This window comes from Clostridium ragsdalei P11, assembly GCF_001675165.1.
Lineage (GTDB): Bacteria > Bacillota > Clostridia > Clostridiales > Clostridiaceae > Clostridium_B > Clostridium_B ragsdalei.
In genome coordinates this window covers 57672-101242 of record NZ_LROS01000008.1, presented here as the reverse complement: position 1 = coordinate 101242, position 43571 = coordinate 57672, and the positions used below count along the sequence as shown (strand labels likewise).

Here is a 43571-nt window from a genome sequence, read left to right as displayed (position 1 = left end):
TACAGTGATTCTATTTCAAATGATTTTCTTCCCATAATTAAAACTCCTTTCTCCGTACATTTAGTATTTGGAGAAGAATTTTAATTATTCTGTATAAGTTAATATTTTAGTTAGAAACCCTATATAGGATTTCCAATTGAAGTTTAAACTTATTAAAGTCTTTAACGTGATGAAATTTGTCATTATATAATGTGATATAAGTCAACTTTCAAATTAGAAACTCTATAGTATCAATGAATCTTACTTAGTGGGAAAAGCAGAGAACTTAAATCTTTGATTTAAAATGAATCGATTTCTCTTTAGAGTTTTGTTTCTCCCACTAAGTTTAGATGAGTTATCTAGGGGCGTAGCTACTGTTATCTCCCACTTTGATAGAAGTGGGAGATAACAGTAGGTAGCCATCAGATAAAATTTTGTATAGGAGGAAACCTATGGACAAAGAATGGATAGAAGTCTCAATTACTACTAGCAGCGAGGCAGTAGAGGCAGTTTCAGGAATACTTTACAATACTGAAGTTAAAGGTGTATCTATAGAAGATTCTCAGGATGTAGAATTTAAGAAAAAACATCCAGAAGATTGGGATTATTTTGATGAAAGCTTGCTTAAAATAAAAGATGGAACAGCAGTAGTAAAAGGATATTATAAGCAAGATAATAACTTAAATGGATATTTAAAATACATAAAAGATAGTATAAACAACTTAGAAAATTTTGGCATAGATAAAGGAAAAGGTTTAATTACGGTATCTAAAGTAAATGAAGAAGACTGGGAGAATAAGTGGAAAGAGTATTATAAGCCTTATAAAGTTGGGAAAAATATAGTAGTAAAACCAATATGGGAGAATTATGAAGCAGAAAAAGATGATATAATAGTAGAACTTGATCCAGGTATGGCTTTTGGTACTGGCACTCATGAAACTACAAAAATGTGCATAAAGGCGTTAGAAAAATATATTAAACCTGAATATACTGTATTTGATATAGGAACTGGTTCAGGTATATTAGCAATAACTTCTTCAAAACTTGGAGCAAAAGAGGTTACAGGAGTTGATTTGGATCCTGTAGCTGTAAAGTCTGCATCAACAAATGTTGGATATAATAATATTAAAAATGTAAATATACTTCACGGAGATCTTATGGATGTAGTTAAAGGCAAGGCGAATATTGTAATTGCCAATATAATTGCAGATGTTATAATTTTTTTAGCTGATGGAGTTAAGAATTTTATGCTTCCAGGAGGAGTTTTTATATGCTCCGGTATAATATTAGAGAGAAAAGAAGAGGTAGTTGATAAATTAAATAAAACAGGATTTAAAATAGAAGAAATAAATGAAGATGGAGAATGGGTGTGCATAGTAGCATCAGTGAAATAGGTGGTATGTTATGAATAAATTTTTTGTGCCTCAGGAAGATATAAATTTTAATATAGCCTATATTAGGGGCGAAGATGTAAAACATATACGAAAAGTACTTAGACTTAAATGTGGAGACAAGATAAACATAAATAACTGTAATGGAAAAGAATTTTTAGGTGCTATAGAGAAAATAGATAAAGATGAAGTTGTTGTAAATATTATAGAAGAACTTACGCTATATAATGAAAGCAATATTAAAATTTATCTTTTTCAAGGGTTACCTAAGTCCGGTAAAATGGATTTGATAGTACAGAAGGCTGTTGAACTTGGAGTTTATGAAATTACGCCTGTTGTTACAAGTAGAGTTGTTGTAAAAAATGATTCAGGAGAATTTAAAAAGGTAGATAGATGGAATAAAATTGCTAAGGAAGCTTGTAAGCAGTGTAAGAGAAGCATAATTCCTAAGGTAAATGTTCCAATTAGTTTCAAAGAACTTTTGAGTGAAGGGGAATGTATGGACCTTATAGTAGTTCCCTATGAAAATGAAAGTAATGCAGGTGTAAAAAAAATAGTAAATTCTATAGAAGATAAAAGTAATCTAGAGAAAATAGCTATTGTGATAGGACCTGAAGGTGGATTTGAAGAACAAGAAATAGATGAACTTAAAAATATAAACTCTCATATAGTTACATTAGGGCCAAGAATACTTAGAACTGAAACGGCAGGTTTTGTATGCATATCACTTATCATGTATGAATTAGGAGATTTAGGAGGTCTTTACTAGGTGAATTCAATTAATGAAAAAAAATTTGATTTAACCCTTGATAACAAAGAATTCTTTAATGCTTATGGAAGAAATAAAAAAGTAGGTATGTCTACTTTAGGATGCAGGGTAAATCAGTATGAAACTGAAGCTATGGCTGAAAAATTTATACAAGAAGGATATGATATTGTAAACTTTGAGGATTATGCAGATGTGTATGTGGTAAATACTTGTACTGTAACCAATATGGGAGATAAAAAATCTAGGCAGATGATACATAGAGCTAGGAAAAAAAATAATAGCGCTGTAATTGCTGTAGTAGGGTGTTATTCTCAAATTGCACCAGACAAGGTATCAGAAATAGAAGGGGTAGATGTAGTCCTAGGAACTAGAAATAAGGGAGACGTAGTATATTGGGTAAGTAGGGTATCTTATGAAGGAAAAAAAATAGTCAGAGTAAATGACGTATTGAAAAATAAAACATTTGAAGACTTAAAAATAGACGAATACCAAAAGAGAACGAGAGCTTTTTTAAAAATTCAAGATGGGTGTAATAGATTTTGCTCTTATTGTGCAATACCTTTTGCCAGGGGAGCTGTGTGCAGTAAATCTCCAGATAAAATAATTGAGGAAGTAGAGAAATTATCTCATAATAATTTTAAAGAGATTATACTTTCAGGTATACATATTGCATCTTATGGTACAGATATAGACGGAGACTGGAATCTTTTAAGAATATTGCAGGAAATAGATAAAGTAAAAGGCATCGATAGAGTTAGAATTGGATCTATAGATCCTCAATTTTTTACAGAAGGCGTTATAGAGAAAATGTCAAAATTAGAAAAGTTATGTCCTCATTTTCATCTTTCACTTCAAAGTGGATGCGATGAAACCTTAAAGAGAATGAACAGGAGATATACCACTTCAGAATATGAAAAAATAGTATATGAAATAAGGAGTGCCATAGAAAATGCATCTATAACTACAGATATCATAGTTGGGTTCCCTGGGGAAACAGAAGAAGAATTTAATAAAACTTACGATTTCTTAAATAGAATAGCTCTTTCCAAGATGCATGTATTTAAATACAGCAGGAGAAGTGGGACTAAAGCTGCAGATATGCCCGGACAGGTAGATGGTAAAATTAAGGATGAAAGAAGCAGTAAGATATTGGAGTTAGATAAAAAATTAGAAAAGAAGTTTATGAATAAATTTTTGGGATATAATATGGATGTACTCTATGAACAAGAAATTGACAATGATGGAACATATTTCGAAGGATATACGCCAAATTATATAAAGGTAGTAACAAGGTGCGAAAAAGCTTTAGATTTGGAAGGCAAAATCTTGTGTACACAACTTGAAAGTACAAAAGATGGATATATAGAAGGAAAGTTGAAAAAATTTATTTGACTTTAGCAGGATTTTATCATTAATTATTGAATATTATACTGTTAAGGGAGGTGAAATTTATGGAAGACTGTATTTTTTGCAAGATAATAAAAGGTGAAATTCCATCTGAAAAAATATATGAAGATGATATGGTACTAAGTTTTAAAGATATAGAACCAGCTGCACCGGTACATGTACTTATAATACCTAAAAAACATATAGGAAGTATAAATGATCTTACCGAAGATGATTCTAAAATAATTGCTCATGTATATTTAGTTGCAAAACAGATTGCAGCTAAACTTGGTATAGATGAAAAAGGATATAGAATTGTAACTAACTGTGGAGAAGAGGCAGGACAGACAGTACATCATGTTCATTTTCATTTATTAGGTGGTAGATCGTTTGCATGGCCTCCGGGCTAAAATTTAGAACAATTTAAGAGTTATGAAATTGTTGACAGTATCGAAAGGTTTATTGTATAATGGCTATGTGCTATTTGACCCATGTTAACTGTATTTGATTTTTTAAATTGAATTGAGCTAGCGGAGGGAGGGAGATAATATGTCAGAAATAAAAGTTGGAGAAAATGAAACTATAGAAAGTGCATTGAGAAGATTTAAGAGAAAATGTGCTAGAGCTGGTGTTCTTTCAGAAGTTAGAAAAAGAGAACACTATGAAAAACCAAGTGTAAAGAGAAAGAAAAAATCAGAAGCTGCAAGAAAGAGAAAATTTAAATAGAATTCTTTGAAAGAGGGTATTAACTGGTAATGTCTCTTAAAGAAAGATTGCAAGAAGACTGGAAGAATGCTTTAAAATCTGGAGACAAATTTAAAGCAAACACTATAAGTATGGCTAAAGCGGCTGTTTTGTTGGTAGAAAAAACTGATGGAAAAAAACTTGATGATGAGAAAATTATAGATATAATAGCAAAAGAAGTCAAAGAGAGGCGCGAATCTATACTTGAATTTGAAAAAGGGAAAAGGCAGGATCTAGTTGAAAAAGCAAAATCTGAAATAGATATCTTGTTGGAATACCTTCCTCAGCAGTTAAGTAAAGAGGAAATTTCCGAAATTATTCGGAATGCAGTTAATGAAGTGGGTGCAGAAAGTATTAAAGATATGAAAAAGGTTATGGCAATTGTTATGCCTAAAACTAGGGGCAGAGCAGATGGCAAACTTGTAAGTCAAATAGTAAAAGAACATTTAAATTAAATAAGTAAAAGGTTGAGATTGTATCTCAACCTTTTTTTACTTCCGGTATGCCTCAAAGATTGTAATTATATATATCTAATAAACTTAGGAACTTTCTGTAATTTATTATATACATATTTCATAAATTATTAGGAGTAAGCTAATATATATAAATTCTTAGAGGTGATACTATGGGAGACAAGATATACAATGCAAAACGGAATATTGCACATAAACTGGATTTGCCCGGAGATATAATCTTAAATATGCCCCAGATCAAAATTACAGGAGATAATGAAATAATAATTGAAAATCATAGAGGTATTATAACATTTGATGAAAGTCAAATAAAAGTTAATTCAGGTATAGGATTGATATCCATATATGGAAGTAGGTTTGAAGTGCTTTTTATGGGAGGAAGCACTATAACTATAGGAGGAAGATTTACGTCTATAGTCTATGAAGGAAACAAGTAAATTTAGTTTTAAAAACTATAGAAGCGGAATAATTTTATTGGAAATACAATCCCTTATACCTGAAAAATTTATTAACGTTATGTGGAAAAATAATATCTACATAAAAAATATTAAAAAGAAAAGTATTACAACTATGACTATGGAGATAAATTTAAGAGATTATGATAAGATAGAGGATATAGCAAGGAGAACTGGAACTAGAATAAAGATAATAAATAGAAGGGGTCCTATATTTTTTATAATTAAGCTTAAGAGAAAAATAACTTTAGTATCCGGAATAATTTTATTTATAGGAACAATATATTATTTATCTACTTTTATATGGAGTGTAAAAATAAATTCTGAAGAAGGATTGCCACCTTATATAATAAGACAGCAGCTTAAATCCTATGGCGTAAAGCCAGGTATTAACAAAGATAAAATAAATGTATATAAAATAGAAAAAGATTTAGTAAGGGATAATGACAATATAATGTGGGCCAAGGTGAGAATACAGGGTTCTGAATTAAATGTAAGTGTAGTTCAGAGAAAATCACCTCCTAATATAGTGGAAGAAAATACTCCTTGTAATTTAATAGCCAAAAGGGACGGAAAAGTTGTAAGGGCATATACCACTAAAGGAACTGTTGTTGTAAAACTAGGGGATGATGTAAAAAAGGGACAGCTACTTGTAAAAGGTGAACAAGGAGTGGAAGGATCAACCTATAGTGTTCATGCTGCAGGATATATTATATGCACGACTACCTATGAGGCATCTGAAACTGTAAAAGTAAATAATATAAAAAATGAGAGAACAGGCAAGAAAATAGAAAACTATTATATTAATTTCAGGGGAAAGAAACAGTATCTAAAAAAAGATAATAATAAATTTAATAAATATGATAAAATAGAGGAAAGTAAATTCATCTTTGGGAAAGAGACTTATTTTGAAGTTAAACAAGTCACAGTAAAAGGAAATCTTCAAAAAATAGTACAAGACACTGGAGAAAAACTTTACAATAATATATCTTGCAATTTGGATAAATCTATAAAAATTGTAAATAAGGTGGTTACTTATGAAGGTCAGGATCCTTGTAAGGTTAAAGTACAAGTTACAGCAGAAGAAAATATAGCCATTCCAGATACAATTACAAATTAGGGGCAAAATATAACTAAAGATTATATAAAGAGATTACGTATAAAATGAAGAATAAAGGGTGAGCTTAATTGAAAAAACTATCATTAAAAAAGGTTTTTTTACAAGAAAAAGTTAATAAAATAATTGTTTTTATGATAAGTTTTATATTTATTTATTCACTACTTGTAACTGGACTAACGACAAAAAAATATAACTTGAAGGAAGGAGATATTGCCAAAGTCGATATAAAAGCACCAAGGGAAGTTAAGGATGAATTATCCACAGAAACGCGCATTCGACAGGCAGAGGATTCTGTACCAATTCAATACAATAAAAAACCTGAAGTGAAAACTGGAGTTATCAGTAAATTAAATAGTTTTTTTTCTAAAATAGATCAGGTAAATAGTTCACAATTGGAAGAAAAGGATAAAATACAAAAATTAAAAAGTGAAGATAATATAGGATTAGCAGATGATGATTATCAGGATATAATAAAGTTGAATAAAGATGAATTAAAACAGCTTCAGGATTTTTTGCAAAAATCTCTCTCAGATATGTATGATAACAATAATATAAGCGACAATACACAAAGGGATAATAGAGAAGATATAAAAAAGGCTCAGGAAATTATATTGTTGAAAGTTAGTACTTCTAATAGTTTGTCAAAAAACTTAAAGGATATAGCTACTAAAATGGGATATTCTCAAATTTCACCAAATTTCTTTTATGATAAAGATAAGACAGAAGAACTTAGAAAAGAAGCTGTAAAAAAAGTCTCACCAGTTATAATAAAAAAGGATCAAATTATAGTAAAAGAAGGCGAACCTGTAACAAAATATCAAATAGAAGTATTAAGAGACTTAGGACTTCTAAATAATAGTTCACATTTTCAATGGCACATTTATATTTCATTAGGTGTACTGATTCTTTTAGTATTGGTATTGGAATGGACATATTTTTTCATATATTGTCCTAAAATATATAATGACTTAAAAATGCTTATAATGGTTAATATACTGAGTTTACTAGCTATATTGATGGCTAGAACCATTGGCATAATTTCTACTTTCTTAATACCACTTACATTTGTACCTATGATAGTATCACTTCTTGTTGGAAAAAAAGTTTCGTTAGTAATAAGTACTATTAATTGTGTTTTAATAAGTGTGGCTGTACAATTTAGCTTGGACATAACAGTGCTAGCTGTGGTGAATGCTGTATTAGGGGCTATTATTCTTAAAAAAATGCAGCAGAGAATGGATATATTATTTTCATGTTTATATATGACAGTAATAAATGTTATACTTACTTTTTCAATGGGATTTTTAATCAGTGATAATATGGCAGATGTAGTTGAAAAGGCAGTATATATTGGAATTTCAACTATAATTTCTGGAATTTTAGTTATAGGTTTTTTGCCTCTTTTTGAAGGAGTATTTAATATAGTTACAACTATAAAACTTTTAGAACTATCTAATCCTAATAATCCACTTCTAAAGAGATTGCTCATGGAGGCACCGGGAAGTTATCATCATAGTCTACTAGTTGGAAATTTAGCAGAAGTAGCAGCAGAAGAAGTAGGTGGAAATCCACTTTTGGCCAGAGTAGCGGCTTATTATCATGATATAGGTAAAATAAGAAGACCTTATTTTTTCAAAGAAAATCAATTGGGAAAAGATAATCCTCATAGTAAGTTAACTCCTAGCTTAAGTGCTTTAATAATAATATCCCATGTTAAAGACGGAATTGAAATGGCTAGGGAGTATAAGCTTCCTGAAATAATAATAGATGCTATACAGCAGCATCACGGCACGTCTCTTGTAAAATATTTTTATGTTACTATGAAAAATTCAAGTGAAAAACCAGAGGATGTGAAAGAGGATGATTTTAGATACCCAGGGCCAATACCTGAGACAAAGGAATCAGGTATAATAATGTTAGCAGATGGTGTAGAAGCTGCTGTAAGATCAATAAATGACCCAACTGAGGATAAAATTAAGGAAATGGTAAATAACATAATTAAAGACAGATTAGATGAAGGACAGCTTAATAATTGTGAGCTTACTTTAAAAGATATAGGCAAAATAAAAGTTGCATTTATAAAAGCTTTACAAGGAATATATCACCATAGAATAGAATACCCGGAGGATAAGACATTTTCAAAGAAATAACTAGTCAGTATGCTAGCCTATTTTCTATCATACTGCGTCGGCAGAACCCTTAGATAGGATTTACTATCTGCGGAACCTGCCTCCTTGTTTGATAAAAAATATTCGTCGCATCTTTGACTTGTTATTTTCTTTCAAATACCTAAATTTTCTCAAAAATCTATCAATCAATTAAAAAGTTCTACTTAAAGTAGAACTTTTACATACTAAATTGGGAGGAACGCAAATGATTTTTATAGATAATAGACAAAATAAAATAGAAGTAACACAGGAGCTAGAAGAAAATATAAAAGGTGTAATACAATGTGCTCTAAAAGAAGAGAATGTAAATATTCCCTGTGAAATAAGTGTTATTTTTATAGATAATGAAGAGATAAAAAATATAAATATGGAGAATAGAAACATAGATAAGGTAACTGATGTATTATCTTTTCCAATGTTAGAGTATCCAGAAGGCACTGTATTTAAACAGGTATATGTAAATCATGAATTTGAAGAAAGCGATATGGATGAGGGAAATTTAGTATTAGGTGATATAGCACTTTCTCTTGAAAGAGCAGAGGAACAGGCTCAGGAATTTGGGCATTCATTTTTAAGAGAAGCTTGTTATTTAACAGTACATTCAGTACTTCACCTTTTAGGGTATGATCATATGGAAGAAAGTGATAAAAAAATCATGAGGCAGAGGGAAGAGGAAATTTTAAGCGGATTCAAACTGTAATAATGTATATAAGTTAAAATTACATAAAATGGGGAATAGAGATGAAGGTTAAAAAGCTATTGGATAGTTTTAACTATGCTATTGAAGGTATAATATATTCTGTAAGAACTCAGAGAAATATGAAAATACATATGATAGCAGCTCTTTTAGTATTAGTTATATGCTTTATTTATGATTTAAGTAAAATGGAGATATTAGCCGTAATAATAACGATAAGTATTGTTATTATTGCGGAACTTTTTAATACTGCTGTAGAATCTGCTATAGATGCCACTATAAACTACTATCATCCACTTGCTAAAATTGCTAAAAATGTGGCTGCTGGTGGAGTGCTAGTTGCTGCTGTAAATGCTGTTGTGGTAGGATATATAATATTTTGGGATAAACTAAAGTATATTAATTTTATAGTCATGAGAAAGGTAAAAAGTACAAATCCTTATGTAATATTTATAATACTTGCAATTGTATTTATAACTACAATAATTATAAAGGCAATTTTTGGTGAAGGAACTCCATTAAAAGGAGGAATGCCAAGTGGTCATAGTGCCATAGCTTTTTCTATAGCTACTACTATAGCGCTTATATCAGAGCAATTAGCAGTGGTAATATTGAGCTACCTTTTGGCATTTATAGTGGCGCAAAGCAGGGTGGATTCAGATACTCATTCAGTCATAGAAGTAGTTTGTGGAGGAGCATTTGGTGTTTTGATAACTGTATTCCTTTTTAGAGTATTTAGCTAAAAGGAGAATTTAAATATTATATTTATATGTTTTTTAGGGGAATAATATGAATTATGTAGACAAGTAATTTTAGAATTTTCATCAGAAATATGGAAAGTATACTATTTAAGACATATGAAAATTTGCATGATAAGAATATAGAAAAAATTTTAGTAGAAACTTTTGCAAAAAAGATTTAGAAAATAAGGAGAAAATTTATGTTTAAATCAGGATTTATTACAATAATAGGAAGACCTAATGTGGGAAAATCAACGCTTTTGAATAATATAATGGGGGAAAAGTTGTCTATTGTATCTTGTAGACCGCAGACTACTAGAAACAGTATACAGACTATTCTAACAGAGGATGATTTTCAGTTGGTTTTTGTAGACACACCAGGTATACATAAGCCAAAACATAAGCTGGGGGACTATATGGTTAAAGCTGCTGAAGATTCCATCAAAGATGTAGATTTGGTGCTTTTTTTAACTACTCCTGAATTAGAGCCAGGCAAAGGAGATTTATATATTTTAGAAGAACTTAAAAAATGCAATGTACCTGTGTTTTTAGTTTTAAATAAAATAGATGAAAATCCAGAACATAGAGTGGCAGAAACTTTAAAAAATTATTCAGCTATATTTAATTTTGTGGAGGTAATACCTATATCTGCATTAAAGAGAAAGAATGTGGAAGAATTAATAGATCTTATGGTAAAGTATATACCCGAAGGGCCTAAGTATTACCCGGATGATATGATTACGGATAAACAGGAAAAATTTATAGTATCCGAGATAATTAGGGAAAAGGCACTCAGGCTTCTCTCAAAAGAAGTTCCACATGGAATAGCAGTAGAGATAGACTCAATGAAAAAAGACTCGAAGGAAATTTACAATATAGAAGCTACATTACTCTGTGAAAAAGATTCTCATAAGGGTATAATTATAGGTAAAAATGGTGCTATGTTGAAGAAAATTTCAACTTATGCAAGGAAAGATATTGAAAAATTTTTAGATACAAGGGTCTATTTAAAGGTATGGGTTAAAGTTAAGAAAGAATGGAGAGATAGTGATAGATTGTTAAAAGAATTAGGATATAAATAGTATGGGAATTTATTTTAAAATAAGGACATAATATAATTAGAACTGTAGTGGGGGATGATTTTCTGAACATATTCAAAACTAGAGCTGTCATAATTAAAACTCAAGATATAAAAGAGTCAGATAAATTGGTGTGGCTTTTTACTGAAAAATTAGGCAAGATAGCAACTATAGCTAGAGGATCAAAAAGTAGTAAAAACTCTCTATTTTCTACTACACTTCAGTTTTGTTATGGAGATTACGTAGTCTATAAAGGTAAGAACTTGTATGTAATAAATGAAAGTAGTTTAATAGATTCATTTCAAGATTTATTAAATGATTTAAATGATTTAACCTATGCTTCTTATTTTTGTGAACTTACGGATATAGCAATGAATGACGGTGAAACTAGCAGTGAATTATTTAGATATCTGGTTACTTCTTTTTATCTTATAAGAAGTCATGGAGTTGATGTAGAAACTTTAGCCAGAGCATTTGAACTAAAAATTTTACAGATTACAGGATATGGTCTTAATTTTGATCAGTGTGCTCTATGTAGAAAGAAAATTACATCTTTTGATTATTTAAATCTTCAGTATTTGGGCGGTGTTTGCAGTGAATGTGAAAAGGTAAATGGTATACCTATAAAATATGCTACTTCAAGTGCCCTCAAATATTTGTCTAAAATTCCTTTAGAAAATGTGTATAAGGTTATATTATCAGAAGATGTAAAAAAAGAACTATATAAAATTTTGACATTAATTATTTCTCAAAACTATTTTAGAAAACCTAAAAGTTTAGACGTTTTGAATTGCCTTCAAAGTTTTGAAAAAAATAAAAATTGAAAAGGAGAGAAAATTATGAGCGAAATAACATTAGAAAAAATTGATATTATAAGAGAGAGAACTGGAGTAACTTATGCCGAAGCAAAGGAAGCTTTAGAAAATTGTGAAGGAAATGTGGTTGATGCACTTATATATATAGAAGAAACTGAAAAATCAACTAAGGATAGTATGTATACTACAAAGGACGAATTTCTTGATTGGTTAAAAGATTTGGTTAGAAAGGGAAATGTAACTAGGATAAAAATAAGAAGAGAGGATAGAACTGTACTTGATATTCCAGTAAATGCAGGTATTGCAGCTACATTAACAGCACTTGTATGGCCGCCACTTATAGCTATAGGCATATTGACTGCTGTGTTTACAAAACTGAGCATAGAGATAATAAAAGATGATGGAAGTGTAGAAGTAGTAGATAAGATAATAAAAAGTGGAGTAAAGAGCACTGTAAGTGATGTAAAAGATAAAGTTTTTAATGCAGCGTCTTCTGTAAAAGATAAATTTTCTAATAAAAATGATGATGAAGATAAAAACTCATACAAGTATACTGTAAAATTTGATGACATTGATGAGGATGAAAAAGGATATGGAGAAAATGATGAAAAAAGTAGTGATAAGCAATAAATTTTATTATTAAGTTGTATTTGAAAGATATTTTAGGTGCAACTCATATACAATTTAAAATATATTGACAATTTTGAATAAAACAAAGAAGAGTATATTATTAATTTGTATATATGTGGTATAATAGCTTTAAGAATACAGTTATGGACTGTAGATTCCTCTTAGTAAATATTTTTACAATTGATTGGTTTACTATGAAGAGAGAGGGTGGACATCATAAAATTATCACCAAGGCAAGAAAAAATAATAGAATTAGTAAAAGAACATGCACCAATAACAAGTGAACAGCTTGCGTCCAAATTGAGTGTTACGAGGGCAGCTTTAAGACCTGATTTAGCCATACTTACAATGACAGGCATATTAGAGGCAAAACCAAAGGTTGGATATATATATTCTCAAAAACCTTCTTACAGTTTATTATATGATTATATAATGGAAATAAAAGTAAAAGATATAATGTCAAAACCAGTAATGGTAGATGAAAATACTACTGTATATGATGCAATATTATACTTGTTTTTAAATGATGTGGGAACTTTGTTTATAGAAAACAATGGTGTTTTGATAGGAGCTGTTTCTAGAAAAGATTTTATAAAAATAGCTATGGGCAGTACAGATATGCATAAAATACCTGTAGGTGTAATAATGACAAGAATGCCCAATATAGTATGTGTGCAGAAGGATGATCCCGCATATTTAGCAGCTCAAAAAATAATGGAGCATGAAGTAGATAGTCTTCCAGTAGTAGAAAAATCTTATGATAAATCTAAAAACGAAACATTTAAAATTATAGGGAAAGTATCCAAAACCAACATAACAAGACTTTTTGTAAAGATAGGAGAAAGTAAATAAACCGATTATTCAGGTAAATCCTGTTAATATACAAAAATGTTAAAAACTTTATAAGGGAGATGTTTGTATGAATGGTAAGAAGTACGTTTATCTTTTCAATGAAGGAAATGCTGGCATGAGAAATTTACTTGGAGGCAAGGGAGCTAATCTTGCAGAAATGACCAATCTTGGCATACCCGTTCCTGGTGGATTTACTATATCCACAGAGGCATGTACCAAATATTATGAAGATGGTAAATCCATATCACAGCAAGTTATAGATCAAATTTATGATGCACTTAAAAATGTGGAAGAGACAACAGGAAAAAAGTTTGGAAGTATAGAGAATCCACTGTTAGTTTCAGTAAGGTCAGGAGCCAGAGTTTCTATGCCAGGAATGATGGATACTATATTAAATTTGGGATTAAATGATGATACTGTAATAGGACTTAAAAAGCTAACAGGAAATGAAAGATTTGCGTATGATTCTTATAGAAGATTTATTCAAATGTTTTCAGATGTAGTTATGGGAATTGAAAAGAGAGAATTTGAAGATGTGCTGGATGACGTAAAAAATGCTAAAGGAGTAAAATACGATACAGATTTAGATGAATCCGATTTAAAGGATATAATCCAGAAATTTAAAGATATTTACAAAAAAGAAGTAAAGGAAGACTTTCCTCAAGATCCTAAGGAACAGTTAATTCAGTCAGTTACTGCAGTGTTTAGATCTTGGGAAAACCCTAGAGCAATAATTTACAGAAGGTTAAACGATATATCAGGTGATTGGGGAACTGCAGTAAATGTTCAATCAATGGTATTTGGAAATATGGGAGAGACTTCAGGAACAGGAGTTGCATTTACTAGAAACCCATCTACAGGGGAAAAGTCCATATTTGGTGAATATCTCATAAACGCTCAAGGAGAGGATGTAGTTGCAGGGATAAGAACACCTCAACCTATAACAAAGCTAAAAGAAGACCTTCCAAAATGTTATTCTCAATTTATGAGTATAGCGAATAAACTCGAAAATCATTATAAAGATATGCAGGATATGGAGTTTACTATAGAGCAGGGGAAATTATATTTCCTTCAGACGAGAAACGGTAAGAGAACAGCTCAGGCTGCACTTAGAATAGCAGTAAATATGGTAGATGAAGGTCTCATCACTAAAGAAGAGGCCATACTTAAAGTTGAGCCTAAACAGCTTGACACACTATTGCATCCAAACTTTGACAGTGATGAATTGAAACGGGCAGCTGTAATAGCAAATGGACTTCCTGCATCACCAGGAGCAGCTTGTGGTAAGATATATTTTACAGCAGATGATGCTAAGAAACATCATGATCAAGGTGAAAAGGTAATACTTGTAAGGTTAGAGACTTCCCCAGAAGATATAGAAGGAATGGCAGCTTCTGAAGGAATACTTACAGTTAGAGGAGGTATGACATCTCATGCAGCTGTTGTAGCAAGAGGTATGGGAACATGCTGTGTAGCTGGATGTGGTGATCTTATAGTAAGTGAAAAGGAAAAGCTTTTCAAAAGATTAGATAAGGTTTATAAAGAAGGAGATTACATATCTTTAGATGGAAGTACTGGAAATGTTTATGGAGAGCCTATAAAGACTGTAGCACCAGAAATATCGGGAGATTTTGGAATCTTCATGGGATGGGCTGATAATATAAGAAAATTAGGAGTTAGAACCAATGCAGATACACCAAGAGATGCAAACCAGGCTATTAGTTTTGGTGCCGAAGGAATAGGACTTTGTAGAACAGAGCATATGTTCTTCGATGAAGATAGAATACCAGAAATGAGAGAAATGATAGTTTCAAAAACGGAAGAGCAGAGAAGAAAAGCTTTAGATAAATTGCTACCAAGACAAAAGAAAGATTTTATTGGAATATATGAGGCAATGGAAGGAAAACCTGTCACAATTAGATTTTTGGATCCACCACTTCATGAATTCTTACCTACTGAAACTGAGGATATAGAGGCTTTAGCAAAGGAAGTGGGAGTAAGTTTTCAAGAATTGAAAGATACTATAGATTCTCTACATGAATTTAATCCTATGATGGGACATAGAGGATGCAGGCTTACTGTTTCATATCCAGAAATAGCTGAAATGCAAACAAGGGCTATTATAGAAGCAGCTATAGATGTTAAGAAGAGAAAAGGGTATGATATAGTTCCAGAAATTATGATACCTCTTGTAGGAGAAGTAAAAGAATTAAAATATGTTAAAGATGTAGTTGTAAAGGTAGCAGATGAAATAATACAAAAAGAGGGAGTCAATTTAAAATATGAAGTAGGAACTATGATAGAAATTCCAAGAGCGGCTATTACAGCTGATGAAATAGCAAAAGAAGCTGAGTTCTTCTCATTTGGAACTAATGATTTAACTCAAATGACTTTTGGATTTTCAAGAGATGATGCAGGTAAATTTTTAAATGATTATTATGATAAAAAAGTATATGAGTTTGATCCATTCCAAAAGTTAGATCAGATTGGAGTAGGAAAACTTGTAGAGACTGCTGTAAAATTAGGTAAAAAGACTAGACCTGACATTCATCTTGGAATATGTGGAGAACATGGAGGGGATCCATCTTCTGTAGAATTTTTCCACAATGTAGGACTTGACTATGTATCTTGTTCACCATTTAGGGTACCTGTGGCAAGACTTGCTGCAGCTCAAGCTCAAATAAAGAATCCAAGAAAGTAATTAAAAGTATAGTAATAGCTTAAAAAACCTTATAAAAGGGCAATTTGAAGCTATCTGTACTATGGCATTGTAACTTAATTTCACCATTGATTTTAAGTACAATGCCATGTTTTTATTGAAAAACTCATATTTCTAGTAATAGCTTTTACAAGGCCAAAAGATTTAGGGCCTTAGGTAAGTAAGTGAAATATATTAATTTAACAAGGAGGTTTATGTATGGTTTATAAATATAAAAAATTATTTGAACCTGTTAAAATTGGAAACGTTGAAATTAGAAATCGTTTTGCCATGGCACCTATGGGCCCACAAGGACTTGGTGATGCCGAGGGTGGATTTAATCAGCGTGGCGTAGATTATTATGTAAAACGTGCTAGCGGAGGCACTGGTCTCATTATTACAGGTGTAACATTTGTTGAAAACGAAGTAGAAAAACATGAAATGCCTGGTGTACCTTGTTCTACATATAATTCAATTCACTTTATAAGAACAGCTAGTGAAATGACCGAACGTATTCATGCCTATGATTCAAAGGTTTTTCTTCAAATGAGTGCAGGATTTGGGAGAGTGGCTCCACCATTAAATGAAAATGTACCACCAATAGCACCTTCTCCTATTCCCAATCGATGGGTTGATGTAACCTGCAGAGAAATAACTAAAGACGAAATACATCATATTGTTAAAATGTTTGGTGAAGGAGCAGTAAATGCAAAACGTGCCGGTTTTGACGGTATACAGATTCATGCTGTACATGAAGGTTATCTGCTGGATCAGTTTGCCATTTCATTTTTTAATCATCGTACTGATGAGTACGGTGGATGCATCGAAAATCGTCTGCGTTTTGCTCGTGAAGTTGTTGAAGAAATAAAGAAATGTTGTGGTAATGATTTTCCTGTTATACTGCGTTACAGTCCTAAGAGTTTTATAAAAAACTGGCGAGAGGGAGGACTGCCGGGTGAAGAATTTGAGGAAAAAGGAAGAGATGTTGACGAAGGTATTCAAGGAGCAAAGCTGCTTGTACAATATGGTTATGATGCATTGGATGTAGATGTTGGATGCTATGATGCATGGTGGTGGAATCATCCACCTATGTACCAAAAGAAGGGATTATATATTCCTTATGCAAAAATGATGAAACAAGCAGTTGATGTCCCAATAATATGTGCAGGACGTATGGACAATCCTGATCTTGCACTTTCTGCTTTAGATGAAGGTGCTTGTGATATGATAGGACTTGGAAGACCTCTTCTTGCAGATCCTGATTATGTAAATAAGTTGCATTTGGGTAAAACTGCGTTGATACGACCATGCCTTTCATGCCATGAAGGATGTCTAGGACGTATGGTAAAAAATGGATCCCTTAACTGTGCTGTTAATCCTGAAGCTTGCCGAGAAGGTATTAATTTTCTTACTCCAGCACTTAAACCAAAAAAAGTGTTGATAGTAGGTGGGGGCGTAGCAGGTTGTGAAGCAGCGAGAGTTCTTAAACTTCGTGGGCATGAACCAGTAATTTATGAAGAAACGGGAAGACTTGGAGGAAACTTAATTCCAGGTGGAGTTCCTGACTTTAAAGAAGATGACAGAGCACTTATTGCATGGTATGAAAATACTTTAAAAGATTTGGGTGTGGAAATAAAACTTAATACTAAGGTTACACCAGAAGTCGTCAGAAATAGTAGTGTAGATGTAGTAATAATTGCTACAGGCTCAAAACCTAAGATTTTTAACCTAGGAGATAACAGCAAAGTATTTGCTGCTGCAGATGTACTTTGTGGCAGGAAGCAAATAGGTGATAAAGTTGTAGTTTTAGGTGGGGGCCTTGTTGGTTGTGAAACAGCTCTTTATCTAAAAAAAATTGGTAAAAAAGTTACTATTGTTGAGGCTATGGATAGTTTGCTCGCTTTAAATGGTCCAAGCTGTTTTGCTAACATGGGAATGCTTTTGGCTCTTATTCCATACAACCATATTGATGTTCTAACTTCGTCAAAGGCTGTAAAAACTACGGATAAAGGTGTTCTTGTAAATACAGAGGGTAGTGGTAAGCGGGAGATTGAAGCAGATTCAATAGTTTTTGCCATAGGATATAATTCCAATAAAGAACTTTATAATTCCCTTAAATATGAAATACCTGATATACGACTTTTAGGCGATGCCAGGAAGGTTTCAAACATCATGTATGCTATTTGGGATGCTTATGAGGTTGCATCAAATTTGTAGTGAATAAATAGTTGATTAAACTGAATATAAAATTTCATACTATTAAATAATAATAGTATGAAACTTTTTTTCTACGTATTTCCCCAAACTTATAATAAATTTAAGCTGATCAATATTATTAGAACACTTTTTTAGTAAATAGTAAAAAGAATTATGATTACATTTTGATATGTTTTTATAATAATCTCTAGATATTTTCCAAAATTTTTGAGGAAAAGCTAAATAAGATATTATATATTTATAATCATCTAATGTTAACGGAAAAGTTTTTTCGTATAAATTTAAACATTCTAATGTTATATCTAGCTGCCAATTAGTAGAATTTCGCTTTAGAAATCTTCTTAAGAAATAGGAGATATCATGAGCACAATAGTCTATGCTGCATTTATCAAAATCTATTATCCAAATTTTATTGTTATCATCAAATATTATATTTTTATTTACATAATCTAGATGGCATAGGCAGGTATTTAAATTATCATAGTTTATAGAAGAAGATATTCTAGAGGACATTTGTGCCAATATAAGGTTGATTTCAAAATATTGTAGAAATAATTGTGAGAATTTATCTTTATATTTAGCTGCTAAATTTGAGCAGTTTAACAGTTGCTTAAAATGTTTTTCAAAGGATATATATGTTTTTTCAAAATTAATCCTTTCAATACTACCTTTAATGGGGGTGAAGTTTTTGCTTACTTTATGCATTTTTGCTAAATTAGAGATGGACACTAAAAGATGATCTTTAATGTTGTAATTACATTTAGTACCCGTTATCCAGGGAGTAAGCATAAAAAGCATGTCGTTATATTTTACATATCGACCTCCATAAATTGTAGGTAATATTCTAGGAACTCTAATGTTATTTCTAAAAAACCACTCTATGGCAGAATATACAAAAAGTAAATTTGCTTCATCGAAATATACTTTCTTTAAACAGTAATTTTCATTTAGATGACTTATTTTATATACTGCCCTCTGCTTATCTGTATTTTTAAATTTGATTCTATCTATAGATGCATCATTCATATTGTAATAGGGAAGTACATATTTTTTTACAGTTTTTTCAGATAACAAATCCATACAAAAACTCCTCAAAAGTTGTTCCTCTATAATAATATTAAGGTACCTTTTATAATATACATTATTCTTAAAAAAAGAAGTTTCAGAAAATAAAATGTAACAAATTTCTCATATAGAGAAGAATAATTTTTACTAGTATGTGGGTAAAATAGGAATAAATATATAGCATTTACAGTAAAGTTACAGAATTATATTATATATTATATATTTATAAGTAAAATTATGCAGTTTTAAAATTAAAAATTTTTTTTATTGAAGGATATTTAATTTTTGTAAAGAATATATATAGTATATTCCTTATTTGAGAAAAAAAATATTTATTTTTGAAGAAGGAATATAGTAATTTATGTCGAATATATTTATTCTTGAACATAATAATTTAAGATAGGTGGGGATTCGTTAGTGATATCGGAAGATGTCATTCAAAAAATAAAAGATGCAAGTGATATAGTAGATATCATATCTGAAAGTGTAAAGCTAAAAAGGGCAGGTAGAAATTATTTAGGATTATGTCCTTTTCATCAAGAAAAGACCCCATCTTTTAGTGTATCTGTGGATAAGCAAATATATAAATGTTTCGGTTGTGGTGAGGCAGGAAATGTAATAACGTTTGTTATGAAACTGAAAAAGTTAACTTTTCCCGAAGCATTGAAGATTTTAGCTGATCGAGCAAATATAGATCTGGATGAAACCGGTAATGGAAACAGTAATAGAAAAAATACTTATGAAAAACTTTATAGACTAAACATAGAAGCTGCCAGATATTTTTATAATTGTTTAAATAAAAATAAAATAGCTAAATCCTACATGTTAAATAGAGGAATAACAGAAAAAACCATGAACAAATTTGGTATCGGATATTCTGTTGATAGTTGGAATGATATGTTGATTTTCTTAAAGAAAAAAGGATTTACTGAACTGGATATGCTATCAGATGGACTTATAATTAAAGGTAAAAAGGGAAATTACTATGACAGATTTAGAAACAGAATAATTTTTCCCGTATTTGATTTTAGAGGAAAAGTAATAGGATTTGGAGGTAGAGTATTAGATGATTCTAAACCAAAGTATTTAAATTCTCCAGAAACTCATCTATTTAAAAAAGGTATTAATCTCTATGGATTAAATTTTGCCATAAAAAATAATACTTCTAGAATGTTTATAATTGTGGAAGGATACATGGACTGTATATCTCTTCATCAATATGGTATAACTAATGCAGTGGCTTCTCTAGGTACAGCTCTTACTATAAATCAGGCAAAACTTATGGCTAGGTATGTTGATAAAGTTATAATATCTTATGATGCAGATGCAGCAGGTCAAATAGCTACGGTTAGAGGCCTAGATATACTAAAAAGTGTAGGATTGGAAGTAAGGGTTTTAGTAGTGCCACAAGGAAAAGATCCTGATGAATTTATTAGAAATAATGGAAAAGATGCTTTTTTAGAACTTGTAGATAAAGCTCTTCCACTTATAGAGTATAGAATTCAAAGTATAAAAAATAACATGAATTTTAATGATTCTGAAGATACTATAAAATATGTAGAAAAAGCACTAAAAATATTGTCTCAATTAGATCCTATAGAAAGAGAAATATACATAAAAAAGATATCGGAAGAAACGGGAATAAGGGATCAAGTACTATATGATATGTTGAATGATAATATTCAAAAAAATGTAAAAAAAAATGAAAAAGTGAATATAGATGATGGTTTTGGACAAAAATTATATTTAGAGCCAGCATATGTAAAGGCTGAGAGAGCTCTTTTAAAACTTATTTTAGAAAATGAAGAAGTGTTTAAATATGCGTTAGATAAAATAGAAATTGATAATATTATATTAGAAAGTCATAAAAAAATATATAGTTATATAGTGGAAAATGTGAAATATGATATAGAAAAAAGAAAAAAAATTATAGAGTTAAATTGCCATGACGTAGATACCTCTAAAGAGTGGGTTAACATTATGGAAACTAAAATCGGATATGACAGCAGCAATTATAAAGATATGATAGATAATTATATAGATAAAATAAAAAGACATAGATTGGAAAAATCCAAGGAACACATTATAAATAAAATAAAAGAATGTGAAGCTCAGGGAAATTTGAATGAATCTCTAAAACTGGCACAAGAATTAATTAAAATACAAAAAAGGATTGGTGAAATGCAGTAATGGTAAAAGGAGGCAATAAAATGAAAAGTAAGAGTGCAAAACTACAGTTAGTTAAAAAAATCATAGAAAAAGGTAAAAAAAATGGCACCTTAACTTATAAAGAAATAATGGACGAATTAGAAGAGGTGGACTTAAGTCCCGAGCAAATAGAAAAAATATATGAAGCTCTTGAATCCATGGGAATAGAAGTAACTGGCGATGAACATGGAACAGAATCAAATGAGAAAACCTTAGATTTATCGGTTCCTGATGGAATTGCAATAGATGATCCTGTAAGAATGTATTTAAAAGAAATAGGAAAAGTTCCGCTGCTTTTACCAGAAGAAGAAATATCTCTTGCAAAAAGAATAGAAGAGGGAGACATAGTTGCAAAGAAAAAGTTAGCAGAAGCTAATTTGAGGTTAGTAGTTAGCATAGCTAAAAGATATGTAGGTAGAGGAATGCTTTTCTTAGATTTAATTCAAGAAGGGAATCTTGGACTTATAAAGGCAGTAGAAAAGTTTGACTACAGAAAGGGATATAAATTTAGTACCTATGCTACATGGTGGATAAGGCAGGCAATTACAAGGGCAATAGCAGATCAGGCAAGAACAATAAGAATACCTGTTCACATGGTAGAAACCATAAATAAACTTGTAAGAGTTTCAAGACAGTTACTTCAAGAACTTGGAAGAGAACCTCATCCAGAAGAAGTAGCGCAAATAATGGAGATGCCTGTAGATAAAGTAAGAGAGATTATGAAAATAGCACAGGAACCTGTATCTCTTGAAACCCCTATTGGAGAAGAGGAAGACAGTCACCTTGGAGACTTTATACCAGATGATGAGGCGCCAGCACCTGCAGAGGCCGCAGCTTTTACAATGCTTAAGGAACAGCTTATAAATGTATTGGATACCTTAACTCCAAGGGAAGAAAAAGTTTTAAGACTTAGGTTTGGGCTAGATGACGGAAGAGCTAGAACTCTAGAAGAAGTTGGAAAAGAGTTTAATGTAACTAGAGAGAGAATAAGGCAGATAGAGGCCAAGGCTCTTAGAAAGCTAAGGCATCCAAGTAGAAGTAAAAAATTAAAAGATTATTTAGATTAAGGCACCCCTTCCAAGGTGCTTTTACTTGTCTGAAAAACTAATTTGCAAACTTTCAAATAGGAGCAGAATATAACTTTATCCGATGACTACCTGCTCTAATACTCCAACGCACTCTGTGATAGTCGCTTTTCTCCAAGTTTACGTTGCGAGCAGCTACGTCCCTGGATAACGATTCCTAAGCATCAGGTGGAGTCAAAACTCCATCTGACGCCAAGGACTCTGTTTATGATATAATATTTAATAAAGAAGGTGAGCAAATATGAAAACTACTTATAAATCTGCAAAAGGAGTAGGAGTATGGGCTATAGCAGGCATAACAGTTATATACAATGTATTTATGATAGTTCTTATAAATTTTATAAATTCCTACGAAATATTTAATCTTTTTAAACTAGCATTTATAGCTATAAATGCATACCAAATTTATTATATTATAATTTGTGGAACTTTAAAATACTCTATAGATGAAGAAAATTTGTATATAACCAGTATGTTTAAATTTAAGAATGAAAAAATTCCTTTTAAAGATATAAGAATGTATCAAAAATCTAATGGATACATTAAAGGAGTAAAGCTATCAGGATATGGAAAAAGTAAATTTGCCATAGGAAGGTCGTTTATTCATAAAGTAGGTAGAACATATATGTTTGTTACTTCAACTAAAAATGTTATATACTTAAAGACAGATGATATAACTTATGGAATATCACCAGAAAACTTTCAAGAATTTGAATTAAAAATAAAAGAAAGACATATAGAAAATTTACAGTGGGAAAATAAATTAAATAAGGGTATTGAATTAAGAAAAGAACCCAAGTTTCTTGTACCATTTATAATTGCAGCACTTACAGTCCTAATGCTTACATTAAACCCTATAATCATGTATCTTTATGGAAACTTGCCAGATAGAATGCCTTTAAGCTTTAATCCCAATTTTATAGCTGTAGAATTTGGAACAGGAAAGCAGTTTGCATTTAAACAAATGACATATGGACTTTTGAATATGGGACTTCTGTTTTGTATGTACTATGCCGCATATATTTTTTCTAAATATGATAAAAAGGTTTTTTATAAGTTTATATATACTGCATTGGTAGTGGCAGCATTTTTTTTAATTATGCAGATAAGAATACTTTGTACATTTAAATAATATTATTTTGGAATGGAGGATTATATGGAAATTAGTTTAAGGCTTAAAACTGTATCAAGTATGGTAGACAATTGTGAATGTGCAGCGGATATAGGTACAGATCACGGATATGTCCCTATCTATCTAGTAGAAAGTAAGGTGTGTAAAAGGGCTATAGCTTCAGATATAAATAAAGGACCTGTAGAAAAAGCCAGATTTAATATAAAACTTCATGGATTGGAAAATAAAATAGATGTAAGACTCGGTAGTGGACTTGCCTCTATAAAGCCTGGAGAAGTTCAGTATGTGATAATTGCAGGTATGGGAGGCAATCTTATAAGAGACATAATTATTGACGGTATGGAAGTGTTTAAAAGGGCAGATGCTTTAATACTTCAACCTATGAGAAATTCTGAAGTTCTTAGAGAATATATATACAAAAGTGGTTTTAAAATAATAGATGAAGAATTATGTATTGACGAAAACAGATTTTATGAGATAATAAAAATAAGATATGATAATGAAAAACAAGAAGTAGATAGTATATTCTATGAAGTGGGAAAGGCTTTGATAGATAAAAAGCATAAGCTTCTTTTAAAATTTGTAAAAAGTAAGATTGAATCCTATAATAAAATAATTTTAAATATAAAAGACAATACAGAGCTAGCGAGAAGAAGGAAAGAAGATTTATGTAATAAAATAAAGAAGCTGCAGGAGTTGATAGAATGTATTTAAGAGTACAGGATGTACATGATATATTGGAAAAAAGAGCACCTTCTATACTTAAAGAAAGCTATGATAATGTAGGGCTTATGGTAGGAGATATGAAATCTGAAGTAGGATCTATACTTGTGGCTTTAGATTGCACACTAGAAGTAATAGAAGAAGCTGTAAAGAATAATTGTAATCTTATATTTACCCATCACCCACTACTTTTTAAAAGACCGTACAGCATAACTACTGATACTCTAATAGGAAAAAAAATAATAGAGTTAATAAGAAATAATATAAATGTATATTCCAGTCATACTAATCTGGATTCTGTAAAAGGTGGAATAAATGATATTATTATGGAAAAGCTTGGACTTACCAATTATAAGGTTATTGAACCTTCTAGAATTAAGAATTATGGCGAAAATGATTGTGGTATAGGAAGAATTGCAAGCCTTACCGAACCTATGACTTTAGCTAAGTTTTGTAATGAGGTAAAGAAATGTTTGAATATCTCTTCAATTAGATATTCAGGAAATGAACTTAAAATTATAAGTAAAGTGGCTCTTGTAAACGGAAGTGGCCAGGATTATTTTGATGCAGCTAAAGCATTAGGTGCAGATTGTGTTATTACAGGTGATACTACTTATCATTATGTAAGTGATTTTCAAGAACAAGGTATAGCTGTAATTGATGCAGGACATTTCGGAACAGAATGGCCTGCTATGGAAATTATAGCTGATTTTTTAAGACATGAAATAAAAGTAAGAGGATTTGAGAATACTGTAATTTTATCAAAAGTAAATAAAAGTCCGTATAAATATAAGTAGAAATGAAAATTGAATTCATTTCTACTTTTTTTAAAATAAATATGGAAAGTATTTCACAGTATGGTGTTATTTACTCTAGAATTATATTTAAAAAATTTATTTAAATTAATGGGAGGAAGATATGATAAATTTACTTATTGAAATTCAGAAAAATATGGGGATTATAAAGAAAAATAAGAAAGATATAAAAGAAGATTCAAATGTTAGCTTATTGAAAGAGATGAAAAAAGAATTTGAGGCAGAAAAGCTAAATTACAAAAATATAGATAATAAATTTAAAAAGATAGAAGAGGATATGAAAGAACTAGAAGAAAAAATAAGTAAGCTAAAAGGGGATATAAAGATAGATGAGAATAAGTTATATGGAGACATGAAGTATGATTTAAAGTTTATGGAAACACTGGAGAAGTCCATTAAATTGAAAGAAAATGATATGAAGAAACTGGAAGAAGATAGTTTAAATCTTATGTATGAAGAAGAGAATACATCAAAAGAAAAGTCTAAAAGTAGAAAAAAGTTGATGGATTTAAAAGAAAAGTTTTATAATTGTAAGGAAAGTAGCAGTGAGAACAGAGTTAGAGCTAAAGAAAATATAGTTAAGGCAGAAGGTAATATTAAGGAATTTGAACAACGTATTCCTAAAAAACTTTTGGATGAGTTTAATGAACTATGTTCTGTTAAGGGGACAGGAGCTGCCGTAATTTCAAAAGGAGTCTGTTCTGGGTGTAAAATGAAGGTATCTGCTGTTACTGTAGATGATATCAAAAAGAATAAGCATATAGTTTATTGCGATAATTGCGGTAGAATAGTACATTATAACCATTCAATTGAATAACTTACATTAAAAAATTAAAATTTTTGTTGTAATATTTTATTAGTTATGATATTATGTAACTCGTAAGTAAGTCAGACAATCGCTGCTGTAGAAATACAGGAGAGGAAAGTCCGGGCTTCATAGGGCAGGGTGCTGGGTAACACCCAGTCAGGGTGACCTGAAGGAAAGTGCAACAGAAATATACCGCCGAAATTTTATTTCGGTAAGGTTGGAAAGGCGAGGTAAGAGCTCACCAGCGCATTGGTGACTTTGCGGCTATGTAAACCCCATCTGAAGCAAGATCGAATAGGAAAGCATATAAAAGCGGCCCGCTTTGCTTTCGGGTAGTATCGCTTGAGCCCACTGGTAACAATGGGCCTAGATAGATGATTGTCTAATACAGAACTCGGCTTATAGATTTGCTTACCCACTAGAAAACACTAGGTTTTGACCTGGTGCTTTTTTATTTTGCCTACATTCTTCCGCCGTGCCGTTCTTCACAAACAAATTTACTAATTTGTTTGCAGTACGTTTTGCATTTTTTTATTTACATGGGATTATATATTTGCGGTAGTAGAAATGTCTTTAGAATTATTATGAATGGTTAATTTAGGAGACAAGAAAAGGGATATATGTACAATATACCCCTTAACATACAACTTTTATTACTAAGCATTATAGATTCTTTGTTAAACCAGTTCTCTCATTAAAGGCCTCAATGTATTTATCAAGTTCTGGTCCCATTTGGTGCAGCTTACCCCAATAATTATCATAATCATACCATTGTGCATTTAATTCTTCTAAATCATATTGTTGCTGTTCAATCCATGTATAGTATTTAAGATTATGAATACGCTTTTTACTTTGATATGTTAATTCTTCCATACTATCAGTTCTAACGCCTAAAACATTTCTATTATGATCTATAGCACCATCAACAACTTCATAATCTCTTCCTCTTTCAGCAGTCATTTCTTGTAATCTTGATTGATACATTTCTGCTGAATCAGTAAGTACTGTTATTACCATATCATTTTCATTTAATTCATAATATTTTGCGAATTTTATACATGAAAGTATATTTGCTGCGCCTGATATACCAACCCATGAAAGCTTTTTAATTACATCTTCTTTAACTCCTGCAGACCTTAGATATTCTTGTCCAGCAGGTTCATTAAATAGACGGAACAGAGCTAAACTATCATTATCATCTATTGCAATGACCATGTCTGTATTCTTTATATTATGAATCCACGGCACATGTTTGTCTCCAATACCTTCAATTCTATGTTCGCCAAAACCATTGTTAAGCAGAGTCGGACATTGTAATGCTTCGCCAACTGCAAATTTAGCATTTGGATATTGATCCTTTAGATAGTCTGCACTGCCTAAAGTTCCAGCTGATCCTGATGTTAAACATACGCCAGCAAATTTTCCCTTTTCACCAGCTTCAGCTTTAATGACTGATTCCATAGCACTGCCAGTAACTTCATAATGCCATAAATGGTTACCAAGTTCACCAAACTGATTAAATATAACAACATTATCTCTTGTTCTTCTTAGTTCCCATGTTTTATCATAGATTTCTTTTACGTTACTTTCGGAACCAGGAGTAGCAATAACTTCTCCAGCTACTTTTTTGAGCCAATCAAAACGCTCTTTACTCATATTTTCCGGTAAGATAGCAATTGAACTGCAGCCTAGTAATGCTGAGTTATAAGCTCCCCCACGGCAGAAGTTACCAGTTGAAGGCCATACTGCCTGATGGTAAGTAGGATCAAATTGACCAGTTACTAAACGTGGAACTAGACAAGCAAAGCTTGCCCCAACTTTGTGAGCTCCTGTTGGAAAGAACTTTCCTGCCATAGCAAAAATTCTAGCTTTAACACCTGAAATTTCAGGAGGAATTTCAATATAGTTTGGTAATTTGTTGTACAAACCACCTTTTGCTACAGGCTCATTATACCAGGAAATTCTAAATAAATTAATGGGATCTATGTCCCATAATCCTGTTTCTTTTAATCTAGATTTAATTTTTGCAGGCACCTTGCTGGAATCTTTCATTTGTGCTAGTGTTGGAATAATGATATTTTTTTCTTTGGCACTGGCTGCTGTTTTTTTCAATTGTTCTTCATTGATTGTTAAATCGATCAATTTATGCATCCTTTTTACCTCCTATTTATACAAGTTAAAATTAGACTAACTAGTTAGTCAACATATTCTATTCTTTAGTATATAATATTTTTTAGTATATGTCAAAAATAACCATAGAGATTGATTAATGAAATTTACTTTTATAAAATTTAATAGTGTAATCGATAAATCTCTTAGAGGCATTAGAAAGATATTGATTTTTGTTATAGGCAATAGAAACTCCTCGTTTTAGCATAGGACAATTTAGTTTGTAAAAGCGAAAATTTTGCGCATTTGGCGAATATTTAACCAGCGTATCTGAAATAAAAACAGCTCCAAGACCTTTTGAAGCAAATTCAAATGAAGTCATCTGTTGATTAAATGACATTTTTACAAAAGGTGTAATTTGATAATAATTAAAAATTGCTTTAGTTCTTCTAAAAATTTCATTGCTTGGTTCTAATAAAAGAAATGGAAGATCTTTTAGCTCATATAAGTCAACTGCAGATTGACTAGCAGAAAGATGCTGATTGTTTTTTTATTTGAGCAGAGATCATGCCGCATTTAGAAATTTTTTTACCTATTTCAAATAAAGATTGGCCAAGGTTATGTTCCAATTTGCGGATTGCAATACTTAAGGCAGGCTGTGTTATATATAAATTCTCTGCTGCCTTGGAGAAACTTCCGGATTTATATATATCGTAAACATAATTCATATTTTCAAACAAACTTTTCACCTCAGTATAAATTGAATTTATATGATAAGTAAAATATATAAATTTGATTATATATTAAAAAGTTGGTAATATCAATATTGTATGAATTTATGGGGAGGTTAGAAATGATTACATATATTATAGTATGCCCACTAGTTTTTATTGCGGGTTTTGTAGATGCAATTGCAGGCGGAGGAGGACTTATATCACTTCCAGCATATATGATTTCAGGTATTCCGGTTCATTTTGCTATTGGTACAAATAAAATGAGTTCTTGTATGGGGACAATTATAGCTACATGTCGCTATGCTAAAAATGGATATATAAAGCTGAAACTAGGAATTTGCAGTGCAGTCTGTGCTTTGATTGGGTCGCCACTTGGAGCTCTTATTTCCTTAAGAATAGAAGACTTCTATTTTAAAATTTTAATGTTGTTCATTTTGCCTATAACAGCATTTTATGTTTTACATAAGCATAATCTTGAAGATAATAAACAGGAAACATCAATTAGTTATAAAACTTACATAACATGTATGCTAATTGCATTTTTTTTAGGAGTCTATGATGGGTTTTATGGCCCAGGAACAGGAACATTTTTATTGTTATTATTGACGAGCATTGCAAATTTGAGTATGAATACTTCTGCAGGAATTACAAAGGCTATAAATTTATCATCAAATGTAGCTAGTTTAGTAACATTCATTATAAATGCAAAGGTATTTTTAGTTTTGGGTTTAGTCGCAGGCTTATTTAGTATTGCTGGAAATTACATTGGCTCTGGTTATTTTACAAAAAGCGGATCAAAAGTAGTACGTCCTGTAATTATAATTGTACTTACGATTTTTTTCATTAAAATATTAGTTGAGATATTATCCAAGCAATTATAATTCCAATTGAAAGTGCCGATAACACTAATCAATCCTAGAATGTTTATTTTGTTTTAGGAATATTGGATTCTAATTAACTCAACTTTCGCACATATAAACTTTTTTAATTAATAGTTAAGAATGAAGAATTAATAGTTAATGTGAATTTTTTTCCGTTACACTACAAAAAATCTTTGATTAAGCTTTTCACCACTCGTTTCTCTAAAACGAAACATTGCTGATTTATATAAATTAAAAGATTTTTTGCGACAGCTAAAAATCATCCTTTACTATTAATTTTTCATTATTAATTCTTAACTTGCGAAGCTTTGCTTCGCAAAGTTTTAAAACTGCGAAAGTTGAGTAATTAATATATTAGTAGGAAAAAGGTGCTAGTCTTTGCCAGATGGATTACTTTTTTCTTTGCTATTAATTTTTATGTGAATACCAAGAAATTTAAGGAGTGTGAAATATATGGACGAATTAGAAAAAAGAAAAATAGAATTATGAAATCATAAAGGAAAGATGGTTAGACACTTTAAAAATAAAAATTACTTAATATTAGATTTTGCAACACATACTGAGACAGAAGAAGAATTAGTTATATATAAAGCTCTTTACGGTAACTGCGGTGTATTCGCAAGACCAATAGACATGTTTGTTAGTGAAGTAGATCATGAAAAGTATCCTGAAGTAAGCCAAAAGTGGAGATTTGAATTAATTAAATAGAAAAGCATTTTCATTTCTCTAATTTTATTTAGTTTTAACTTAATATGGTCACTTTAGTATAAATACTTTTAGAAATTATGACTAAATATAATTTTTATTTATTAAAAGTGAAGAAGTTGTTGCAATTTTATTAAATATGTATTAGTATATAATAAAATTAATAATTCAGATGAAGATAGTGGGAGAGTTATGGCTTTTGCCATTCACCGAAGAAGTAAATCTTTCAGGTACCTATTTAATTATAGAGATGACCGCTATTGGATGAATCCTTGGAGAGACTCTTATTGAGCACCGAAGGAGAAAGTCGCAGGGCGAAACTCTCAGGTAAAAGGACAGGGGAAAGGTAACATATCTTATAAAAAGTAATACATAATCAATTACTTCATTTGGATCTTATCTATTCCCATTTGTATCTCCAATCATAAAATATTTATATAGGAAAAGGCATTTTTAGTACATGCTTTTTAACTAAGATGGAGGGATAAAATGGATCAATTAACATCAGAAAATCAAAATTTATCGAGAGGACTAAAAAATCGTCATGTCCAATTACTTGCAATTGGAGGTGCAATTGGTACTGGATTATTTCTTGGTTCAGGCAGGTCTATTCACTTGGCTGGTCCATCTATTTTATTTGCATATACTATAACAGGAATTATTTTATTTTTTGTAATGCGTGCCCTTGGCGAATTATTGCTTTCTAATTTAAACTACCATTCTTTTGTAGAGTTTGTGTACGATTATTTAGGAGAAGGAGCAGCATTTATTACTGGATGGACATACTGGTTCTGCTGGATTTCACTTGCTATGGCCGATGTAGCTGCCACTGGACTATATGTACAATACTGGATTCCCAATATACCTCGATGGGTGCCAAGCCTTATAGTTCTTGTAATTTTACTAATTATGAACCTTACTGCGGTGAAATTGTTTGGTGAAATGGAATTCTGGTTTGCATTAATTAAAGTTGTTGCAATTTTAGCACTTATTATAGTTGGTACATTTATGATTATTAAAGGATTTTCTACAAGTGCTGGTGCATCTAGCTTTTCAAACCTTTGGAGACATGGCGGTTGGTTACCAAATGGGGTAAATGGTTTTATACTTTCATTTCAAATGGTTGTGTTTGCTTTCACTGGAATCGAATTGGTTGGTTTAACAGCTGGTGAAACTGAAAATCCAGAGCATGTTATTCCAAGGGCTATTAATAACATTCCAATTAGAATTATTATTTTCTATGTAGGAGCACTTGCTGTTATTATGGGCATATATCCATGGAACTCAATTAATCCGGCTAAAAGCCCATTTGTACAGGTATTTGCCTCAGTTGGAATTGCAGCAGCGGCAAGCATTGTAAATTTTGTTGTACTAACATCAGCTGCATCTGCTTGTAACAGTGGTATTTTCAGTACAAGCCGTATGGTTTACTCTCTTGCTCAAGAAAAAAATGCACCTGATTCAATGAAAAAATTAACTTCTAACCATATACCTTGCAATGCTGCAATATTTTCTGCAGCCGTTATATTAATTGCAGTTATTTTAAACTATATCATGCCAGGTGAAGTATTTGTACTAATTACAAGTATATCAACATTTTGCTATATATATGTTTGGGCAATTATAGTTATCTGCCACATGAAATATCGTAAAACTAAACCTGAACTTGCTGCCAAGAATAAATTTAGAATGCCACTTTATCCAATCATGAACTATATAATTCTAGCATTCTTTGCTTTTGTTATAGTTACATTGGCACTTAATAATGAAACTCGTGTAGCTCTATTTGTAACACCTGTATGGTTTATAATGCTTGGGGTGATTTACAAGATATTTAAATCAAAAAAGGAAACTGGAGAAGACAGCAAAAGAAATTTAGCATAGGTTAACATTAAAGAAATTTATTCCTAAATGTTATGAATTTAAATTTTGCAGATTTGTAAATTTGATCAACCTTCTAAATGGTTTAAGCAAATGTGTTTAATTGTAGTGACAGATTCTAAGAGTAGAAAGTAGGAATTTGCTATGCTATAATGACATAGAGGTGAATGTAATATGGATGATGAGGTGAAAGTCCCAAACCATATATATCAAATGTCTACAATAAATGCACTTGTTTCGGGACTATATGATGGCTGTGTTTCATTATCTAAACTTCTAAAAAAAGGAAATTTTGGTATAGGTACTTTTAAAGGTCTAGATGGTGAACTAACTCTCTTAAATGGAACTTTTTATAGGACTAAACCTGATGGCAGTGTATACGTATGTTCCAAAAACGTATCCGTTCCTTTTGCTGTAGTCACTGAAATGGAGAATTATAACACTTATAATATTCAAAATTGTACTTCTTATGAAGATATAAGAAAAGAATTGGACAGCTTTATAGAAAGTAAAAATATATTTTATGCTTTCTATATGGAAGGTAAATTTAATTATGTAAAAACACGTACTGTTGTAAAACAGAATATGCCTTATAAGCCTATGGCTGAAGCTGTTAAAAATCAACCTATGTTTGAATATAATGATGTTGATGGATATGTGGTTGGATTTAGATGTCCCGATTATGTTGAAGGTCTTAATGTCCCTGGATACCACTTCCATTTTATAAATAAAGATAAGAAATTTGGTGGACATGTAAGCGAATTTTCTATTGAAAGTGTAAAGGCTTATGTACAGAATTGCTCTTGCTTTAGAATGGAACTTCCTAAAAATGAAAATTTTTACAATATGGAAGTGAAAGATAGAAACGATGAGATAACAAGTGTTGAAAAATAAAGTATTGATAGAAAAAACACTAGACAGTGTTAATAACAATGTCTAGTGTTTTTCTCTTGTTCAATTTTTTCATTGAGTTCATTTAGGTAAGTCCACCTGTCCATCTTTTCTTCTAATTCTTTTTCCAGTGAATTCTTTTCAGATAAGAGATCTTCAAGAAGTGCATAATCAGATGAAGCAGCTTCCATTTCTATTTTCTTTTCAGATATAGATTTTTCTAGATTTTCAATTACCTCATCTATTTTGTCAAACTCCATTTGTTCTGCATAGGTAAATTTTAAAGGCTTTTCTTTTTGCAACCTATAATTGTTTTTAGCTGTATTGTTCTTAGTGGTTATTTTTTCTTGTGGTATTTTTGCAGTTTCGTGAAAATGGGAGTAGTTTCCTGTATATTGAGCGATTTTACCATTTCCTTCAAAAGAAAATATTTTATCAACTGTTTTGTCAAGGAAGTATCTGTCATGGGATACAGCTATAACAGTTCCTTCAAAATCATTAATATAATCCTCTAGGATTGTAAGTGTTTCTATATCCAGATCATTTGTTGGTTCGTCCAGTAAAAGTACATTAGGATAATTCATCAGTATTTTTAGAAGGTATAATCTTCTTCGTTCCCCTCCTGAAAGTTTTCCAAGGGGAGTCCATTGAACTGAAGGTTCAAATAGAAAATTTTCAAGTACAGCAGAAGCACTTATTTTTTCACCCGATGAAGTTGAGGCATATTCTGATGTCCCACGTATGTATTCAATTACCCTTTCGTTCATATCCATATCAGAAATTCCCTGAGAATAGTATCCTATTTTTACTGTTTCACCTATATCTATAGTACCGCTGTCCGGCAGAATTTTTTGAGTTAAAATATTCATAAGAGTGGATTTACCACTTCCATTAGGTCCAATAATACCTATTCTATCATTATTTAGTACGTTATAAGTGAAATTTTTAATTAATGTTTTTTCACCAAAACTTTTGCTTATGTTATCCAGGTTTATGACTTTTTTACCGATTCTTGTACTCTGAAGGCTAATATTAAGTTTTGATTTATTTAAAGATGTACCTTCTGTAGTTAATTGTTCAAATCTTTCTATTCGGGCTTTTTGTTTTGTACTTCTTGCTTTTGCACCCCTTCTTATCCAGGAAAGTTCTTTCCTTATAAGATTTTGCCTTTTTCTTTCATTGGCATTTTCAGTTTCAAGTCTTTCAGCTTTTTCTTCAAGAAAATTACTATAGTTTCCCATATAACTATAGAGTTTTCCCCTATCAAGTTCAAACATTCTATTAGTTATTTTGTCCAAAAAAAATCTATCATGGGTTACCATAAGCAGGGCACCACTTCGTTTTGTTAAGAAATCTTCTAACCATTCTATGGTTTCATCGTCAAGGTGGTTTGTAGGCTCATCAAGTATTAAAATATTTGAAGTGGTTATAAGAGCAGATGCAAGGGCTACTCTCTTTTTCTGACCTCCAGAGAGCACAGATATTTTTTCATTAAAATCATTTATTCCAAGTTTGGTTAAAATAGTTTTAGCCTGACTTTCAATTTCCCACACATTTTGTGCATCCATTTTGGAATTTAAGATTCCAATTTTAGCTTGAAGACTCTTGTCTTCTGGATTTTTTTCAATAAGCTTAAGAGTTTTTTCATATTCTCGTAAAAGGTTCATAACAGGAGAAGTGCCCCTAAAAATCTGCTCAAGAACTGTTAGATTACTGCTTGTAAAATCAGAATTTTGGGGAAGGTATCCTATAGAAGCTTCCTTTGATTTAGTAATTTTACCTCCATCTGAAGTTTCACATCCTGCAATTACCTTTAAAAGTGTAGATTTTCCTGTACCATTTACACCTATAACACCTATTTTATCTCCTTCATTTATACCTAGACATATATTTTTAAATAATATTTTTTCACTGTAACTTTTACTTATATTTTCTGCAGTTAACAAGTTCATTTTTTTACACATCCTTTATTTTATCATATCATGTATTTGCGCTAGACCCAAATATAAAAAATTCCAATAGATTTAGTTTATATAAATTAAATCTATTGGAATTTTTTTTATAAATAGGATTTTATAGCATCTCTCCATACTTTATAGCCTTTCCCATTTACATGCAATCCGCCTATAGTGTATTCCTTATAAAGTTTGTTTTGGTTTGGCAGAGTAAAGAGGGGATACAGATTTATATATTGTACATTTGAGTTTTTACAAAGGTTATTTAAGGATGCATTTAAATTTATTATCTGATTATCTTTTGTTCTGGTTTTATATATATCTTTATTTATAGGAAGAACACTTTCTACATATATTAAAGTGTTAGGAGAATCAGTTTTTATATTTTGTAGTATCCTGGAATAATTTTTAATAATCACTCCTATAGATAATCCTTTGTCAATGTCATTTATTCCAAGCATAATAAAAACTTTTCGGGGTTTTAATTTTGTAATTTCACTTAATCTGTTTAAAGCTCCAGAAGTAGTATCAGAACTAATACCGCGGTTTAATATATCAGGATTATCTAATAGCTCATTCCACTGCCCAATATCTGTAAGACTGTCTCCTAAAAATACTATTTTACCTTGTTCTCTGTATGAATTTACATAAGTTGTAACCTTTTCAATGTAATACTCAGAATAAATTTTGGGATCCAAATTTATATTTTTCAGTATATCTGTATCTTCAGAGATGACAGTATTGCTTGAAAAACTTGTGGTTTGAGGTGGTGGAGAATTTAAGGATGATTTTAAACAATTATTTGAATACAATATAATTGAAAATATTGCTATGGTACTTGTTATTAGTAACAGCTTTTGTAAATTTTTAGTTTGCATGGACATCCTCCTTAAATTTTAAAATATATATATCTATCTTTACTTATTATGATAAAAAGTATGTAGGATAAATCCTGAGTAAAGGTAAAATTAAGTTAAAAGTTAATACAATATTAAGAAACTAAACAATTATTTAATATATGTGACATATTGCTGTCACATCAATTGTATAAAATAATAAATGTACTTAGGTAAAGTTTAATAATAGTCCCCTCTATTATTCAAATAGGCACTGATAATTGGCAGTGCTTATTTTTTGTGAATAAATTGTATTTAATTAAAAACATTGGTACAATTGGATATAAGATTATAATAACAAAATTATATTTTAGAAAGGTTGTAATGTTTTATGAACCCAGTAGCATTTTCTATTAATGGCTTTCAAATAAGATGGTATGGTATAATGATAGCTTTAGGAGTTATGGCAGCACTTTTTTTAGCTAAATTCAATTGTAAAAACAAAAACTACAATTTTGATAATATAGTAGATACTTTTTTAATATCTTTTCCCTTTGCTATAATAGGAGCTAGGGCCTATTATGTTATTTTTCAGTTTCAAGATTATAAGGATAATATTATAGATGTGTTCAATATAAGGCTGGGAGGTCTTGCTATTCATGGAGGACTTATATTTGGGCTTACAGCTGCGTACATATATACCAAACATAAAAAAATAGATTTTATAAAATTAGCTGATTGTGTAGCACCTTCTATAATACTTGCTCAGGCAATAGGAAGGTGGGGGAACTTTTTTAACGGAGAGGCTCATGGTGGACCTGTAAGTTATCAATTTATAAGTAAATTTCCGTTGTTTATACAAAAGGGAATGTTTATAGATGGAACTTATTATCACCCTACATTTTTGTATGAATCTCTGTGGAATTTAACTGTGTGTATAATTCTCGTATATATTTTGAGAAGAAAGCATGATAGAGGTTTTGTAATAGCAGCATACATAGGTTTGTACTCATTAGGAAGATTTTTTATAGAAGGACTTAGAACTGACAGTTTAATGCTTGGAAGTATAAGAATAGCACAGTTAGTTAGTCTTACAGGAGTTATATTTAGCATAGGCTTTTTCATATATTTAAAGCACAAGAAAAATACAAACTCATTATAGATATTTATCACTGAAGTTTACTTATAATCGGTCATATGCTGACAAATTTCATCACCATAAAAACTTTTAATAAGTCTAAAACTTGTATTTTGAAAATCTAAAGGGACTTAGATAAACTCGTACCTCAAACATATCTAAGTCCCTAAGATTTTCTGAAATACAAGTTAAGACTTATAAAAAAAGTTTTTAAACGTGATTTCAATTTTGTCAGCATATTTCCCAAGTATAAGTAAACTTTTAGTCATAAATTCTATTTTAGACGTTTAACATTTACTGTATTATAAAGATACATTCTAACTTAAAAATAAGATTATGCGCAAATATATTTTTTACAATAATGAAGCACATTTAAATATTTTGTATATAAGTCTTAGTAAAAAGTTTTTGAAAACTTAGGACCTTTGAATTGTTTGAGGTACGAGTTTTCAAAAGTCCTTAGTTTTTTCAAAATGTTTTACTTAGACTTATCAAAATATTTAACGAGCTGAATGGTGTAAAAAACATTCGGAGCATAATCTTATTTTTGTTTAGAATATTTATTTTTGATTTACAGGTTTTATTCTGTCAATGTTAGATTCAGTTTTTTGGTACTTCCGTTTCTGTTTACTACAATTTCCACTGTATCTCCAGATTTGTGAGTAGCTTTTATATCATTTATTTCACTTATAGACTTTACAGATTTACCGTCAAATTTTTGAATAACATCTCCAACCTTAAGTCCACATTTTTCTGCGGCACTAAATTCTTGCACTTCTGCTACATATACACCTTCAGGTACATTATATGCTTGGGAAAGCTGTGAATTTATATCTCTACCTGCAATACCTATCTTTAAAATAGGTTTCAAAAGACCGCTTAATTTAGGTTTTACAGTGTCTATTGGTATTGCAAATCCAATTCCTTCTACTCCACTTCCACCTATTTTAGCAGAATTTATACCTATTACTTGACCTGCAGAATTTACAAGTGCACCGCCGCTGTTCCCTGGGTTTATGGCAGCATCTGTTTGAAGATAGGACTGAGTAGTATTGCCAACACTAATTTGTCTGTTTGTTGCACTTATAACACCAGTAGTTACAGTACCTAATAATTCTTTACCAAGAGGATTTCCTATAGCTACTACAGAATCACCTACCTGAAGATTCTTTGAATCACCTAATTCTGCTACAGCTGGCATTTTTTCATTGGTAGTTACTTTAATTATGGCTAGATCCAGGCCTGCATCATAATTTACTACTTTTGCAGTTACTTCTTTTTTATTGTTAAATATTACACTTACTTTTTCAGCAGACTCTATAACATGATAATTTGTAAGTATATATCCATCCTCATTTATTATTATACCTGAGCCCATGCCATCATCCTGGCTGTCACTACTGCCTCCGTTTGATTGACTTTCATTAGATTGGCTGTTACCAGAAAATCCAAATATGTCGGATGACTGTGAAGCAGTTTTTATAGATACTCCAACTACAGCAGGACCTACTTTCTTTGCTATTTCAGATACAGTAAGGCCACCTTTCGCAGTTGATATAGGGGAAGCATTTATAGTAGAAGATTTTTCACTTCCTGTATTTTGAAAAGCTAGATTTTGATATAATGGGGTGCTCTTAAACATACCTAATTTTGGTACGAAATATAAGGCACCTGCAATTGAAATACTTCCACCTAATATACTGCATATTAATCCTACAGCTATATAAGACATAAATTTTTTACTTCTTTTAAGGTTGTCTTTGAACTTAGTTTTTAAACTTATTTTTGAAGTATCATATTCGTTGTTGAAATTACCCATGTAAGTACCTCCTTATAATAATATCTTAACTCAACTTTCGCATATATAAAATTTTCACTTAATATAAAAACTTTGCGAAGCAATATTTTTAATTAATAGTTAAGAATGAAGAATTAATAGTTAATGTGGATTTTTTTTCGCTACACTACAAAAAATCTTTAATTAAAAAATTTTTGAAGGCTCGTTTTGCTAAAGCAAAACATTACTAAGCACTGACTTATATAAATTTAAATATTTTTTGCGATAGCTAAAAATCATCCTTCACTATTAATTTTTCATTATTAATTCTTAACTTGCGAAGCCTTGCTTCGCAATATTATTAAACTGCAAAAGTTGAATCTCTTAATTATTTATTTTATGTATATATAGTATAGTTGTTTTGTTACAGTTGTATGACAGAAGTGTTAATGAGTTGTGACAATTTTGCTTGAAATTTTACTAAAGAGTATTGACAATACTTATTTATTATTATAACATAGGTTGTGCAATTAATTAGGAGGCTAACTAAATGGAAAGCAAAGTAAAATGTGAACCCTGTGATAAATTTATAACATATTGGCTTAGGGTAATTTATAGAAATATGACAAATTTACATAATAGTAAACTTGCTAAATATGGTTTGACTACATCACAAGTAGGAGTACTTGTACACTTATGGATAGAAGATGGGTTAACTCAGAAGGAAATAGCCGAAGAACTTCAATTAAGACCAGCTTCCATTACAGGGCTTGTAAATACTTTAGTATCAAAGGGATGGATAGATAGAAGAGAGGACACTAAAGATGCTAGAATAAATAGAATTTATCTTACAGAAGAAGGAAAAAACATAAGGATTAAATGTATGTCAGCAAATGATGAAATAGAGGAAATATTAAGTAACGGGTTTTCAAAAGAAGAAAAGGAGCTCATGCTTTGCTGGCTGAAAAAATTGAATAAGAATTTATTGTAGGACAGCCTAAAATATTTAGGCTATTAACTATTTCTATAGGAGGAATTAATTTGGAACGATCGGTAAAATTAAGAGATGAAAAGGTTGGTAAATTACTATTGGAATTTTCTATACCAGCTATAATTGGTATGCTAGTTAACTCACTTTATATTGTAATAGACAGGATATTTATAGGAAGAGTTGTTGGAGCTATGGCTATATCAGGTGTAAGTTTGACTTTCCCTATATCCATACTTATAATGGCTTTTGGTATGCTTGTAGGAATAGGTGCTGCAGCAAGAATATCTATAAAACTGGGAGAAAACAATAAAGATGAAGCAGAGCACATATTAGGAAATGCATTTGTACTTTTGATTATAGTTTCTATAGCAATTACAATTTTGGGACTTATTTTTGTGGACCCTATGTTGAGGGGTTTTGGAGCTAGTGATAACACGATAGGTTATGCTAGGCAGTTTATAACTATTTTAATTTCTGTTTCTATATTTCAAACTGTAGGTTTTGGATTAAATAATGTAATACGTTCAGAAGGCGATCCTAAGACGGCAATGAATACAATGCTTATAGGTGGTATATGTAATATAATATTGGACTTCCTATTTATATATATACTTCATTTTGGAATAAGAGGAGCGGCTATAGCTACTTCAATTTCCCAAGGTATAAATATGATATGGGTACTTTATTATTTCTTAAAGGGAAATAGTATGCTTAGAATAAAAAAGAAGTATCTTCGTTTAAATAAAGATATAGTTACAAGTATTTTTTCCATAGGAATGTCTCCCTTTGCAATGCAGATTGCTGCAAGTTTAGTAAATGTGATATTGAACAAGAGCTTAGGAATATATGGCGGGGATTTAGCTATAGGTGCTATGGGCATAATAAATGGTATAGCTACTATTATACTTATGCCTATATTTGGAATAAATCAAGGGTCACAGCCAGTAATTGGATTTAATTATGGAGCTAGATTGCATAGACGTGTAAAGAAAGCATTACTACTTGCAATTACAGCCGCAACTGTTATATCTGCTGCAGGAGGAATTGCAGTTCAAATTTTCCCTACAGCTTTAGTAAATATGTTTAATAAGTCTGATATGAATTTGACTAATATAACTGTAAATGGAATAAAAATATTTATGGTTATGTTTCCTATAATAGGATTTCAAATAGTAAGCTCTAACTTTTTTCAAGCTATAGGAAAAGCTAAAATATCTATGTTTTTAGCACTTTTAAGACAGGTAATAGTTCTTATTCCTATGCTTCTTATACTCCCAAGAATATTTAAGCTAAATGGAGTGTGGATGGCAGCTCCTGTATCCGATGCTGTAGCTTCCATATTGACGGCTTTGTTTTTATATTTTGAAATTAAGAAGTTAAATTTAAATGCAAAAGAAAATGTGCATTCACCAGAAGTATCTGCAGAATGCGCAAAGTAATCAATTTACAGTAATTGTGCATTGTGAACTGTGAATTGTGAATTAAAAAAAGAGGTATGGTATGCATAAGTGGCGTGATTCATCTATACTTGGAGAAATGTATGAAAAATCAATGGAAAAGGAAGAGAGAAAACGGAAGGGGAGTTTTTATACTCCCCATTACATAGTTGACTATATAGTGAAGAACATTATGTCAAATTTAGATCTTGAAAAAAATCCTTGTATAAAAGTATTAGATCCTTCTTGTGGAAGTGGATATTTTCTAGTAAGAGTATATGAGATTTTAATGGAAAAGTTCAGTGAAAATTTAGATCACATTAGAAATACTTTTAAAGATAAAACTTATACCATTGAAACTGAAGATGGATTAAAGAGAATAGATGGGGTTCACTATTGGCAGCAGGAAAATTTAAGTTTTCATATATTAAAGAAGTGTATATATGGCGCAGATATAGACAGTACAGCTGTAGGACTTACAAAAATTAATTTAAGTAAAGTTAGCGGCATAAACATTAACATAGAGGACAATATCATATGCTGCAACAGTCTTATAAAGTGGAATGAAATTGATAATATAGAAGAATATAAGAAATCTAATATTCAATCTGTTGTTAAGTTTTGGAACAGAAAATATGATTATGTACTGGGGAATCCTCCCTGGGTATCTTTAAGTCGAAAGAATAAGATGAATATAGAGGATGGATTATTACAGTATTATAGTGAAAATTATAATGGAAATACATATTTACCTAATTTGTATGAGTATTTTATAAAAAGGTCTATGGAAATATTAAAATCTGGAGGAAGATTTGGATTTGTAGTTCCTGATAGGCTGTCCCGAAATCTTCAATACAGTGAACTTAGAAAGAGTTTACTTGAAAAGTACACCATATTAAATCTTGTGTTTGAGATAGATTTTCCGGAAATAAACACAGATTCTATGATTATAATAGCAGAAAATAAACATAAAAAAGTAAATAAAATAAAAATAGATATTTATAAGAAGAGGACATATGAAATGTATCAGCATGAATATCTGAGAAATTCAAAATTTAAGTTTACATATTGTTGTTATAATCAAAACTTAAACATAAAGGATTGTATAGAGAAAAATAGTAGCAAATTAGAAAGCATTTGCAAGACTTTTACAGGATTTATAGGTTATAGTAAAAAAATAACCCCTGTTAAAAAAAATGAACATCAGGTTGAAGTATTAAAAGGGGAAAACATAAAAAAATTTAAAGTTTTAAACAATTACTATTATGATTTTGTACCTGAAAACATAATAGGTGGAACTAAAAATATAGAAAAGCTTACTTTTAAGAATAAATTAGTAATAAGGAAAACTGGAAAAAATTTAATAGCAGCTTTGGATGATAAGGGACGTATAATAGAACAATCCCTATATGGAATAATAAGTACAAATGAGGAATTTTCACCCCAGTATATTTTGGCAATATTGAATTCGGAGCTAATTCAGTGGTATTATTTAAATTTTTTAATTACCAACTCTAATTCTATTCCACAAATTAAAAAATGTAATTTAGATGAAATACCAATAAGGCACTGCAGCAGACAAACTAAAGAAGATATAGAAAAATTAGTTTACAAAATTATGGATGATAATGATGAAAGAAATATGTTGAAGAAAATATTAGATGATGAGATATTTGAATTATATAATATTGATCATAATTATAGAAGTATTATATTAAGTGATATTGAAAAAAATTAACTCAACTTTTGCAGTTTAAAAATATTGCGAAGCAAAGCTTCACAAGTTAAGAATTAATAATGAAAAATTAATAGTGAAGGATGATTTTTAGCTGTCGCAAAAAATCTTTAAATTTATATAACTAATCAATATTTCGCTTTAGCGAAATGAGTGATGAAAAGCTTAATCAAAGATTTTTTGTAGTGTAACGGAAAAAAATTCACATTAACTATTAATTCTTCATTATTAACTATTAATTAAAAATTTTATATGTGCTGTTTCACATTCTGCATACAAAAAAGTACTTGATTTTTAGCTATGTTCTCCCTAATATAATTATTAAGGATGGTGAAGAATATGAAAAATTTTAAGCTTTAATGTATTTCAGATTTGATAAGTATCCAAATAAAATAGTTGATAAGGGGGGACAATTTATGATTACATTATTTGGCATTTTGTTTGCAATTTTTG

At 30.6% G+C, this 43571-nt stretch carries 38 protein-coding genes, 1 other RNA gene, 1 pseudogene and 1 riboswitch (1 of these 41 only partly in view); of the genes and pseudogenes, 33 read left to right on the top strand and 7 right to left on the bottom strand.

Translation table 11 applies throughout. The annotated features are described in order from the left end of the window. Window positions 1–431: 431 nt before the first annotated feature. The 17 genes from prmA to CLRAG_RS04015 all read left to right on the top strand — a co-directional run bounded on the left by prmA (window position 432) and on the right by CLRAG_RS04015 (window position 18213). On the top strand, window positions 432–1373 hold the full coding sequence (prmA, locus tag CLRAG_RS04095; RefSeq protein ID WP_065077217.1) for a 50S ribosomal protein L11 methyltransferase: 942 nt from the start codon (window positions 432–434) through the stop codon (window positions 1371–1373). A 10-nt stretch (window positions 1374–1383) separates the two neighbouring features. Further along, complete coding sequence (locus CLRAG_RS04090) at window positions 1384–2139, top strand: 16S rRNA (uracil(1498)-N(3))-methyltransferase (protein WP_065077216.1); 756 nt, start codon at window positions 1384–1386, stop codon at window positions 2137–2139. Window positions 2140–2226: 87 nt separating this feature from the next. After that, a complete protein-coding gene (gene mtaB, locus CLRAG_RS04085) occupies window positions 2227–3531 on the top strand; it encodes a tRNA (N(6)-L-threonylcarbamoyladenosine(37)-C(2))-methylthiotransferase MtaB (protein WP_065077221.1) in 1305 nt (434 codons plus the stop codon). A 59-nt stretch (window positions 3532–3590) separates the two neighbouring features. Beyond that, window positions 3591–3935: a histidine triad nucleotide-binding protein gene (locus CLRAG_RS04080; protein WP_065077215.1), complete on the top strand. Its 345-nt coding sequence runs from the start codon at window positions 3591–3593 to the stop codon at window positions 3933–3935. Between the two features lie 139 nt (window positions 3936–4074). Beyond that, complete coding sequence (gene rpsU / locus CLRAG_RS04075; protein ID WP_007061146.1) at window positions 4075–4251, top strand: 30S ribosomal protein S21; 177 nt, start codon at window positions 4075–4077, stop codon at window positions 4249–4251. Window positions 4252–4280: 29 nt separating this feature from the next. Then, window positions 4281–4724 carry a GatB/YqeY domain-containing protein gene (locus tag CLRAG_RS04070; protein ID WP_013237470.1) on the top strand — a complete coding sequence of 148 codons (444 nt, stop codon included), beginning with the start codon at window positions 4281–4283 and terminating at the stop codon, window positions 4722–4724. A 170-nt stretch (window positions 4725–4894) separates the two neighbouring features. Then, a complete protein-coding gene (yqfC, locus tag CLRAG_RS04065; RefSeq protein WP_065077214.1) occupies window positions 4895–5179 on the top strand; it encodes a sporulation protein YqfC in 285 nt (94 codons plus the stop codon). After that, window positions 5163–6317: a sporulation protein YqfD gene (yqfD, locus tag CLRAG_RS04060; protein WP_065077213.1), complete on the top strand. Its 1155-nt coding sequence runs from the start codon at window positions 5163–5165 to the stop codon at window positions 6315–6317. The genes yqfC and yqfD overlap by 17 nt, the downstream gene beginning before the upstream one ends. A 68-nt stretch (window positions 6318–6385) precedes the next feature. Beyond that, window positions 6386–8467 carry an HD family phosphohydrolase gene (locus tag CLRAG_RS04055; RefSeq protein ID WP_065077212.1) on the top strand — a complete coding sequence of 694 codons (2082 nt, stop codon included), beginning with the start codon at window positions 6386–6388 and terminating at the stop codon, window positions 8465–8467. A gap of 223 nt (window positions 8468–8690) precedes the next feature. Further along, window positions 8691–9185, top strand: coding sequence for an rRNA maturation RNase YbeY (gene ybeY, locus CLRAG_RS04050; protein ID WP_065077211.1), 495 nt, complete (start codon window positions 8691–8693; stop codon window positions 9183–9185). Between the two features lie 41 nt (window positions 9186–9226). Further along, on the top strand, window positions 9227–9925 hold the full coding sequence (locus CLRAG_RS04045; RefSeq protein WP_065077210.1) for a diacylglycerol kinase: 699 nt from the start codon (window positions 9227–9229) through the stop codon (window positions 9923–9925). A gap of 197 nt (window positions 9926–10122) precedes the next feature. Then, on the top strand, window positions 10123–11004 hold the full coding sequence (gene era, locus CLRAG_RS04040; protein ID WP_065077209.1) for a GTPase Era: 882 nt from the start codon (window positions 10123–10125) through the stop codon (window positions 11002–11004). Window positions 11005–11051: 47 nt separating this feature from the next. Beyond that, a complete protein-coding gene (gene recO, locus CLRAG_RS04035; protein ID WP_065077208.1) occupies window positions 11052–11825 on the top strand; it encodes a DNA repair protein RecO in 774 nt (257 codons plus the stop codon). A 15-nt stretch (window positions 11826–11840) separates the two neighbouring features. Further along, window positions 11841–12446 (top strand): DUF4342 domain-containing protein, encoded by a 606-nt coding sequence (locus tag CLRAG_RS04030; RefSeq protein ID WP_065077207.1) that lies wholly within the window; start codon window positions 11841–11843, stop codon window positions 12444–12446. A gap of 207 nt (window positions 12447–12653) precedes the next feature. Beyond that, window positions 12654–13298, top strand: a complete 645-nt coding sequence (gene ccpN, locus CLRAG_RS04025) for a transcriptional regulator CcpN (RefSeq protein WP_065077206.1) — start codon at window positions 12654–12656, stop codon at window positions 13296–13298. Window positions 13299–13365: 67 nt separating this feature from the next. Further along, window positions 13366–15999, top strand: a complete 2634-nt coding sequence (gene ppdK / locus CLRAG_RS04020; RefSeq protein WP_065077205.1) for a pyruvate, phosphate dikinase — start codon at window positions 13366–13368, stop codon at window positions 15997–15999. Between the two features lie 216 nt (window positions 16000–16215). Beyond that, window positions 16216–18213, top strand: coding sequence for an oxidoreductase (locus CLRAG_RS04015; protein ID WP_065077204.1), 1998 nt, complete (start codon window positions 16216–16218; stop codon window positions 18211–18213). 42 nt (window positions 18214–18255) lie between these two features. Here the strand turns inward: CLRAG_RS04015 and CLRAG_RS04010 are convergent, their stop codons facing one another. After that, window positions 18256–19293 (bottom strand): CotS family spore coat protein, encoded by a 1038-nt coding sequence (locus CLRAG_RS04010; protein WP_065077203.1) that lies wholly within the window; start codon window positions 19291–19293, stop codon window positions 18256–18258. A gap of 402 nt (window positions 19294–19695) precedes the next feature. Here CLRAG_RS04010 and dnaG point away from each other — a divergent pair, with 402 nt between their 5' ends. From dnaG to rnpB, 7 genes are all read left to right on the top strand, one after another. Next, window positions 19696–21468, top strand: a complete 1773-nt coding sequence (gene dnaG, locus CLRAG_RS04005; RefSeq protein ID WP_065077202.1) for a DNA primase — start codon at window positions 19696–19698, stop codon at window positions 21466–21468. Beyond that, window positions 21468–22553 carry an RNA polymerase sigma factor RpoD gene (gene rpoD, locus CLRAG_RS04000; RefSeq protein WP_065077201.1) on the top strand — a complete coding sequence of 362 codons (1086 nt, stop codon included), beginning with the start codon at window positions 21468–21470 and terminating at the stop codon, window positions 22551–22553. The genes dnaG and rpoD overlap by 1 nt, the downstream gene beginning before the upstream one ends. Window positions 22554–22812: 259 nt before the next feature. After that, window positions 22813–23703: a PH domain-containing protein gene (locus CLRAG_RS03995; RefSeq protein WP_065077200.1), complete on the top strand. Its 891-nt coding sequence runs from the start codon at window positions 22813–22815 to the stop codon at window positions 23701–23703. A 24-nt stretch (window positions 23704–23727) separates the two neighbouring features. Beyond that, window positions 23728–24417 carry a tRNA (adenine(22)-N(1))-methyltransferase gene (locus tag CLRAG_RS03990; RefSeq protein ID WP_065077199.1) on the top strand — a complete coding sequence of 230 codons (690 nt, stop codon included), beginning with the start codon at window positions 23728–23730 and terminating at the stop codon, window positions 24415–24417. After that, complete coding sequence (locus CLRAG_RS03985; RefSeq protein WP_065077198.1) at window positions 24408–25223, top strand: Nif3-like dinuclear metal center hexameric protein; 816 nt, start codon at window positions 24408–24410, stop codon at window positions 25221–25223. The genes CLRAG_RS03990 and CLRAG_RS03985 overlap by 10 nt, the downstream gene beginning before the upstream one ends. Window positions 25224–25344: 121 nt before the next feature. Next, window positions 25345–26058 (top strand): zinc ribbon domain-containing protein, encoded by a 714-nt coding sequence (locus tag CLRAG_RS03980; RefSeq protein WP_065077197.1) that lies wholly within the window; start codon window positions 25345–25347, stop codon window positions 26056–26058. Between the two features lie 63 nt (window positions 26059–26121). Then, an RNA gene (rnpB, locus tag CLRAG_RS03975) (RNase P RNA component class A) lies at window positions 26122–26467 on the top strand. Between the two features lie 245 nt (window positions 26468–26712). Here rnpB and CLRAG_RS03970 read toward each other — a convergent pair. From CLRAG_RS03970 to CLRAG_RS21030, 3 genes and pseudogenes are all read right to left on the bottom strand, one after another. Continuing rightward, window positions 26713–28200 (bottom strand): pyridoxal-phosphate dependent enzyme, encoded by a 1488-nt coding sequence (locus tag CLRAG_RS03970; RefSeq protein ID WP_065077196.1) that lies wholly within the window; start codon window positions 28198–28200, stop codon window positions 26713–26715. 115 nt (window positions 28201–28315) lie between these two features. Further along, window positions 28316–28639, bottom strand: a pseudogene (locus tag CLRAG_RS21035) (LysR family transcriptional regulator substrate-binding protein); the annotation flags it as partial. Between the two features lie 43 nt (window positions 28640–28682). Then, entirely contained in the window at window positions 28683–28898 is a 216-nt protein-coding gene (locus tag CLRAG_RS21030) for a helix-turn-helix domain-containing protein (protein ID WP_242872086.1), read from the bottom strand. A 113-nt stretch (window positions 28899–29011) separates the two neighbouring features. On the opposite strand from CLRAG_RS21030, the gene CLRAG_RS03960 reads away from it, so the two are divergent. The 4 genes from CLRAG_RS03960 (at window position 29012) to budA (ending at window position 33253) form a co-directional block, all read left to right on the top strand. After that, window positions 29012–29773, top strand: a complete 762-nt coding sequence (locus tag CLRAG_RS03960) for a sulfite exporter TauE/SafE family protein (protein WP_065077195.1) — start codon at window positions 29012–29014, stop codon at window positions 29771–29773. Window positions 29774–30277: 504 nt separating this feature from the next. Beyond that, window positions 30278–30481 carry a DUF1653 domain-containing protein gene (locus tag CLRAG_RS03955; RefSeq protein WP_065077194.1) on the top strand — a complete coding sequence of 68 codons (204 nt, stop codon included), beginning with the start codon at window positions 30278–30280 and terminating at the stop codon, window positions 30479–30481. 259 nt (window positions 30482–30740) lie between these two features. Continuing rightward, window positions 30741–30827, top strand: a riboswitch (glycine riboswitch). 140 nt (window positions 30828–30967) lie between these two features. Beyond that, window positions 30968–32362 (top strand): amino acid permease, encoded by a 1395-nt coding sequence (locus CLRAG_RS03950; RefSeq protein WP_065077193.1) that lies wholly within the window; start codon window positions 30968–30970, stop codon window positions 32360–32362. A 171-nt stretch (window positions 32363–32533) separates the two neighbouring features. Next, window positions 32534–33253: an acetolactate decarboxylase gene (budA, locus tag CLRAG_RS03945; protein WP_065077192.1), complete on the top strand. Its 720-nt coding sequence runs from the start codon at window positions 32534–32536 to the stop codon at window positions 33251–33253. Window positions 33254–33282: 29 nt separating this feature from the next. Here the strand turns inward: budA and CLRAG_RS03940 are convergent, their stop codons facing one another. Together CLRAG_RS03940 and CLRAG_RS03935 are read right to left on the bottom strand one after the other, a co-directional pair. After that, window positions 33283–35202 (bottom strand): ABC-F family ATP-binding cassette domain-containing protein, encoded by a 1920-nt coding sequence (locus CLRAG_RS03940; protein ID WP_065077191.1) that lies wholly within the window; start codon window positions 35200–35202, stop codon window positions 33283–33285. A 107-nt stretch (window positions 35203–35309) separates the two neighbouring features. Then, the gene (locus CLRAG_RS03935; RefSeq protein WP_065077190.1) at window positions 35310–36083 is read right to left on the bottom strand and encodes a GDSL-type esterase/lipase family protein; all 774 of its coding nucleotides are present in this window, start codon (window positions 36081–36083) and stop codon (window positions 35310–35312) included. A 349-nt stretch (window positions 36084–36432) separates the two neighbouring features. Here CLRAG_RS03935 and lgt point away from each other — a divergent pair, with 349 nt between their 5' ends. Beyond that, window positions 36433–37203 (top strand): prolipoprotein diacylglyceryl transferase, encoded by a 771-nt coding sequence (gene lgt, locus CLRAG_RS03930; protein ID WP_065077189.1) that lies wholly within the window; start codon window positions 36433–36435, stop codon window positions 37201–37203. 556 nt (window positions 37204–37759) lie between these two features. Here the strand turns inward: lgt and CLRAG_RS03925 are convergent. Next, window positions 37760–38998 carry a S1C family serine protease gene (locus tag CLRAG_RS03925; RefSeq protein ID WP_065077188.1) on the bottom strand — a complete coding sequence of 413 codons (1239 nt, stop codon included), beginning with the start codon at window positions 38996–38998 and terminating at the stop codon, window positions 37760–37762. Window positions 38999–39506: 508 nt separating this feature from the next. Here CLRAG_RS03925 and CLRAG_RS03920 point away from each other — a divergent pair. From CLRAG_RS03920 to CLRAG_RS03905, 4 genes are all read left to right on the top strand, one after another. Beyond that, entirely contained in the window at window positions 39507–39947 is a 441-nt protein-coding gene (locus CLRAG_RS03920; protein ID WP_065077187.1) for a MarR family winged helix-turn-helix transcriptional regulator, read from the top strand. A gap of 50 nt (window positions 39948–39997) precedes the next feature. Beyond that, a complete protein-coding gene (locus CLRAG_RS03915; protein ID WP_065077186.1) occupies window positions 39998–41386 on the top strand; it encodes an MATE family efflux transporter in 1389 nt (462 codons plus the stop codon). Window positions 41387–41447: 61 nt separating this feature from the next. Next, a complete protein-coding gene (locus tag CLRAG_RS03910) occupies window positions 41448–43121 on the top strand; it encodes a TaqI-like C-terminal specificity domain-containing protein (RefSeq protein WP_065077185.1) in 1674 nt (557 codons plus the stop codon). Between the two features lie 413 nt (window positions 43122–43534). Continuing rightward, a protein-coding gene (locus CLRAG_RS03905) for a hypothetical protein (RefSeq protein WP_065077184.1) crosses the window boundary here: on the top strand, window positions 43535–43571 show its 5' portion. 173 nt of this gene lie beyond the right edge of the window; the window shows 37 of its 210 coding nt (coding positions 1–37); it begins with the start codon at window positions 43535–43537; its stop codon lies off the right edge, out of view.

Bases quoted from the DNA above. Each gene is read 5' to 3' on its own strand.
- prmA (WP_065077217.1), top strand. From the start codon at position 432: ATGGACAAAGAATGGATAGAAGTCTCAATTACTACTAGCAGCGAGGCA.
- CLRAG_RS04090 (WP_065077216.1), top strand. From the start codon at position 1,384: ATGAATAAATTTTTTGTGCCTCAGGAAGATATAAATTTTAATATAGCC.
- mtaB (WP_065077221.1), top strand. From the start codon at position 2,227: ATGTCTACTTTAGGATGCAGGGTAAATCAGTATGAAACTGAAGCTATG.
- CLRAG_RS04080 (WP_065077215.1), top strand. From the start codon at position 3,591: ATGGAAGACTGTATTTTTTGCAAGATAATAAAAGGTGAAATTCCATCT.
- rpsU (WP_007061146.1), top strand. From the start codon at position 4,075: ATGTCAGAAATAAAAGTTGGAGAAAATGAAACTATAGAAAGTGCATTG.
- CLRAG_RS04070 (WP_013237470.1), top strand. From the start codon at position 4,281: ATGTCTCTTAAAGAAAGATTGCAAGAAGACTGGAAGAATGCTTTAAAA.
- yqfC (WP_065077214.1), top strand. From the start codon at position 4,895: ATGGGAGACAAGATATACAATGCAAAACGGAATATTGCACATAAACTG.
- yqfD (WP_065077213.1), top strand. From the start codon at position 5,163: ATGAAGGAAACAAGTAAATTTAGTTTTAAAAACTATAGAAGCGGAATA.
- ybeY (WP_065077211.1), top strand. From the start codon at position 8,691: ATGATTTTTATAGATAATAGACAAAATAAAATAGAAGTAACACAGGAG.
- CLRAG_RS04045 (WP_065077210.1), top strand. From the start codon at position 9,227: ATGAAGGTTAAAAAGCTATTGGATAGTTTTAACTATGCTATTGAAGGT.
- era (WP_065077209.1), top strand. From the start codon at position 10,123: ATGTTTAAATCAGGATTTATTACAATAATAGGAAGACCTAATGTGGGA.
- CLRAG_RS04030 (WP_065077207.1), top strand. From the start codon at position 11,841: ATGAGCGAAATAACATTAGAAAAAATTGATATTATAAGAGAGAGAACT.
- ppdK (WP_065077205.1), top strand. From the start codon at position 13,366: ATGAATGGTAAGAAGTACGTTTATCTTTTCAATGAAGGAAATGCTGGC.
- CLRAG_RS04015 (WP_065077204.1), top strand. From the start codon at position 16,216: ATGGTTTATAAATATAAAAAATTATTTGAACCTGTTAAAATTGGAAAC.
- CLRAG_RS04010 (WP_065077203.1), bottom strand. From the start codon at position 19,293: ATGGATTTGTTATCTGAAAAAACTGTAAAAAAATATGTACTTCCCTAT.
- rpoD (WP_065077201.1), top strand. From the start codon at position 21,468: ATGGTAAAAGGAGGCAATAAAATGAAAAGTAAGAGTGCAAAACTACAG.
- CLRAG_RS03995 (WP_065077200.1), top strand. From the start codon at position 22,813: ATGAAAACTACTTATAAATCTGCAAAAGGAGTAGGAGTATGGGCTATA.
- CLRAG_RS03990 (WP_065077199.1), top strand. From the start codon at position 23,728: ATGGAAATTAGTTTAAGGCTTAAAACTGTATCAAGTATGGTAGACAAT.
- CLRAG_RS03985 (WP_065077198.1), top strand. From the start codon at position 24,408: ATGTATTTAAGAGTACAGGATGTACATGATATATTGGAAAAAAGAGCA.
- CLRAG_RS03980 (WP_065077197.1), top strand. From the start codon at position 25,345: ATGATAAATTTACTTATTGAAATTCAGAAAAATATGGGGATTATAAAG.
- CLRAG_RS03970 (WP_065077196.1), bottom strand. From the start codon at position 28,200: ATGCATAAATTGATCGATTTAACAATCAATGAAGAACAATTGAAAAAA.
- CLRAG_RS03960 (WP_065077195.1), top strand. From the start codon at position 29,012: ATGATTACATATATTATAGTATGCCCACTAGTTTTTATTGCGGGTTTT.
- CLRAG_RS03955 (WP_065077194.1), top strand. From the start codon at position 30,278: ATGGTTAGACACTTTAAAAATAAAAATTACTTAATATTAGATTTTGCA.
- CLRAG_RS03950 (WP_065077193.1), top strand. From the start codon at position 30,968: ATGGATCAATTAACATCAGAAAATCAAAATTTATCGAGAGGACTAAAA.
- budA (WP_065077192.1), top strand. From the start codon at position 32,534: ATGGATGATGAGGTGAAAGTCCCAAACCATATATATCAAATGTCTACA.
- CLRAG_RS03940 (WP_065077191.1), bottom strand. From the start codon at position 35,202: ATGAACTTGTTAACTGCAGAAAATATAAGTAAAAGTTACAGTGAAAAA.
- CLRAG_RS03935 (WP_065077190.1), bottom strand. From the start codon at position 36,083: ATGCAAACTAAAAATTTACAAAAGCTGTTACTAATAACAAGTACCATA.
- lgt (WP_065077189.1), top strand. From the start codon at position 36,433: ATGAACCCAGTAGCATTTTCTATTAATGGCTTTCAAATAAGATGGTAT.
- CLRAG_RS03925 (WP_065077188.1), bottom strand. From the start codon at position 38,998: ATGGGTAATTTCAACAACGAATATGATACTTCAAAAATAAGTTTAAAA.
- CLRAG_RS03920 (WP_065077187.1), top strand. From the start codon at position 39,507: ATGGAAAGCAAAGTAAAATGTGAACCCTGTGATAAATTTATAACATAT.
- CLRAG_RS03910 (WP_065077185.1), top strand. From the start codon at position 41,448: ATGCATAAGTGGCGTGATTCATCTATACTTGGAGAAATGTATGAAAAA.